General features: G+C 62.3%; 55 protein-coding genes (2 of these 55 cut by a window edge). 24 read left to right on the plus strand and 31 right to left on the minus strand.

The annotated features are described in order from the left end of the window. Positions 1-435, plus strand: partial view of a hypothetical protein gene (locus PFEN_RS01370; RefSeq protein ID WP_191485248.1) — the 3' portion only. It extends 144 nt beyond the left edge of the window; only the last 435 of its 579 coding nucleotides appear in the window; its start codon lies off the left edge, out of view; its stop codon occupies positions 433-435. A gap of 8 nt (positions 436-443) precedes the next feature. Here PFEN_RS01370 and PFEN_RS01375 read toward each other — a convergent pair whose 3' ends face one another. The 6 genes from PFEN_RS01375 to PFEN_RS01400 all read right to left on the minus strand — a co-directional run bounded on the left by PFEN_RS01375 (position 444) and on the right by PFEN_RS01400 (position 5,754). After that, entirely contained in the window at positions 444-1,106 is a 663-nt protein-coding gene (locus PFEN_RS01375; RefSeq protein ID WP_191485249.1) for a class I SAM-dependent methyltransferase, read from the minus strand. A 24-nt stretch (positions 1,107-1,130) separates the two neighbouring features. Next, positions 1,131-1,667, minus strand: a complete 537-nt coding sequence (locus tag PFEN_RS01380) for a C40 family peptidase (protein WP_191485250.1) — start codon at positions 1,665-1,667, stop codon at positions 1,131-1,133. 232 nt (positions 1,668-1,899) lie between these two features. Further along, on the minus strand, positions 1,900-2,535 hold the full coding sequence (locus PFEN_RS01385; protein ID WP_191485251.1) for a C40 family peptidase: 636 nt from the start codon (positions 2,533-2,535) through the stop codon (positions 1,900-1,902). Positions 2,536-2,746: 211 nt separating this feature from the next. After that, positions 2,747-3,451 (minus strand): DnaA regulatory inactivator Hda, encoded by a 705-nt coding sequence (gene hda, locus PFEN_RS01390; protein WP_100940947.1) that lies wholly within the window; start codon positions 3,449-3,451, stop codon positions 2,747-2,749. Between the two features lie 124 nt (positions 3,452-3,575). After that, positions 3,576-4,649 carry an AI-2E family transporter gene (locus PFEN_RS01395; protein WP_191485252.1) on the minus strand — a complete coding sequence of 358 codons (1,074 nt, stop codon included), beginning with the start codon at positions 4,647-4,649 and terminating at the stop codon, positions 3,576-3,578. Positions 4,650-4,698: 49 nt separating this feature from the next. Next, positions 4,699-5,754, minus strand: coding sequence for a DUF2066 domain-containing protein (locus PFEN_RS01400; protein WP_191485253.1), 1,056 nt, complete (start codon positions 5,752-5,754; stop codon positions 4,699-4,701). Between the two features lie 379 nt (positions 5,755-6,133). Here PFEN_RS01400 and purM point away from each other — a divergent pair, with 379 nt between their 5' ends. The 4 genes from purM (at position 6,134) to PFEN_RS01420 (ending at position 9,115) form a co-directional block, all read left to right on the plus strand. Next, positions 6,134-7,192, plus strand: coding sequence for a phosphoribosylformylglycinamidine cyclo-ligase (gene purM / locus PFEN_RS01405; RefSeq protein ID WP_191485254.1), 1,059 nt, complete (start codon positions 6,134-6,136; stop codon positions 7,190-7,192). Between the two features lie 11 nt (positions 7,193-7,203). After that, positions 7,204-7,854 (plus strand): phosphoribosylglycinamide formyltransferase, encoded by a 651-nt coding sequence (purN, locus tag PFEN_RS01410; protein WP_191485901.1) that lies wholly within the window; start codon positions 7,204-7,206, stop codon positions 7,852-7,854. Positions 7,855-7,862: 8 nt separating this feature from the next. Beyond that, the gene (locus PFEN_RS01415; RefSeq protein ID WP_191485255.1) at positions 7,863-8,576 is read left to right on the plus strand and encodes a DUF3108 domain-containing protein; all 714 of its coding nucleotides are present in this window, start codon (positions 7,863-7,865) and stop codon (positions 8,574-8,576) included. 350 nt (positions 8,577-8,926) lie between these two features. Next, a complete protein-coding gene (locus tag PFEN_RS01420; RefSeq protein ID WP_191485256.1) occupies positions 8,927-9,115 on the plus strand; it encodes a hypothetical protein in 189 nt (62 codons plus the stop codon). 67 nt (positions 9,116-9,182) lie between these two features. Here PFEN_RS01420 and PFEN_RS01425 read toward each other — a convergent pair whose 3' ends face one another. The 5 genes from PFEN_RS01425 to cysM all read right to left on the minus strand — a co-directional run bounded on the left by PFEN_RS01425 (position 9,183) and on the right by cysM (position 15,310). Next, the gene (locus PFEN_RS01425; RefSeq protein WP_191485257.1) at positions 9,183-9,728 is read right to left on the minus strand and encodes a DUF2058 domain-containing protein; all 546 of its coding nucleotides are present in this window, start codon (positions 9,726-9,728) and stop codon (positions 9,183-9,185) included. 25 nt (positions 9,729-9,753) lie between these two features. Further along, positions 9,754-10,587 carry a nucleoside triphosphate pyrophosphohydrolase gene (gene mazG / locus PFEN_RS01430; RefSeq protein WP_191485258.1) on the minus strand — a complete coding sequence of 278 codons (834 nt, stop codon included), beginning with the start codon at positions 10,585-10,587 and terminating at the stop codon, positions 9,754-9,756. Positions 10,588-10,692: 105 nt separating this feature from the next. After that, entirely contained in the window at positions 10,693-12,936 is a 2,244-nt protein-coding gene (relA, locus tag PFEN_RS01435; protein ID WP_191485259.1) for a GTP diphosphokinase, read from the minus strand. Positions 12,937-13,055: 119 nt separating this feature from the next. Next, on the minus strand, positions 13,056-14,408 hold the full coding sequence (rlmD, locus tag PFEN_RS01440; protein WP_191485260.1) for a 23S rRNA (uracil(1939)-C(5))-methyltransferase RlmD: 1,353 nt from the start codon (positions 14,406-14,408) through the stop codon (positions 13,056-13,058). Then, positions 14,408-15,310 carry a cysteine synthase CysM gene (gene cysM, locus PFEN_RS01445; protein WP_191485261.1) on the minus strand — a complete coding sequence of 301 codons (903 nt, stop codon included), beginning with the start codon at positions 15,308-15,310 and terminating at the stop codon, positions 14,408-14,410. Before cysM ends, rlmD begins: the two co-directional genes overlap by 1 nt. A gap of 319 nt (positions 15,311-15,629) precedes the next feature. Between cysM and PFEN_RS01450 the strand changes: the two genes are divergently transcribed. The 3 genes from PFEN_RS01450 (at position 15,630) to PFEN_RS01460 (ending at position 19,369) form a co-directional block, all read left to right on the plus strand. Continuing rightward, the gene (locus tag PFEN_RS01450; RefSeq protein ID WP_191485262.1) at positions 15,630-18,383 is read left to right on the plus strand and encodes a response regulator; all 2,754 of its coding nucleotides are present in this window, start codon (positions 15,630-15,632) and stop codon (positions 18,381-18,383) included. A gap of 147 nt (positions 18,384-18,530) precedes the next feature. Continuing rightward, the gene (locus PFEN_RS01455) at positions 18,531-18,965 is read left to right on the plus strand and encodes a hypothetical protein (protein ID WP_191485263.1); all 435 of its coding nucleotides are present in this window, start codon (positions 18,531-18,533) and stop codon (positions 18,963-18,965) included. Beyond that, on the plus strand, positions 18,965-19,369 hold the full coding sequence (locus tag PFEN_RS01460) for an META domain-containing protein (protein WP_191485264.1): 405 nt from the start codon (positions 18,965-18,967) through the stop codon (positions 19,367-19,369). The genes PFEN_RS01455 and PFEN_RS01460 overlap by 1 nt, the downstream gene beginning before the upstream one ends. A 9-nt stretch (positions 19,370-19,378) precedes the next feature. On the opposite strand, the gene PFEN_RS01465 is transcribed toward PFEN_RS01460, so the two are convergent. Continuing rightward, complete coding sequence (locus PFEN_RS01465) at positions 19,379-19,840, minus strand: TlpA disulfide reductase family protein (RefSeq protein WP_191485265.1); 462 nt, start codon at positions 19,838-19,840, stop codon at positions 19,379-19,381. 117 nt (positions 19,841-19,957) lie between these two features. Between PFEN_RS01465 and arsC the strand changes: the two genes are divergently transcribed. From arsC to PFEN_RS01480, 3 genes are read left to right on the plus strand one after another with little or no spacing between them, the layout of a single operon-like run. Beyond that, complete coding sequence (arsC, locus tag PFEN_RS01470) at positions 19,958-20,311, plus strand: arsenate reductase (glutaredoxin) (protein WP_191485266.1); 354 nt, start codon at positions 19,958-19,960, stop codon at positions 20,309-20,311. After that, positions 20,308-20,913: an NAD(P)H:quinone oxidoreductase gene (gene wrbA, locus PFEN_RS01475; RefSeq protein ID WP_191485267.1), complete on the plus strand. Its 606-nt coding sequence runs from the start codon at positions 20,308-20,310 to the stop codon at positions 20,911-20,913. The genes arsC and wrbA overlap by 4 nt, the downstream gene beginning before the upstream one ends. After that, positions 20,906-21,322, plus strand: coding sequence for a DUF2069 domain-containing protein (locus tag PFEN_RS01480; RefSeq protein WP_191485268.1), 417 nt, complete (start codon positions 20,906-20,908; stop codon positions 21,320-21,322). The genes wrbA and PFEN_RS01480 overlap by 8 nt, the downstream gene beginning before the upstream one ends. Positions 21,323-21,524: 202 nt before the next feature. Here PFEN_RS01480 and PFEN_RS01485 read toward each other — a convergent pair whose 3' ends face one another. Together PFEN_RS01485 and ttcA are read right to left on the minus strand one after the other, a co-directional pair. Further along, on the minus strand, positions 21,525-22,196 hold the full coding sequence (locus tag PFEN_RS01485; protein ID WP_191485269.1) for a DNA-3-methyladenine glycosylase I: 672 nt from the start codon (positions 22,194-22,196) through the stop codon (positions 21,525-21,527). Beyond that, a complete protein-coding gene (gene ttcA, locus PFEN_RS01490; protein ID WP_191485270.1) occupies positions 22,197-23,021 on the minus strand; it encodes a tRNA 2-thiocytidine(32) synthetase TtcA in 825 nt (274 codons plus the stop codon). A gap of 406 nt (positions 23,022-23,427) precedes the next feature. Here ttcA and PFEN_RS01495 point away from each other — a divergent pair, with 406 nt between their 5' ends. Both PFEN_RS01495 and PFEN_RS01500 read left to right on the plus strand, forming a co-directional pair. After that, complete coding sequence (locus PFEN_RS01495) at positions 23,428-24,030, plus strand: Yip1 family protein (protein ID WP_191485271.1); 603 nt, start codon at positions 23,428-23,430, stop codon at positions 24,028-24,030. 135 nt (positions 24,031-24,165) lie between these two features. Then, positions 24,166-24,660 carry a SprT family zinc-dependent metalloprotease gene (locus PFEN_RS01500; protein WP_191485272.1) on the plus strand — a complete coding sequence of 165 codons (495 nt, stop codon included), beginning with the start codon at positions 24,166-24,168 and terminating at the stop codon, positions 24,658-24,660. 148 nt (positions 24,661-24,808) lie between these two features. Here PFEN_RS01500 and PFEN_RS01505 read toward each other — a convergent pair whose 3' ends face one another. Continuing rightward, positions 24,809-25,990 carry a CaiB/BaiF CoA transferase family protein gene (locus PFEN_RS01505; protein ID WP_191485273.1) on the minus strand — a complete coding sequence of 394 codons (1,182 nt, stop codon included), beginning with the start codon at positions 25,988-25,990 and terminating at the stop codon, positions 24,809-24,811. Between the two features lie 263 nt (positions 25,991-26,253). Beyond that, entirely contained in the window at positions 26,254-27,585 is a 1,332-nt protein-coding gene (locus PFEN_RS01510; RefSeq protein ID WP_191485274.1) for a dicarboxylate/amino acid:cation symporter, read from the minus strand. Between the two features lie 335 nt (positions 27,586-27,920). Between PFEN_RS01510 and PFEN_RS01515 the strand changes: the two genes are divergently transcribed. Then, the gene (locus tag PFEN_RS01515) at positions 27,921-28,919 is read left to right on the plus strand and encodes an AraC family transcriptional regulator (RefSeq protein WP_191485275.1); all 999 of its coding nucleotides are present in this window, start codon (positions 27,921-27,923) and stop codon (positions 28,917-28,919) included. A gap of 15 nt (positions 28,920-28,934) precedes the next feature. Here PFEN_RS01515 and PFEN_RS01520 read toward each other — a convergent pair whose 3' ends face one another. Continuing rightward, positions 28,935-30,281 (minus strand): ATP-binding protein, encoded by a 1,347-nt coding sequence (locus PFEN_RS01520; RefSeq protein WP_191485276.1) that lies wholly within the window; start codon positions 30,279-30,281, stop codon positions 28,935-28,937. Next, complete coding sequence (locus PFEN_RS01525) at positions 30,278-30,955, minus strand: response regulator (protein ID WP_191485277.1); 678 nt, start codon at positions 30,953-30,955, stop codon at positions 30,278-30,280. The genes PFEN_RS01520 and PFEN_RS01525 overlap by 4 nt, the downstream gene beginning before the upstream one ends. A 328-nt stretch (positions 30,956-31,283) precedes the next feature. Here PFEN_RS01525 and PFEN_RS01530 point away from each other — a divergent pair, with 328 nt between their 5' ends. Beyond that, positions 31,284-32,075, plus strand: coding sequence for a dienelactone hydrolase family protein (locus tag PFEN_RS01530; protein WP_191485278.1), 792 nt, complete (start codon positions 31,284-31,286; stop codon positions 32,073-32,075). A gap of 201 nt (positions 32,076-32,276) precedes the next feature. Here the strand turns inward: PFEN_RS01530 and yiaY are convergent, their stop codons facing one another. Then, positions 32,277-33,425: an L-threonine dehydrogenase gene (gene yiaY, locus PFEN_RS01535; RefSeq protein ID WP_191485279.1), complete on the minus strand. Its 1,149-nt coding sequence runs from the start codon at positions 33,423-33,425 to the stop codon at positions 32,277-32,279. Between the two features lie 273 nt (positions 33,426-33,698). Then, positions 33,699-35,324 carry a methyl-accepting chemotaxis protein gene (locus tag PFEN_RS01540; RefSeq protein ID WP_191485280.1) on the minus strand — a complete coding sequence of 542 codons (1,626 nt, stop codon included), beginning with the start codon at positions 35,322-35,324 and terminating at the stop codon, positions 33,699-33,701. A 189-nt stretch (positions 35,325-35,513) separates the two neighbouring features. On the opposite strand from PFEN_RS01540, the gene PFEN_RS01545 reads away from it, so the two are divergent. Beyond that, positions 35,514-36,518, plus strand: coding sequence for a DUF4917 family protein (locus PFEN_RS01545; protein WP_191485902.1), 1,005 nt, complete (start codon positions 35,514-35,516; stop codon positions 36,516-36,518). A 37-nt stretch (positions 36,519-36,555) separates the two neighbouring features. Then, the gene (locus tag PFEN_RS01550) at positions 36,556-37,512 is read left to right on the plus strand and encodes a FecR family protein (RefSeq protein WP_191485281.1); all 957 of its coding nucleotides are present in this window, start codon (positions 36,556-36,558) and stop codon (positions 37,510-37,512) included. 25 nt (positions 37,513-37,537) lie between these two features. Here the strand turns inward: PFEN_RS01550 and PFEN_RS01555 are convergent, their stop codons facing one another. From PFEN_RS01555 to PFEN_RS01580, 6 genes are all read right to left on the minus strand, one after another. Then, a complete protein-coding gene (locus PFEN_RS01555) occupies positions 37,538-37,843 on the minus strand; it encodes a ribbon-helix-helix domain-containing protein (RefSeq protein WP_191485282.1) in 306 nt (101 codons plus the stop codon). 14 nt (positions 37,844-37,857) lie between these two features. Then, entirely contained in the window at positions 37,858-38,439 is a 582-nt protein-coding gene (locus PFEN_RS01560; protein ID WP_191485283.1) for a DJ-1/PfpI family protein, read from the minus strand. Between the two features lie 163 nt (positions 38,440-38,602). Next, positions 38,603-39,820, minus strand: coding sequence for a class I SAM-dependent methyltransferase (locus PFEN_RS01565; protein WP_191485284.1), 1,218 nt, complete (start codon positions 39,818-39,820; stop codon positions 38,603-38,605). A gap of 167 nt (positions 39,821-39,987) precedes the next feature. After that, complete coding sequence (locus PFEN_RS01570; RefSeq protein WP_191485285.1) at positions 39,988-40,605, minus strand: TPM domain-containing protein; 618 nt, start codon at positions 40,603-40,605, stop codon at positions 39,988-39,990. Between the two features lie 32 nt (positions 40,606-40,637). After that, positions 40,638-41,342 (minus strand): TPM domain-containing protein, encoded by a 705-nt coding sequence (locus tag PFEN_RS01575; protein ID WP_191485286.1) that lies wholly within the window; start codon positions 41,340-41,342, stop codon positions 40,638-40,640. Positions 41,343-41,409: 67 nt separating this feature from the next. Further along, positions 41,410-42,021 (minus strand): LemA family protein, encoded by a 612-nt coding sequence (locus PFEN_RS01580; RefSeq protein ID WP_191485287.1) that lies wholly within the window; start codon positions 42,019-42,021, stop codon positions 41,410-41,412. Between the two features lie 244 nt (positions 42,022-42,265). Here PFEN_RS01580 and bglX point away from each other — a divergent pair, with 244 nt between their 5' ends. The 6 genes from bglX (at position 42,266) to PFEN_RS01610 (ending at position 51,429) form a co-directional block, all read left to right on the plus strand. After that, positions 42,266-44,557, plus strand: a complete 2,292-nt coding sequence (bglX, locus tag PFEN_RS01585) for a beta-glucosidase BglX (protein ID WP_191485288.1) — start codon at positions 42,266-42,268, stop codon at positions 44,555-44,557. 158 nt (positions 44,558-44,715) lie between these two features. Then, positions 44,716-46,479, plus strand: a complete 1,764-nt coding sequence (locus PFEN_RS01590) for a sensor histidine kinase (RefSeq protein WP_191485289.1) — start codon at positions 44,716-44,718, stop codon at positions 46,477-46,479. Further along, complete coding sequence (locus PFEN_RS01595; protein ID WP_191485290.1) at positions 46,476-47,807, plus strand: sigma-54-dependent transcriptional regulator; 1,332 nt, start codon at positions 46,476-46,478, stop codon at positions 47,805-47,807. The genes PFEN_RS01590 and PFEN_RS01595 overlap by 4 nt, the downstream gene beginning before the upstream one ends. Positions 47,808-48,193: 386 nt before the next feature. Then, on the plus strand, positions 48,194-49,516 hold the full coding sequence (locus PFEN_RS01600) for an MFS transporter (RefSeq protein WP_191485291.1): 1,323 nt from the start codon (positions 48,194-48,196) through the stop codon (positions 49,514-49,516). A 428-nt stretch (positions 49,517-49,944) separates the two neighbouring features. Continuing rightward, positions 49,945-50,490: a hypothetical protein gene (locus tag PFEN_RS01605; RefSeq protein ID WP_191485292.1), complete on the plus strand. Its 546-nt coding sequence runs from the start codon at positions 49,945-49,947 to the stop codon at positions 50,488-50,490. A 315-nt stretch (positions 50,491-50,805) separates the two neighbouring features. Further along, positions 50,806-51,429: a flavin reductase family protein gene (locus PFEN_RS01610; RefSeq protein WP_191485293.1), complete on the plus strand. Its 624-nt coding sequence runs from the start codon at positions 50,806-50,808 to the stop codon at positions 51,427-51,429. A 134-nt stretch (positions 51,430-51,563) separates the two neighbouring features. Here PFEN_RS01610 and PFEN_RS01615 read toward each other — a convergent pair whose 3' ends face one another. Continuing rightward, entirely contained in the window at positions 51,564-51,836 is a 273-nt protein-coding gene (locus tag PFEN_RS01615; protein WP_191485294.1) for a hypothetical protein, read from the minus strand. A gap of 9 nt (positions 51,837-51,845) precedes the next feature. Next, entirely contained in the window at positions 51,846-52,211 is a 366-nt protein-coding gene (locus tag PFEN_RS01620; protein WP_191485295.1) for a putative quinol monooxygenase, read from the minus strand. Positions 52,212-52,553: 342 nt separating this feature from the next. Between PFEN_RS01620 and PFEN_RS01625 the strand changes: the two genes are divergently transcribed. Further along, positions 52,554-53,483, plus strand: a complete 930-nt coding sequence (locus tag PFEN_RS01625) for an AraC family transcriptional regulator (RefSeq protein WP_191485296.1) — start codon at positions 52,554-52,556, stop codon at positions 53,481-53,483. A 3-nt stretch (positions 53,484-53,486) separates the two neighbouring features. Here PFEN_RS01625 and PFEN_RS01630 read toward each other — a convergent pair whose 3' ends face one another. The 3 genes in view from PFEN_RS01630 to PFEN_RS01640 are tightly spaced (at most 18 nt apart) and all read right to left on the minus strand, a layout consistent with a single transcriptional unit that may run on beyond the window. Next, on the minus strand, positions 53,487-54,542 hold the full coding sequence (locus PFEN_RS01630) for an ABC transporter ATP-binding protein (RefSeq protein ID WP_191485297.1): 1,056 nt from the start codon (positions 54,540-54,542) through the stop codon (positions 53,487-53,489). Between the two features lie 18 nt (positions 54,543-54,560). Then, positions 54,561-55,409, minus strand: coding sequence for an ABC transporter permease (locus PFEN_RS01635; protein WP_191485298.1), 849 nt, complete (start codon positions 55,407-55,409; stop codon positions 54,561-54,563). Then, positions 55,406-56,009: the 3' portion of an ABC transporter permease gene (locus PFEN_RS01640; protein ID WP_191485299.1), read on the minus strand. 305 nt of this gene lie beyond the right edge of the window; the window shows 604 of its 909 coding nt (coding positions 306-909); its start codon lies off the right edge, out of view — the gene reads right to left on this strand; the stop codon is at positions 55,406-55,408. Before PFEN_RS01640 ends, PFEN_RS01635 begins: the two co-directional genes overlap by 4 nt.

Here is a 56,009-nt window from a genome sequence, read left to right on the forward strand (position 1 = left end):
CTGTTGTCGGTAGCCGCCTGGGCCGCGGAAATGGTCACCCTGGAGCATTTCCCGACCAAGAAGCAGCTCGAAGAGGGGAACCGCGGCGGACGCTGCGACCTGCAGATCTCCACCGCACAGGAGTCGGTCTATATCCAGGCCACGCAACGCTGGCCCAGGGTCAACAACCTCAACCCGATGCCGGCCCTGCTGGATGTAGCGAGCGACGCCAAGAAGATCAGCCACCCCCACCACCTGAAACTCGGCTGCCTGTTCGTCTCACCCTTCAAGCCGCAACAGAGCCCCAGCCCGGAGGACCTGCAGGACATGGTCGATGACCTGCAAAAAGCCAACAGCTGCGCCGCGGCCTGGTACTTCCCCTACGCTTATCGCAAGTTGCACAACGAAGCCGGCCAGTACCACCCCGGCATCGCCCTGCTGTTCAAGGAAGCTTGAGCGAGCGCCTAGACCTTTCGGCACAGCGTCAGACCATCGCCCAGCGGCAACAGCGACAGATCCACCCGCGCGTCATCCTTCAAGGCCCGATTCAGTGCCTGGATGGCGCGGGTGTCGGCGCTTTGCGCATTCACCTCCAGCACCCGCCCGCTCCACAGCGTGTTATCGAACATCGCCAGGCCACCCGGACGCAGCAAGCGCAGGGCACTTTCCAGATATGTCGGGTAATTGGCCTTGTCGGCATCGATGAAGATCAGGTCGAACTGCCCATCCTGCCCTTGCCGCTCCAGCTGCGCCAGGGTTTCCAGCGCTGGCGCCAGGCGCAGCTCGATACGCCCGGCCAGCCCCGCCTCCCGCCAGTAGCGCAATGCCGTGGCGTTGTAGTCTCCGGGAATATCGCAGCACAGCAAGCTGCCACCCTCCGGCAAGGCCGAAGCCATGCACAAGGCGCTGTAGCCGGTGAAGGTACCGATTTCGAGCAAGCGCCGAGCGCCGGTCAGCTTGACCAGCAGCGCGAGGAACTGGCCCTGCTCAGGGGCTACCTGCCAACGCGCATTGGGTAGTTTCCGGGTTTCGTCGCGCAGACGCTTGAGCAGCGGCGTTTCACGCAGGGAAACGTCCAGCAGATAGCCGTAGAGCGCATCGTCCAGCTTGAGGGTGCGAGCGGTCATGACAACCTCGCGGCCATGCAGGAATTAAGGGTTGCTCGCCAGATGCCCGGCCGGCAACACGCGCTTGGCGTTCAAGTAGGCATGTTGCCAATAGGCCTTGGCCAAGGTGTCCAGCTTCACCATACCACCAGTGGCCGGCGCATGCACGAAGCGACCTTCGCCGACATAAATGCCAGCATGGCTGACCTGGGAACCACCGTTGGTGGCGAAGAAGATCAGGTCGCCGGTCTGCAGCGCGTTCTGCGGCACGTTCGGCGCCCGCATCACGATCAGCTCGCGGGTCGAGCGCGGCAGGTTGATGCCCGCCATGTCGCGATACACATAACCGATCAGGCCACTGCAATCAAAACCCGAGTCCGGAGTATTGCCGCCCCAACGATAGGGCGTGCCAACCAGACCCAAGGCACGGAACAGTACGTCTTCAGCCTCTGGCGACGAGGGTTGCTGAGGAGCGAATACCATGGGGCGAGCCACGGGCGCAGGCGAATGCGGCGCATGGCCAGCACATGCGCCGAGCAGCGCTGTGAAGGCAATCAAGGCAATACGGGCCGAGGTCGACATGTGCAGAAATCCTGACTGAATGCGGCTTTCTCTGCCGTGGCGTAAAGAAATCAAAACCGCGCAAGTAGGGCTTGCGCGGTCAGACACTCAACAATATGTCAGGATTCTAGCGGCTATACGCCAAACTTCAAGTATCACTTTAACTTCGGACGTTTTTTGTACAAATTGCCTGACGCTGAAGCCTGGCATTTAGCCATCAGCCGGGCCGATGGCGCTGAAAACGTCCGCTTGATTACTTGTTGCTGGCCGTGACCACGGTCGGAGCCATCGCCAGGGCGCGCTTGGCTTCAATGAAGGTCTTGCTCCAGTAGCTGTCGCCCAGACTGTCGATCCGGACACCACCGCTGCGGCGGCTGCTGGAGTGAATGAACTGGTCATCGCCCAGGTAGATCCCGGCGTGGCTGACACGACCGCGACGACCATTGGTGGCGAAGAACAGCAGATCACCTGGTTTGAGCTTGTTACGCGCAACCAGGGGCGCCTTCACGTTGATCATCTCACGAGTGGAACGCGGCAGGTCAAGGCCCGCTTCCTCACGGAACAGATAACCGATGAAGCCGCTGCAGTCAAAACCGGAACTCTCGGTGGTGCCGCCAAAACGGTAACGGGTACCGATCAGGGACATGCCACGCTCGAGAATGCTGTCGGCAAGGACCGGCAAGCGGTAAGGCTTGCCGTCGGCGAACTCGGCGAGTTCTTTTTCCGTGGCCAGCTCGTCATCCAGTACGGATGAAGATTTGACGCCAGAAACCGAAGCGGTTTTGAGCGAATTATCGACCTGTTGCTGCGAAACCGGCGTATGTGCCGCGCAACCAAATAACAGGGTAACAAGTGCGAGAGGCACGAGGGGTGCGAAGCGATTTAGCATGGGCACGACCGTGGCTGAATTATTAGTAAGGCGTGACTATGCCTTCTATCACCCTCATTTGCAAATTTTATGGGACAAGATGTGACTCGGTCGTTTCTTGAAAACATCTAACGACTTAATACCCAAACGGTTCCCGCGCGCCCGAAAAAAGCTTCTGGCGTGGGTTTTGTGACGTCTGGAATTTGGCGAAAAAGCGCTGAAAGCCCCGGTTTTACCAGCCCAGGGTCTCTTTGAGAAAGGGGATGGTCAGCTTGCGCTGGGCCTGCAAGGAGGCCTGATCGAGCCGCTCGAGCAATTCGAACAAGGCGCTCATGCTACGAGTCCCACGCGTCAGGATGAAATGCCCTACTTCGTCGGTCAAATGCAGACCACGCCTTGAAGCACGCAGTTGCAAAGCCCGCAGCTTGTCTTCGTCCGAAAGGGGGCGCATCTGGAAGATCAACGCCAGGGTCAGGCGCGATTTCAGGTCGGCCAGCTTGACCGGCAGTTCACGTGGCGAGGTCGATGCGGCAATCAGCAGGCGCCGACCGCTGTCACGCAGACGGTTGAACAGGTGAAACAGTGCCTCTTCCCAATCCGCGCGCCCGGCGACCACTTGCAGGTCATCCAGGCACACCAGTTCGTACTGCTCGAGGTTATCCAGCAACTCGACACCGCGATCCATCAACTCCGCCAGCGGCAGGTACACCGCTGGCTCCCCCATCTGCTCGAAGCGCAGGCAGGCCGCCTGCAACAGGTGGGTACGCCCCACGCCGTCCTTGCCCCAGAGGTAGATCAGGCTTTCGGTCCACCCGGCGTCGGCTTCGCATAGCCGCTCGACATAGCCGAGTGCAGCGGCATTGGCGCCTGGGTAGTAGTTGATGAAGGTGGCGTCATCGCGCAGACGCACACCTAGGGGCAGCTGAATCGGTTTCATGCTGACTGAACGGTTACCGGGAACCGTTAGTGGCCTCTGTGTAAAGTTTGCAAAGTTTATACCCGTGAGGCTGGGTGCACAATGCAACAGACCACAAGCAAAATCAAAGGTTTGCGAGCATTCATCAGAGATCGGGATCCTCCTGGCCGCCATACATGTCCGAACGTTTGTACAGATCGTGCACATGCCGCACCAGGACCATGATCACCGCCGCCACCGGCAAGGCCAGCAATACACCGGTGAAACCGAACAATTCACCACCGGCGAGGATCGCGAAAATCACCGCCACCGGATGCAGGCCGATGCGGTCACCGACCAGTAGCGGCGTCAGCACCATGCCTTCCAGGGCCTGGCCAATCATGAACACCGCGACGATCGCGATCATCGGGTACAGCTCACCGCCGAACTGGAACAGACCGGCAACCAGCGCCGCGCCGATGCCGATCACAAAGCCCATATAGGGAACGATGGCCGCCAAGCCGGCCAGCAGACCGATCAACAGGCCCAGCTCCAGGCCAACCAGCATCAGGCCACCGGCATAGATCCCCGCCAACGCCAGCATGACCAGCAACTGGCCGCGCACGAAGGCACCGAGCACGTCGTGGCACTCGCCCGCCAGGCCCACGATGCGCGCCTCCCGATCACGAGGCAGCAGGCTGCGGATCTTCGCCATCATCAGGTCCCAATCGCGCAGCAGGTAGAAACTCACCACGGGCACCAGCAACAGGTTCGCCGCGAAGCCGATCAGGGCCAGGCCCGAGGCCGTCGCCCGGGACAGCACCACGCCGACGATGTCGGTGGTCTGGCCCATGTGCTCAGTGATAGCCGCCTTGACCTTGTCGAACTTCCAGAAGCCGTCGGCCAGGCCGAACTTGTGCTGGGCCCAGGGCATGGCGGTGTGTTGCAGCCAGTCGAGCATCTGCGGCGCCAGCTCGTACAAGCGGAAGAATTGCTTGGCCAGCATCGGCACCAGCACCAGCAGCAAGGCCATCAACACCAGGATAAACAGGGCGAACACCGACACCACGCCCCAGGTCCGGGACATCCCGAGTTTTTCCAGGCGATCGACCACCGGATCGAACATATAGGCCAGCAGCAGACTCACCAGGAACGGCGAGAGGATCGGATGCAGCAAGTACACGAACAAGCACAGCACAAACGCCGCGCCCAACCAGAACCATTGACGTGTGTCGGTCACGGACGACCCCTGCCTTATATATAGAAAGAAATTCGATAGAACCGAAAACCTACCAGCGGAACCGCAACTGCGCCGTCGGTGCCGCTGGCGCAACAGGTGCCGCGGCCCCGGGGACTGGCGCTGGCGCGCTGGCCACCACCGGCACCCCTTCGCCCGCCGGAATCTCCTGCAACTTCGCCAGCCCCAACTGTGCCCGCAACTGCTCCGCGCTGCCGTTGACCTGATAGACGATCCGATCGCCATCCACGCTCAGCGGTCGACCGCCAAAGGGTTCGAGCAAATGCGTCAGGGCCGCGTAACGTTCCAGGTTCATGCCCTGCACCTCCAGCAGTTGTTCGCTCGACACTCCAGGCTTGGCCGCGAAGCGCGGCGCCAAGCGCTCGCTCACCGCCAACAGCACGGCATCCGCCAGCTCGGCGGGATTGGCGCCCTGGGCCGTGCCCTGGTCCTTCTGCTCGCCCAGCCACAAGCGCCACTTCGCCTGCCACTGCCCACCCTCTTCATGGGCATGCACCGCCAGCAGCGCATCGGCACCGTAGCGCTCGGACACCGCGCGCAACGGCGAAGCATCACTGCCCTCGAGGTTCTTCGCCGTGGCCACGATCTGTTCATCCAGGTCGGCCAACGGCAGGCGCAAGGGCAGGCCACGGTGTTGCGCCGCCCGGCGCAGCGGCTCGGCGGCCGCTTGCCCGTCGCCGACCAGGTTGGAACCGTCGGTCGCATCGTTCAGCCACCAACCGAGAATCGCCGGTCGGTTGCTGCCCCATAGCGCCAGCCCGGCACCGCGCAGCGCGCGGTCGGTGCTCACCGGGTCGAAATCCACCTGCAGGCTCTCCGGTGGTCCGGCGTCGTAGCCGTACTGGCTGATGATCTGCTGCGGATCCTTGCGCACCTCGGCCAGGCCAGGGCTCTGCAGCGCCTTGGGGTCGCCGGTCAGGCGCAACACCAGGGTTTCCAGGGCGCGCTGGCTGGCCTGGTTGCGTTCTTCCGGGGCCTGGCTGCCGACCGGTTCGCGCACCTGGTACAAGCCATTCAGGGTTTGCGCCTGGATGGCCAGGCTCAGCAGGGAAAGACAGCCGACACTCAATAATTTGAACAGACGCATGAAAAATCCCCGACGGGCAGAAAGCGGCAGGTAACGACCGCATGAAGACAGAGCGACAGTCCTAGGACCGCGGCGCAGTGCCATCATTCACACAATCGTTGAAAGTTTTTCCCCTGTCATAAAGACAGCGGATCAAAGGCTATACCTTATACAGCCGCGTCAATTGCAGCCAGCACGAGCGCACAGGGATTTTTTTAACGCGATATGACCCTGCCGTCGGCCCGAGGATGGCCGCTGCTGCCCAAGCCTGATAAAATCGCGCGCCTTCGCAGACCGGCGAGCATCAGCCCCTCAAGGAAACTCGAACCCGTTCGTTTTCCCCATGGCGCCCAAGCGCTCCCGGTCGATACCCCCTGAATCCCCCCTAAAGGCCTGGATCATGAGCAAGCAACCCTCCCTGAGCTACAAGGACGCCGGTGTAGACATCGACGCCGGTGAAGCATTGGTCGAACGCATCAAGAGCGTGGCCAAGCGCACCGCGCGCCCGGAAGTCATGGGTGGCCTGGGCGGTTTTGGCGCCCTCTGCGAGATCCCGGCCGGTTACAAGCAACCGGTCCTGGTCTCCGGCACCGACGGCGTCGGCACCAAGCTGCGCCTGGCGCTGAACCTGAACAAGCATGACAGCATCGGCATCGACCTGGTGGCCATGTGCGTGAACGACCTGGTGGTCTGCGGTGCCGAGCCGCTGTTCTTCCTCGATTACTACGCCACCGGCAAGCTCAATGTCGACACCGCCGCCCAGGTGGTGACCGGCATCGGCGCCGGCTGCGAACTGGCCGGCTGCTCCCTGGTGGGCGGCGAAACCGCTGAAATGCCGGGCATGTACGAAGGCGAAGACTACGACCTGGCCGGTTTCTGCGTCGGCGTGGTGGAAAAAGCCGAGATCATCGACGGCTCGAAAGTCGCCGCCGGCGACGCCCTGCTCGCCCTGCCGTCTTCCGGCCCGCATTCCAACGGCTACTCGCTGATCCGCAAGATCATCGAGGTGTCGGGTGCCGACATCGAAAACATCCAGCTCGACGGCAAGCCGCTGACCGACCTGCTGATGGCCCCGACCCGCATCTACGTCAAACCGTTGCTCAAGCTGATCAAGGATACCGGCGCGGTCAAGGCCATGGCCCATATCACCGGCGGCGGCCTGCTGGACAACATCCCGCGCGTGCTGCCCAAAGGTGCCCAGGCCGTGGTCGACGTGGCCAGCTGGCAGCGTCCGGCGGTCTTCGACTGGCTGCAGGAAAAGGGCAACGTCAATGAAACCGAAATGCACCGCGTGCTGAACTGCGGCGTCGGCATGGTCATCTGCGTCGCCCAGGAACACGTCGCGGCGGCGCTGAACGTGCTGCGCGAAGCTGGCGAACAGCCATGGGTCATCGGCCAGATCGCCACCGCCGCCGAAGGCGCTGCCCAGGTCGAGCTGAAGAACCTCAAGGCGCACTGATGGCCGAGCCGATGACCTCGACCTGTAACGTCGTGGTGTTGCTGTCCGGCTCCGGCAGCAACTTGCAGGCCCTGATCGACAGCGTGCGGTCCGGCGAAAGCCCGGCCCGCATCGCCGCGGTGATCTCCAACCGCGCCGATGCCTACGGCCTGCAACGCGCCCGGGACGCCGGTATCGAAACCCGCACCCTGGACCACAAGGCCTTCGAAGGCCGCGAAGCCTTCGATGCCGCGCTGATCGAGCTGATCGACACCTTCAATCCGCAACTGGTAGTCCTGGCCGGTTTCATGCGCATTCTCAGCGCTGGCTTCGTCCGCCACTATCAGGGTCGCCTGCTCAATATCCACCCCTCTCTCCTGCCCAAGTACAAAGGCCTGCACACCCATCAGCGCGCGCTGGAGGCCGGTGATCGGGAACATGGCTGCAGCGTGCACTTCGTCACCGAGGAACTCGATGGCGGGCCTCTGGTCGTACAGGCTGTGGTTACGGTAGAGTCTGATGATTCCACGCACAGCCTGGCGCAACGGGTCCATGCCCAGGAACACAGGATTTATCCGCTGGCGGTACGCTGGTTCGCCGAGGGACGCTTGGTCCTGAGTGAACAGGGTGCATTGTTGGACGGTCAATTACTCGCGGCCAGCGGCCATTTGATTCGAACCTAGGAGATTTTATGCGTCGTGCCCTGCTCTTCGCCCTTACCCTGCTCGCCTTGCCGGCCGTGCAAGCGGCGGATCTTCAACCTTTCTCCGCCAGCTACACCGCTGACTGGAAGCAACTGCCCATGAGCGGTTCGGCCGAGCGCAGCCTGTCGAAAAACGACAATGGCACCTGGACCTTGAGCTTCAAGGCTTCCATGGTCATCGCCAGCCTGACCGAGGCCAGCACCATTCGCCTCGACAAGGACACCCTGTTGCCACAGAGCTATATGTTCGAACGCGGTGGACTGGGCAAGGCGAAGAAAATCGACCTGGATTTCGACTGGTCTTCGAAGATGGTCACCGGCACCGATCGCGGTGACCCGGTCAAGGTACCGCTCAACAGCGGCATGCTGGACAAGTCCACCTATCAGTTGGCCTTGCAGCGCGACGTCGCGGCCGGCAAGAAAAGCATGAGCTACCAGGTGGTCGAAGGTACCGACACCGACACCTACGACTTCCGGGTGCTGGGTGCGGAAAAAGTCAGCACCAAGGCCGGCTCGGTCGATGCGATCAAGGTCGAGCGCGTGCGCGACCCGACACAGAACAAGCGCACCACCGTGATGTGGTTCGCCAAGGACTGGGACTACTTGCTGGTCCGCCTGCAACAGGTGGAAACCGATGGCAAGGAGTACAACATCATGCTCCAGGAAGGCACCGTGGCCGGCAAAGAGGTCAAGGGCAGCTGATTCTGGTTGCAAGAAAACGCCCCGCGAATGCGGGGCTTTTTTATGCCCGCTCACTGCTGCATCCAAGTGGATGTCGCCAGGCTCAAGGGCCTCTTCGCGGCGGAGCGGCGTCCCGCATAACCACGCTTGCAGGCATCTGGAATGCTGTTTTGCAGCGCCCCAAGATGAAACTTTTGTCAGAAAACTTCAGCTCGAAACACGCAAACCCAACCAGTCCGGGCCTTCGGCCATTATTGCATTTCCGGCAAGAGTAAATTCTGTCTGTTACCGACTTACATAGGAAGCTAATGAATTATATAACAGAGGCCTGCGACGCGTTGCCGCAGTTCAACAGAGACTGGAGCTTGCAGATGACCGTAAAAGTAACCGAACGCGATGATGCACATATGTCCCATGAAGTCGTAGCCCATGGCATTCGAATCTGGGACGTCCATCAGCAGGACTTGCTGGTAGGCATGTTTCACAACGAGGCCGACGCGCATAATTATAAAAACGAGCTGGAAACCCTCGAGAAGCAACGCGAGATGCAGGTGTCCTGAACGCCTGGTAATGACAGACTTGTAAAACAACAAACCCCGCTTGGCGGGGTTTGTTGTTTTCAACCGATTACCACATCAGATCGTCCGGGATCTGGTAGGCCGCATACGGATCATCCTCGTCCGGCACCTGGGTCTCGCTCAGGATATTGAGCTGGACGATACGCTCAGGGGCCCGCTCCTGGATCTTCAGCGCCGCCTCCCGGGGAATCACCTCGTAACCACCGCCGTGATGGACAATCGCCAGGGAGCCGTTGCTCAGCTTGTTGCGCATCAGCGTATTGACCGACAGGCGCTTGACCTTCTTGTCGTCGACGAAGTTGTAGTAGTCCTCGGTGGTCAGCTTGGGCAGGCGCGAGGTTTCGATCAGTTGCTTGACCTGGGCCGCACGGGCCTTGGCCTCGACCTTTTCCTGCTGCTGGCGGTTCAGTTCCTGGTCGCGCTTGACCTTCTCGGCCTGCGCTTCCCGGGCCAGGCGCGCCTGGGTATCGTCAGCCTCGACCTGGCCCTTGTGGACCAGGCGCTGCTGTTTCTGTTTCTCTTTGCCGACCTGCTTGGCCTGCTTCTGGTTGACCAGTCCTGCTTTGAGCAACTGGTCGCGAAGGGAAAGACTCATGGTGCTTACTCACTTGGGCAACGGCTCAGCCGCAGCTGGGCCTATTCTTTTCCTGACGTTTGGCTTCGCCCCACAAGGCGTCCAACTCTTCGAGGGTGCAATCTTCCATGGGACGGTGGGTGTCGCGCAATGCCTGTTCGATAAAACGGAAACGTCTGTCGAATTTACCATTGGCGCCACGCAAGGCATTTTCCGGGTCGACCTTGAGGTGCCGGGCCAGATTGACCACGGCAAACAGCAGGTCGCCCACTTCATCGGTGATCGCCGCCGGGTCATTGTCGACCATGGCTTCGAGTACTTCATCCAGTTCTTCGCGGATCTTGTCCACCACCGGCAGCGCGTCCGGCCAGTCGAAACCGACCCCGGCCGCGCGCTTCTGCAACTTCGCCGCCCGGGACAGCGCCGGCAGGGTGGCCGGCACATCGTCGAGCAGGGAAAGCTGTTCCGGCGCGCGATGGTTCTCGGCGCGCTCCTGCGCCTTTATCTCCTCCCAGCGCAGCTTGACCTGTTCCTCGCTCAAGCGCGGCAGGTCCACTGGTGCGTATAGATCGCCGGTGGGAAAGACGTGCGGGTGACGACGGATCAACTTGCGGGTGATGCTGTCGACCACGCCGTCGAATTCGAAACGCCCTTCTTCCCGGGCCAGTTGGCTGTAATAGACCACCTGGAACAGCAAGTCGCCCAGCTCACCCTGCAAGTGCTCGAAGTCGCCGCGCTCGATGGCGTCGGCGACTTCGTAGGCTTCCTCCAGCGTGTACGGGACAATCGTCGCGTAGGTCTGCTTGATGTCCCAGGGGCAGCCGTACTGCGGGTCGCGCAGACGGGCCATGAGGTGGAGCAGGTCTTGAAGGTTGTACATCGATGATGATCTCGTTGTGGGAGCGGAGCTTGCCCGCGAAGCTTTTTAGTAGCCTCAGGGACCTCTTCGCGGACAAGCTCCGCGCCCACAGGTTTGATAGCAATCTTACGGGATGCGATTGCGCCGGGTCTCGATGATGTTCGGCAACTGGGAAATCCGCCCCAGCAACCGCCCCAGCGCATCCAACCCGGGAATCTCGATGGTCAGGGACATCAACGCGGTGTTGTCCTCCTTGTTCGAGCGGGTGTTGACCGCCAGCACGTTGATCCGCTCGTTGAGCAGCACCTGGGACACGTCACGCAACAAGCCGGAACGGTCGTAGGCGCGGATGATGATATCCACCGGATAAGTCAGCACCGGCACCGGGCCCCAGCTGACCTGGATGATCCGCTCCGGCTCGCGTCCGGCCAACTGCAACACCGCGGCGCAGTCCTGGCGGTGAATGCTTACGCCACGGCCCTGGGTGATGTAGCCGACGATGGCATCCCCTGGCAGTGGCTGGCAGCAGCCAGCCATCTGGGTCATCAGGTTGCCGACGCCCTGGATCTGGATATCGCCGCGCTTGCCCGGCTTGTAGCCGGTGGCCTTGCGCGGAATCAGTTCCAGCTGTTCATTGCCACGCTCCGGCTCCACCAGTTGCTGCGCGGCATTGACCAGCTGCGCCAAGCGCAGATCGCCCGCGCCAAGCGCGGCGTACATGTCCTCGGCGGTTTTCATGTTGGCCTTGTCGGCCAGCTTGTCGAAATCCACCTGTGGCAGGCCCAGGCGCGCCAACTCGCGTTCGAGCAGGGTCTTGCCAGCCGCGACGTTCTGGTCGCGAGCCTGCAACTTGAACCAGTGGACGATCTTGGCCCGCGCCCGCGACGTGGTGATGTAACCCAGGTTCGGGTTCAGCCAGTCGCGGCTCGGCGTGCCGTGCTTGCTGGTGATGATTTCCACCTGCTCGCCGGTCTGCAGGCTGTAGTTGAGCGGCACGATCCGCCCGTTGATCTTCGCGCCCCGGCAGTTGTGACCGATCTCGGTGTGCACCCGATACGCGAAGTCCAGCGGTGTCGCGCCCTTGGGCAGGTCGATGGCATGGCCGTCGGGGGTGAAGATATAGACCCGATCCGGCTCGATATCGACCCGCAACTGCTCGGCCAACCCGCCGATATCCCCCAGCTCTTCGTGCCATTCCAGCACCTGACGCAGCCAGGAAATTTTCTCTTCGTAGTGGTTGGAACCGGACTTGACGTCGGTGCCCTTGTACTTCCAGTGGGCACACACCCCCAGCTCGGCTTCTTCGTGCATGGCATGGGTGCGGATCTGCACTTCCAGGACCTTGCCTTCGGGACCGATCACCGCCGTGTGCAATGAGCGGTAGCCGTTCTCTTTCGGGTTGGCGATGTAGTCGTCGAATTCTTTCGGAATATGCCGCCACAGGGTGTGGACAATGCCGAGCGCGGTGTAGCAGTCGCGCATTTCCGGGACCAGCACACGGACCGCGCGCACGTCATAGATCTGGCTGAACTCCAGACCCTTGCGCTGCATTTTGCGCCAGATCGAATAGATGTGCTTGGCCCGGCCGCTGATATCGGCCTTGACCCCGGTGGCGAGCAATTCGTTTTCCAGCTGGTTCATCACCTCGCTGATAAAACGCTCGCGGTCCAGCCGCCGCTCATGCAGCAACTTGGCGATCTGCTTGTACTGATCGGGTTCCAGGTAACGGAACGACAGGTCTTCCAGTTCCCACTTGATATGCCCGATGCCCAGGCGATGGGCCAGCGGCGCATAGATATCGAAGACCTCGCGGGCCACGCGATTGCGTTTCTCGTCGTCGGCGGTCTTCACCGCGCGGATCGCGCAGGTGCGCTCGGCCAGCTTGATCAGCGCCACGCGCACATCGTCGACCATGGCCACGAGCATCTTGCGCAGGTTCTCCACCTGCGTCTGACTGCCGAGGACCTGGGACTGGCGCGGGCTGAGGCTGGCGCTGATGGCGGCCATGCGCAGCACGCCATCGATCAGCTTGGCGACCACCGGACCGAACTTCTGGCTGACCGCGGTCAGGGGGATCTGCCCTTCGCGCACGCAGCGATACAGCACCGCCGCCACCAGTGAATCCTGATCCAATTTGAGATCGGCGAGGATCTCGGCAATCTCAAGGCCAGTGCTGAAACTGGAACCACCTTCGGGCCAGAGGTTCTGTGCCGCGTTGGTCTGTTGTTCGGCAAGCCTCGCGTATTCGCAGGCTTGCTTCAAGGCCTCACGGTCCAGCGCCAGATCGACGCTCACCGTATGATCGAGCCATGCCTCGAGATTGATACTGCCGTCGGTGTTGATCGGCTGGTGTGCTCTCACCTGTACCATCTTGCTTACCTTCCCTACGACGCAGATTCAATGCGTCAAAATCGCTGACCTGTTGTGGCCCCTGCATTCTGGCTGGGCTGACAGAGTACGGAGGCGGTCAGTCGGACCAGACGAGCATCCTAGCTCGCTACAAATAACGCCATGGCCTCGACATGCGCGGTCTGCGGAAACATATCGAGGATCCCGGCACGTTTTAACCGGTAGCCCTGCTTGATCAATTCAACCGTGTCGCGCGCCAGCGTCGCTGGATTGCAGGACACGTATACCAACCGTTCGGCACCCAGGGCGGCGAGCTTGCCCACCACCTCGAAAGCACCGTCACGGGGTGGGTCCAAGAGTACCGCAGAAAAGCCGTCTTTGGCCCAACCGGCATCACTCAAAGGCAGGGATAAATCGGCCTGAAAAAAATGTACATTATGCAGATTGTTGCTCAGGGCATTGGCGGCGGCACGTTCGACCATGCTCGCCACGCCCTCCACCGCCACCACTTCGCGCACCTGACGGGCCAGGGGCAAGGCAAAGTTGCCCAACCCGCAGAACAGGTCCAGCACACGCTCATCGGCACCGCCGTTCAGCCAGTCCAGCGCCTGGGCAACCATGGCTTCGTTGACGCCGGCGTTGACCTGCACGAAGTCGCCCGGTCGATACGCCAACTCCAGGTCCCAGGTGTCCAGGTGATAGCCCAGCGGCAATGTCGGGTCTACCGGCTGCGGGCCATCTTCGCCATGCAGCCAGAGTTGCGCGCCATGCGCGCTGCAAAAATCTCGCAGCACTTGCAGGTCCTGCGCCGACAGTGGCGCCATATGCCGCAACAACAATGCCAGCGCCGAACCGCTGAACAATTCCACATGGCCCAGGGCCTGGGGTTTGCTCAAGCGCCGCAGCATCGCTGGCAATTCGCGCATCAGCGGTTGCAAGGCCTGTACCAGCACCGGGCAGTCGTCGATGGCGACGATATCCTGGCTGGAGGCGGCGCGAAAACCGACCTCCAGGGTCTTGCCCTTGGCGTCCCAACGCACGGCCACGCGGGCGCGACGCCGATAACCGAATTCCGGACCGGTCAGGGGCGCCGCCCACTCCAGCGGTTCGACGCCGGCGACACGCGACAGTTGCTCGGCGAGCATGCGCTGTTTCAGGGCAAGCTGGTCGTCGTGGGGCATATGCTGCACGCTGCAGCCACCGCAGCGTCCGGCATGGGCGCAAGGTGCGGGACGGCGCTGTTCGCTGGCGAGGAACACCCGTTCGGCACGCGCCTCGACCACCTTGCCGTGGGCCGCCAGCACCCGCGCCTCAACCTCTTCGCCAGCGAGGGCGCCGGCGACGAACCAGGTGCGCCCGTCAATAAAGGCAATGCCACGTCCGTCGTTGGACAGCCGCTCGATGCTCAGGCGCTGCTTCTTGCCAGTCGGTACTTGTGGCGCCCGGCTACCGCCAGTGGGCTGGAAGCGCAGGCCTCGTTCGTGCTTGGCCATCAGTTGGGCGCGTCGTAGATGCCGGTCGACAGGTAGCGGTCGCCGCGGTCACAGATGATCGCGACCATCACCGCGTTCTCGACTTCCCGCGACAGGCGCAACATCGCCGCCACCGCGCCGCCGGAGGAGACGCCGCAGAAAATGCCTTCCTCGCGAGCCAACCGGCGCATGACGTCCTCGGCTTCTTCCTGGGCCATGTCGACGATACGATCGACCCGTTCGGCCTGGAAAATCTTCGGCAGGTATTCGTGGGGCCAACGGCGGATGCCCGGAATCGAGGCGCCTTCCATCGGCTGCAGACCGACGATCTGCACGTCGGGGTTCTGCTCCTTGAGGTAGCGCGACACGCCCATGATGGTGCCGGTGGTGCCCATGGAACTGACGAAATGGCTGACGCTGCCCTGGGTCTGGCGCCAGATCTCCGGACCGGTGCTGGTGTAGTGCGCCTCGGGGTTGTCGCCATTGGCGAACTGGTCGAGCACCTTGCCACGGCCTTCGGCCTGCATGCGCTCGGCCAGGTCGCGGGCCCCTTCCATGCCCTCCTCGCGGGTCACCAGGATCAACTCGGCGCCATAGGCGGTCATCGCCGCCTTGCGTTCGGCGGTGGAGTTGTCCGGCATGATCAGGATCATCTTGTAGCCTTTGATCGCCGCGGCCATGGCCAGGGCGATCCCGGTGTTGCCCGAGGTGGCTTCGATCAGGGTGTCGCCGGCCTGGATCTGCCCGCGCAGTTCGGCGCGGGTGATCATCGACAGTGCCGGACGATCCTTGACCGACCCCGCGGGGTTGTTCCCTTCGAGCTTGAGCAACAGGGTATTGCTGGTGACGCCGGGCAGGCGCTGCAAGCGGACCAGGGGCGTGTTGCCGACGCAATCGGCGATGGTGGGGTACTGCAAGGTCATGGCGTATTCGCAATCCAGACTGCGGGGGCTGACATCATACCGACAAACGTCGGCGCTCCATATCACGCAAAGTATGGTGCTTATGGTTTATAGGTATAAGCCATAAGCAGCGTGTCACCTTCAATTGCCAGAATACCCGGCGAGCCCTCGGCCGCGGGTGGTTCGCCGAGGGGGCGATCCATGCAATCCTTGCGAACTTTGCGAGATTTACCGCCCTGCAAATGGCTACACTGCGCAAGTGGAGCGGGCGCAGGACGCGCACGCCGATAATCGAAGATGGCCGTGTCTGCTGGACGCTGTATCTGATGGAGACTGTGGCGTGCTGAAAAACCTCGGTATCAAAGGCCGCGTATTACTGCTCACCCTGCTGCCGACCACCCTGATGGCGTTGGTGCTGGGAGGTTATTTTACCTGGCTGCAACAGTCGGACCTGCAGAGCCAGTTGCTGCAACGCGGCGAGATGATCGCCGAACAGCTCGCGCCGCTGGTTGCGCCAGCCCTGGGTCGCAACGATGTCGACCTGCTGGAGCGCATCGCCACCCAGTCCCTGGAGCAGACCGACGTGCGCGCCGTGTCCTTTCTCGGCGCCAACCGCGAGCAACTGGCCCATGCCGGCCCGAGCATGCTCAACCAGCCGCCCATCGGCAACAGCAGCCACCTGTTGCAGCGCACCGGCAACGATGCCACCCGCTACCTGCTGCCGGTCTTCGGCCGGCACCGTAATATTTCCGGCGATCTGGTCCCGGAAGAGGCCGACCGCCTGCTGGGCTGGGTCGAGCTGGAACTGTCCCATAACAACATGTTGCTGCGCGGCTATCGCAGCCTGTTCGCCAGCCTGTTGCTGATCACCACCGGCCTGCTCGGTACCGCGTTGCTGGCCCTGCGCATGAGCCGCACCATCAACGCGCCACTCAGCAAGATCAAGCAAGCCGTCGCCCAGCTCAAGGAGGGCAACCTGGAGACCCGCCTGCCAGCGCTGGGCAGCCAGGAACTGGACGAATTGGCCTCGGGCATCAACCGCATGGCCGAGACCTTGCAGAACGCCCAGGAAGAATTGCAGCACAGCATCGACCAGGCCACCGAAGATGTGCGGCAGAACCTGGAGACCATCGAGATCCAGAACATCGAACTGGACCTGGCGCGCAAGGAGGCCCTGGAGGCCAGCCGGATCAAGTCCGAGTTCCTCGCCAACATGAGCCACGAGATCCGCACCCCGCTCAACGGTATCCTCGGTTTCACCCACCTGCTGCAGAAAAGCGAGCTGACCCCACGCCAGCTCGACTACCTGGGCACCATCGAGAAGTCCGCCGACAGCCTGCTGGGGATCATCAACGAAATTCTCGACTTCTCGAAGATCGAAGCCGGCAAACTGGTGCTCGACAGCATTCCGTTCAACCTGCGCGACCTGCTCCAGGACACCCTGACCATCCTCGCCCCGGCAGCCCACGCCAAGCAGCTCGAACTGGTCAGTCTGGTCTATCGCGACACTCCATTGTCGCTGATCGGCGACCCGCTGCGGCTCAAGCAGATCCTCACCAACCTGGTGAGCAACGCGATCAAGTTCACCCGCGAAGGCACCATCGTCGCCCGGGCCATGCTCGAGGAAGAACACGAAGACAGCGTGCAGTTGCGCATCAGCGTGCAGGACACCGGTATCGGCTTGTCCAACCAGGACGTCCGGGCACTGTTCCAGGCCTTCAGCCAGGCCGACAACTCGCTGTCGCGGCAACCCGGCGGCACCGGCCTGGGGCTGGTGATCTCCAAGCGCCTGATCGAGCAGATGGGCGGCGAGATCGGCGTCGACAGCACCCCGGGCGAAGGCTCCGAGTTCTGGATCAGCCTGAGCCTGCCAAAGACCCGCGACGACATCGAAGATCTACCCGCGCCCCCCTTGCTCGGGCGCCGCGTGGCCGTGCTGGAAAACCACGAACTGTCCCGCCAGGCCCTCCAGCACCAGTTGGAGGATTGCGGACTGGAAGTCACCCCGTTCAACAGCCTGCAGAATCTGGTCAATGGCGTGACCGGGGCGCACCAGACCGTCCAGGCCATCGACCTCGCGGTCCTCGGGGTCACCGCCCAGGAAATGCCACCGGAACGACTGAGCCAGCACATCTGGGACCTCGAACACCTCGGCTGCAAAGTGCTGGTGCTATGCCCCACCACCGAGCAGACGCTGTTCCAGCTCTGCGTGCCCAACCCCCACGGCCAGCTCCAGGCCAAGCCGGCCTGCACGCGCAAATTGCGCCGGGCCCTGGCGGAGCTGATCACCCCACGGCCGGCGCGCCAGGAACCCATCGAGCCCCTGGGCAGCCGGGCGCCACGGGTACTGTGTGTCGACGACAATCCGGCCAACCTGCTGCTGGTCAAGACTCTGCTCGAAGACATGGGCGCCTGGGTGCTGGCGGTGGACAGCGGCTACGCGGCGATCGACGCCGTGCAGCGCGAGGCCTTCGACCTGGTGCTGATGGATGTGCAGATGCCGGGCATGGATGGTCGGCAAAGCACCGAGGCGATTCGCCAATGGGAGCATGAGCGGCAAAGCACGCCGCGCCCCATCGTCGCCCTCACCGCCCACGCCATGGCCAACGAAAAACGCGCCTTGCTGCAAAGCGGCATGGACGACTACCTGACCAAGCCCATCAGCGAGCGACAGCTGGCCCAGGTGGTGCTGAAATGGACCGGCCTGGCCTTGCGCAACCAGGGGCCGGAACGCATCGGCGAACGCGGCCACGGCGGCAGCGAACTGCTGGTGCTCGACCCGGACGAAGGCCTGCGCCTGGCCGCCGGCAAGCCCGACCTGGCCGCCGATATGCTGGCGATGTTGCTGGCTTCGCTGGAAGCCGACCGTGAAGCGATTCGCCAGGCCCGCAACGCCAACGACCACAACGCCCTGATCGAACGCGTGCACCGTCTGCACGGCGCCACCCGCTACTGTGGGGTGCCGCAATTGCGCGCGGCCTGCCAACGCAGCGAAACCCTGCTCAAGCAGGACGCCCCGAACGCGCGCCAAGCGCTGGAGGAGCTGGACATGGCCATCGCCCGCCTCGCCGCCGAGGCCCGTGTCAGCGCCTGATCCACGACAACCGCTTAGCAGACGGCCGGCGCTGGCCGGTTGGCCGGCCCAGCCCGCCGCGTCGTCCCTAACCGGATCGAAGGTCGCACGCCGCTGCCATTCGCCCGGCGCCTGCGTGCTAGCATACTGGCCATATTTGGAGGACCCATGGTCGAACACGATTTCCGCTATAGCCTGATGAACCCGCAACACACCCTGACTGAATGCCGCGCCCTGGTGCCGGGGCGCTATCAGGTCACCGGCAACGGTGGCTCGATCCGCGCCGATGACGTCCTGCTGGTGACCCTCAAGGGTAGCAAGGACCTGTCCATGCGCCTGACCGTGGACACCGTTCGCCACCTGATCAACCCGCCAGGCCAATGGGTCGCGGTCGCCAAGGGGCCGATCTTCGGCGAACTGGCGATCCACCAGTGGCAAGTCAACTGCGACGGTTGCGCCAAGGAACTGAACTTCGAATTCGCGGTGGACGCCAAACTCGGCAACGCCGCGCAAAAACCGGCCGCCACGGCGCGTATCGCCGAGCTGGGTTGGACCACACAGGGCGAGAAACACCTGTGCCCGAGATGCCAGGAGGCAGAGTAATGAAACGCGCGGTGATTCTGGGAGTGCTCGGTGCCAGCCTGTTCGGCTGCGCCGGCGAACAGGTGCAATTACAACAGGATCACAGCTACGTGCTGGAATGGATCGGCGAACGTCCGTTGATCGACAACAGCCACTTGAGCATTACCCTTGGCGACGATGGCCGGGCCTATGGCACCGGCGGCTGCAATCACTGGTTCGCGCCCTACACCCTGGACGGCGCGAACCTGAGCTTCGGCAAGGTCGGCAGTACCCGCAAGCTCTGCGCACCGGCGCTGATGGAGCAGGAAAGACGCTTCCTCCAGGCGCTGGAAAATGTCCAGCGCTGGGACATCTCGCCCATCGAGCAGGTGCGGTTCTGGCCACGGGAAGGCAAGCCGCTGCGGCTGTGGTCGGAAGAAGGCTGAGGCTGAGGCTCAGCCTCGCAAGGCCTTGAGCCTGGCCAAGAGCCCTGCCGCGGTCTGTTCGCCGAGCAACTGTTCGCGCACCTTGCCCTTGTCATCGATGATGTAGGTCACTGGCAAGGCTTCGCTGCGCGGCAGATCGAAAAAGTCCGCCGGGTCCTGGGCCAGCACCGTGAAACGGATGCCCAGGGCTTCGCCGGCCTTGCGCAGGTCATCGCCCTGCAAACCATCGAAGTTCACCCCGAACACCTCCGCCGACTGCCCCTTGAGCTGCTCGGACAAAGCGTTCAACTCCGGGATCTCGGTACGGCACGGACTACACCACTCGGCCCAGTAGTTGAGCACTTTCCACTGCTTGTCCAGGCGCTCGGACGCGACCTTCTGGCCGTGCTGGTCAACCCCGTAATCGTTGCCACAACCGCTCAGCAGCAACACCCCCATCATCGCCAATGCGGCGACCAATCGCCTCGCCATGTGCTGCATCCCCCTCATCGAATGAGTCATCGACCGCGACCCTTTACCTCACAAGGTTCAGGAGCGCTCGCCAGACAGGTAGAATACCCGCCACCTTACGCAAGATGCGACCCGCACATGACCGATCTGACGCTTTATCACAACCCGCGCTGCTCGAAATCCCGCGGTGCGCTGGAACTGCTCCAGGACCGTGGCCTCACCCCCACGGTCGTGCACTACCTGGAAACCCCGCTGAATGCCACTCAACTCAAGGAACTGCTGGGCAAGCTCGGCATCGGCGCGCGCCAATTGCTGCGCACCGGCGAGGATGAGTACAAGCAACTGAACCTGGCCGATCCGCAGCTCAGCGAAGCGCAGCTGATTGCCGCGATCGCCGAACATCCCAGGCTTATGGAGCGGCCGATCCTGGTGGCCGGCGACAAGGCGATCATCGGTCGCCCAGCGGAGAACGTACTGGAGATCCTGCCGTGAGCACACCTTACGTTCTGGTGTTGTTCTATAGCCGTAATGGTTCCACCCGCGAAATGGCCCGGCAGATTGCCCGCGGCGTCGAGCAGGCGGGCCTTACGGCACGCCTGCGTACCGTACCGGCGATCTCCAGCCAGTGCGAAGCCGTTGCGCCGGAGATCCCCGAGGAAGGCGCGCTGTATGCCAGCCTCGACGATCTGAAGAACTGCGCGGCCCTCGCCCTGGGCAGTCCGACCCGCTTCGGCAATATGGCGGCACCGCTGAAATACTTTATCGACGGCACCAGCAACCTGTGGCTGACCGGTGCGCTGGTGGGCAAGCCGGCCGGGGTCTTCACCTCGACCTCGAGCCTGCACGGCGGCCAGGAGAGCACTTTGCTGTCGATGCTATTGCCGCTGTTGCACCACGGCATGCTGGTCACCGGCCTGCCCTACAGCGAATCGGCCTTGCTCGACACTCGCGGTGGCGGCACGCCCTATGGCGCCAGCCACCATACCGGGGTCGACGGCAAGCGCGCGCTGGACGAGCATGAAATCGCTCTGTGCCGGGCACTGGGCATGCGCCTGGCAAAAACCGCCCTGAGCCTGGAGAACGGTCGTGGCTAGAAAGCCCAAAGTGTTGCCGGCCCAGGCCTGGCTGGAACCACGCGTGCGCTGGAGCCGTGGGTTGGCGCTGGCCTGTTTTCTCGGACTGATGGTTTTTCTGAGCATCTATTACCTGATATTCGCCGACCTGCACGGTGCGCGACCTTGGGTGATCCTGTCGATCGAACTGGTGCCGCTGCTGCTCTTGCTGCCGGGGATGTTACTGGGCAGCGCGCGTGGACACTCGTTCACCTGCTATGTGGTGAACCTGTACTTCATCAAGGGGGCGTTGGCGGCGTTCGATCCCAATCGGCAGCTGTTCGGTGTGCTGGAGATGGCCGCGAGCGTGGCGGTGTTCTGTAGCGCGATGATCTATGTGCGCTGGCGTCATCAGTTGAATCGGCGATTGGCCGGGGAAGGCCAGGCGTAGAAGTGTCTGCGCCGAGTGAGGCCCCGTGGCGAGCGGGCTTGCCCGCGTTGGGGCGTGAAGCGCCCCTGAAACCGCTGGTTGCGGTGTATCAGATAGAGCGTGGTGTCTGATTTTACGGCTGCTTCGCAGCCGAACGCGGCGGCGCGGCGTTCCGACAAACCCGCTCGCCACAAGTACTCGCTCGCCACGGAAGTCCGGCGCCTCAATGATTGGTGGTGTACGCCAACATCATCGACAACTGACACATCGGCCGGCCGCTTTCGGCATGCCACTGGTTGAAGGCCTCCTGTACGATCGCCAGATCGCGCAGGCTGGTGGGCGCCTTGTCGATGACGTTCTGCGAATTGAGCGCCGCGACCACATCACGGGTCGGGATGAAAGTGTCCTTGCCCACCATCCGCAAAAAATGCAGCGCCGACAGCCCGCCCAACTGATGGCCATGGTTGGCCAGGTACTTCCACAGTCCGGTAATTTCAGTCACCGGCCAATCGGCGATCAACGCACCGAAACTGCCCTTCTCCCTGGCCACGTCCAAAACCATCTGCGCATTGCGCGGCACGCTCTTGAGCTTGCCCAGGTGGCGAATGATCCGTGCATCCTGCATCAGCCGCTCCAGGTGCTCGGCGCCCATCAACACCACTTTTTCCGGGTCGAAGCCAAAAAACACCTGCTCGAACACCGGCCACTTGGCGTCCACCAGACTGTGCTTGAGACCGGCGCGGAAGACCCGCAAGGCAATCATCGACAGATAACGATCATCCGCCAGCGCACGCAGTTGCTCTGGACTGGCCGGTACAGGCAATTCAGCCTCCAGCGCGGCTGCCGAACCAAAGCGGTTCAGGCAGTACTCATGCAACCATTTGTAGTCGCGCATTCAGAGGTTCACTACATTGACGAAGCGCGAGGCGGCGGTCTCATCGATTCGAAGGTGGGTAAAGTCGAACAGGTTGCGGTCGGCCAACTGCGACGGCACGACGTTCTGCAAGCCGCGGAAGATGCTTTCGGTACGACCCGGGGTCTTGCGCTCCCACTCCTGGAGCATTTCCTTGACCACCTGGCGTTGCAGGTTCTCCTGGGAGCCACAGAGGTTGCAAGGAATGATCGGGAACTGCTTGAAGTCCGAATAGGCCTGGATATCCTTCTCGCTGCAATAGGCCAGCGGCCGGATCACCACGTTACGCCCGTCGTCGGCCCGCAGCTTGGGCGGCATGGCCTTGAGCGAGCCGTTGTAGAACATGTTGAGAAAGAAGGTTTCGACGATATCGTCTCGGTGATGCCCGAGGGCCATCTTGGTCGCGCCGATCTCGTCGGCGAAGGTGTACAGCGTGCCACGACGCAGGCGCGAACACAGCGAGCAGGTGGTCTTGCCCTCGGGCACCAGCTCCTTGACCACCGAATAGGTGTCCTTCTCGACGATGTGGTACTCCACGCCCAGCGCTTTCAGGTAGGCGGGCAACACATGCTCGGGGAAGCCGGGCTGCTTCTGGTCCATGTTCACGGCGACGATATCGAACTTGATCGGTGCCACTTTCTGCAAATGCATCAGCACGTCGAGCATGGTGTAGCTGTCCTTGCCGCCGGACAGGCAGACCATGACCTTGTCGCCCTCTTCGATCATGTTGAAGTCGGCGACCGCCTCACCGGCTTGCCGACGCAGGCGTTTCTGCAGTTTGTTCTGATTGACCGAAAGAGTGCCCATAGCCCTTGAAATCCGTGAGGTGTGTCGAAAAGCCGATTATTTTACCCATAAACCCACGGCAGGCGAAGACTCCGTGGCGGGAGCAGTGTTTGTGTGGGAGCGGTGCTTGCCCGCGAAGCTTTTGGCGTTCTCCAGGTCCCCTTCGCGGCGGTGCGGCGATCCGACAAGCTCCGCTCCCACAGGTATCTGGTGCACAGGTTCATGGGTTCATGGGTTCATGGCTCAGCATACAAATGCGACAATGCGATTACAGCCTTGCCCGACAGTTCAATTTGCTCTAAAGCCCTCCTCCCAGCCTCCCTATACTGCGACATAAGGTCGCATACAAATCCAGACCTGACTTCGGCCACTTGGCCCGCAGGCGCTCCATCGGGGGGCGATGGCAATAACAAAAGGAGTGACAGGCATGATCCATCACGTAGTCGGACTGTTCACCCATCCTGATCAGGAGTGGCGGCAGATCCGTGGCGATGCCGAGGAAAGCATCGGCCACATGTACCTCACCCACACCTTGATCCTGGCGGCCATCCCGGCCATTTCAGCCTTTATCGGCACCACCCGGATCGGCTGGGTCATCGGCAACCGCGCACCGGTGATGCTGACCCAGGACAGCGCCATCTGGATGACGCTCATGTCCTACATCGCCATGCTTGGCGGCGTGGCGGTGATGGGCGCGTTCATCCACTGGATGGCCCGCACCTACGACGCCAACCCCAGCCTGGCGCGTTGCGTGGCCTTCGCCACCTACACCGCCACACCGCTGTTCATCGGCGGGCTTGCGGCGCTCTACCCGCATATGTGGCTGGGGATGATCGTCGGCACGGCGGCCATCTGCTACACGGTCTACCTGCTGTACGTCGGCCTGCCGACCTTCATGAACATCCCTTCGGACGAAGGGTTCCTGTTCTCCAGCTCCGTGCTCGCCGTCGGCCTGGTGGTGCTGGTGGCGATCATGGCCTTTACCGTGATTGTCTGGGGCCTGGGCGTCGGCCCGATCTATACCAACTGAATAAAACAAAGCCATAACTGCCAACACGGGCCGCCGCAAGGCGGCCTTTTGGCGCGCCACGACCATTCGGCGCCTGACCGATTCGGAAATCCCCGGGTTTACGGCATACTCGGTGTCTCTGGAGATCCGTAAAGCATGCCCGAGCAACTCAAGACCCGCGTCGAAGACTGTTTCCAACAAGCCGAAGCCTTTTTCAAACGACCCTTCAAGCGTCCAGTGGTCAGCCTCAAGCTGCGTGGCCAGAAAGCCGGCGTGGCGCATCTGCATGAAAACCTGCTGCGCTTCAATCCGCAGCTGTACCGGGAAAACAGCGAAGACTTCCTCAAGCAGACCGTGGCCCATGAGGTGGCGCACCTGATCGCCCATCAACTGTTCGGCGAACGTATCCAGCCCCATGGCGAGGAATGGCAGTTGATCATGCGTGGGGTCTACGAACTGCCGCCCAATCGCTGCCACACCTATGAAATCCAGCGCCGCCGCGTGACGCGCTATATCTACCGCTGCCCGTGCGCCAACAGCGACTTTGCGTTTTCCGGCCAGCGGCATCGGCTGGTGAGCGAAGGCCGGCGTTATCTGTGCCGACGTTGCCGGCAGACCCTGGTGTTCAGTGGTGAAATGCGGGTGGAGTGAGTTTTTCAAGCAAGGGTGGCCTTGCGGCCTCTTTCGCGGGCAAGCTCCGCGCCCAGAGGTTTTCGCTCGTACACAAAATCCGGACTCGCCCAGGAACCTTGTGGGAGCGGAGCTTGCCCGCGAAAGCAATAGAACAGGCGCAATAACATCAAGCTATAACACCGGCCTCTCGCAACACCGCTATACGCTCTTCGCTATAGCCCAGCTCCCGCAACACCTCATCGCCATGCTCGCCCGGCCGCGCACCGATATGCCGAGGCGCCGGCAAACCCTGGGAAAACTTCAGCGGACAGGCCATCTGCGCCTGCGTGCCGCCATCCCCACGGGGCACCTGAACCACCACCTCCCGGGCCCGCAACTGTGGATGCTCGACCGCCTCGGCCAGGCTGAGCACCGGCTCGACGCAAGCATCCAACCCAGCAAACAGCGCGCACAGCGCCTCGAAATCACGCTTTTCGAATTCGACCTGTAGCGCCTGCTTCAACGCCTGTTGTGCCTCGGGCTCCGATAACAGCCCTTGAGCCGCCAATTCCGCTAGCCCCAGGGCTCCACACAACTGCTGCATAAACCCCGGTTCCAGGCTACCCACGGAAAACCAGCGCCCTTCCCGGCTACGGTAATAATCATAGAAACTGCCGCCATTGAGCATTTGCTCTTCCGGCCCCGGTTCAACCCCGCAAGCGAGAAACCCGGCTCCGGCCATGGCATTCAGGCTGAAGGCGCAATCCGTCATGCTGACATCGACGTACTGCCCCAGCCCCGTTTGCTGCCGGGCGATGACCGCCGCCAGCAAACCGATCACCCCATGCAACGAACCACCCGCCACATCCGCCACCTGCATCCCCAGGGGCAGCGGGCCGCCCTCCCGGCGCCCGGTATAGCTGGCCAACCCGGACAGCGCCAGATAGTTGATGTCATGTCCGGCGCGATCGCGGTAAGGACCGGTCTGGCCGTAACCGGTGATCGACACGTAGATCAACCGTGGATTGAGCGCCTTCAGGGTTTCATAGCCCAGGCCCAGACGGTCCATCACCCCGGGCCGGAACTGCTCCAGGAGGATGTCATGCTCGCGCACCAGGCGATGGATCACCGCCAGCGCCTCGGCCTGTTTCAAATCCAGGACCAGGCTGCGCTTGTTGCGGTTGATCCAGGCGTGACTGGCGGAGACCTCGCCGTCGTGGGGCGGCCAGGCCCGCAACAGGTCGAGGCGGCCGGGGGCCTCGATGCGCAACACCTCGGCGCCCATGTCCGCCAGCAACAACGAGGCGAACGGCCCCGGCAGCAATGTGGAGAAATCCAGTACCTTGAGTGACGCCAGCGGACCTTGCATGGGCTTTCCATTTTCCGGATCGACAGGCTCCAGCGTAGGCAGCCCGCCGCCCGGCGGCAAGCACCACAACGCCCAGCAGCACTGATCGTCCGTGGAGCCGGCTTGCCGACGATCCAGGCGCCCTGGATTGTCAGGCACACCGCGCCGATGCCATCGCCGGCAAGCCGGCTCCCATAAGGGCCGTGGCAAGCGTCCTGTCGGGACGTATCGCCCTGGCATAAAAAAACCCATCCGAAGATGGGTTTTCTTATAACCGCTGACGCTTACTTGACGCTGGGTGCCGGGCCTTCGGCGACTTCCAGATCGTCCAGTACGCGTTCGTCTTCAATACCGCGACCGCCGGAAGCCAGTTCCGTATGCAGCTTGTCTTCGTCCAACTCCTTGACCCACTTGGCCACCACCAGGGTCGCCACGGCGTTACCCACCAGGTTGGTCAGGGCACGGGCTTCGGACATGAAGCGGTCGATACCGAGGATCAGTGCCAGGCCGGCCACCGGCAGGTGACCTACGGCCGACAAGGTCGCCGCCAGGACGATGAAACCACTACCGGTGACGCCCGCGGCGCCCTTGGAAGACAGCAGCAACACCAGCAACAGGGTGATCTGGTGGGTGATGTCCATGTGCGTGTCAGTCGCCTGGGCGATGAACACGGCGGCCATGGTCAGGTAGATCGAGGTACCGTCGAGGTTGAAGGAGTAGCCGGTCGGGATCACCAGGCCGACAACCGATTTCTTCGCGCCCAGGCGCTCCATCTTGATCAGCATGCGGGGCAGGGCCGATTCCGAAGAGGAAGTACCCAGTACGATCAGCAGCTCTTCACGGATGTAACGAATCAGTTTCAGCACGCTGAAACCGTGGGCACGGCAGATGGCGCCCAGCACCACCACCACGAACAGCACGCAGGTGATGTAGAAGCAGATCATCAACTGGCCGAGTTGTACCAGCGAGCTCACACCGTAGGCACCGATGGTGAAAGCCATCGCACCCAGCGCACCGAGTGGCGCCAGTTTCATGATCATGTTGATGATGTTGAACATCACGTGGGCGAAACGATCGATGAAGTCCAGCACCGGCTTGCCGTAGGCACCCAGGCGATGCAGGGCGAAACCGAAGATCACCGAGAACATCAGCACTTGCAGGATATCGCCGTTGGCGAAGGCGCCGACGATGGTGTTCGGGATCACGTTCAGGATGAAGCCAACGACGCTCTGGTCCGCGCCAGCAGTGACGTAGGCCGCGACTTTCGAAGCATCCAGGGTCGCCACGTCGATGTGCATGCCGGCGCCCGGCTGGATGACGTTGACCACGACCAGGCCGATCAGCAGGGCGATGGTCGATACCACTTCGAAGTACATCAGCGCGTAGCCGCCGGTCTTGCCGACCGCCTTCATGTTCTGCATGCCAGCGATGCCGCTGACGACGGTGCAGAAGATGATCGGGGCGATGACCATTTTGATCAGCTTGATGAAGCCGTCACCCAGAGGCTTGAGAGCCACGGCGGCGTGTGGGTAGAAATGGCCGATCAGGATGCCGATAGCGATGGCTACGACCACCTGGAAATACAGGGATTTGTACAGGGGCTGACGAGTCGTCATTGCAAAGTTCCTCAAGAGATCACACGTCTGCTATCCATCAGCAACCGCGAGACCTGAAGCACGAACCCTCCTGCACCGGAGGGATTTTTGTTGTTTGTCGAACTGCGTGGGGCAGACCTCTCAACGCTTCGCAAAGCCCGTGCCACTTTTGCAAAATACCGGCAAAGCCTTTAGCCATCATGACTTCACGGCTTCATCGGTCCATCACGCTTACAGCATAGATGGCGGATTTCCGCCTATCCACCCCAAAGCACCCGAGGATTTGGCGGATATCCGCCTTGTCCCTGCAACGTATCCGTGACTAACATCGATCACTCAATGGACGGAACCGCCCCATGCGTGAACGCAGCATCGCCAGCCACTTCGCCCGCGCCGCCCTGGAAGGGGCGCGTCGCCAGGGTCATGATTGTTCGACCCTGCTGCAACGCCTGGGCATCGCCCCGCAGTGGCTCGACGAGCCGCGGGCACGCCTGGCGCCGGAGCAGTTCACACAGTTGCTGCAAGGGCTCTGGCTGGAGTTGGACGACGAATACCTGGGATTCGGCCAGAGCCGCTGCAGGCTCGGCACCTTCGCCATGATGATGCATGCGCTGATTCATTGCCCGACGCTGGAAAAAGCCCTGCACCGTGGCCTGCGGTTCTACGACCTGTTCCCCGACGCCCCGCGCCTGTGCCTGCGCCGTGAAGGCGACTGCGCGCGCCTGAGCCTGGACGCCTCGAACCTGTGGGACCCGGATCACTTTCTCAGCGAGTGCCTGCTGGTGATCTGGCACCGCCTGGGCAGTTGGCTGATCGGCCAGCGCATTCGCCTGCACGAGGCCCGCTTCGGTTACCCGCGCCCCACGCATGCCAGTGAATACGACCTGTTGTTTCCTTGCCCGCTGAGTTTCGACGCCACCGCCAGCAGCCTGTTGTTCAGTAGCCATTACCTGGACCTGCCGTTGCTGCAGGACGAACGCACGCTCAAGCAGTTCCTTGGTCGCGCGCCCGCCGATCTGCTGGCCCGTCCCGACGACGGCGACAGCCTGAGCAGCCAGTTGCGGCGTCTGCTCAGCCGTGATGCCGCGCGCTGGCCGGACCTGGAAGCCGTCGCCCAACACCTGCACATCAGCCCGCAGACCCTGCGGCGACACTTGCGCGAGGAAGGCACGAGTTTTCAGGCACTCAAGGACGAACTGCGACGGGACATCGCCATCTACCATCTGGGCCGCGGCGAACGGTCGTTGCAACAGATCGCCGAACAGCTTGGCTTCTCGGAACCCTCGGCCTTTCACCGGGCCTTCAAGAAGTGGACCGGCCTGACGCCCGGTGCCTATCGCGCCCAGGAACTGTAGACGCCGCCCCCGCGCTCATTGTGGTGGAAAATGAATCCGGAACGAGGCCCCACCCAGTGCCGAATCCCCCAGGGTCATCTCGGCGTCGTAGCTCTGGATAATGTCCTGGACCACCGCCAGGCCGATGCCCTGGCCCGGGTGCTGGCGGTCCAGACGTTCGCCGCGTTGCAGAATCCGCGCCCGCTGGTCGGACGGTACACCTGGCCCATCGTCCTCGACAGACACCTCAATCCCCTGCCCGCCTCGGCGCAGGCTGATCCGCACCTGGCTCAGGCACAACCGATAGGCGTTTTCCAACAGGTTGCCGAGGAGTTCCAGCAGCGCTCCCTGCTCGATCGGCACATGGCTGAACTGCGGCACGTCGATGACGACCTGCACCTGTTTGTCGCGATAGACCTTGTCCAGCGTGCTGCACAGGCTGTCGAGCACCGGCCGTAGCTCGACCTGATGTCGGACCAGGCCGCTCTTGCGCAGGCTGGCGCGCTGCAACTGGTAACTGATCTGTTGGTTCATGCGCTCGATCTGGCTCTGCAGGACCCTGGCCTGTTCGCGATCCTGGGGCCGCTGCGCCATGCCCTCGCTGACCCCTTGCAAGACCGCCAGGGGCGTTTTCAGGCTGTGGGCCAGATCGTCCAGGGAATCGCGATAACGACTGCGCTGTTCACGCTCGCTGCGCAACAGGCGGTTGAGCGAGCCGGTCAGGCGCAGCAGTTCGCGCGGGTGCTCCTCGCTGAGGCTTTCCAGCTCGCCGCTCTCGATCTGGTCCAGTTCCTGGCTCAGCCGCCGCAACGCGCGCAGGCCCCAGGTCAGGCCGAGCCAGAGCAACGCCAGAAGTACCGATAACGCCGCGCCAAAGCCCAGGTAGAGCTTCTCGCGCAGGCCGGCCAGGGTCATGTTGTACTCGCGCATCGGTTGCAGGGCGACAAAGCTGTAGGCGGCGCTCTTGCCACCGAGCAACTTGACCTCGACGTCGTAGACGAAGAATTCGTTGCCGTTGTCCTCGCGGATTTTCGCGAATTCATTGCCGCGCCCGTCATAGCGCGGGCGGTAATTGATGTGTTCTTCCTGGGTCGCCCGCGAACGCCAGACCAACTGCCCCTCGCGATCGAAGATATAGCCCAGCAGACGGCTGTCGGGCAGGTTGAATTTTTCGTCGGGCAGCAGATCGGGCATCTGCAGCTTCTGTTTTTCGATGCGCGCCGCGGAAATCAGGGTGGTCACATCCGAGGCCAGGCGTTGCTCGATGGAGTCCTGCAACGCCAGGCTGAAGGCTCCCTGCATCGCCGGCAGCAAGGCCAGCATGAACAGTATCGCCAGGGTGGTGGCGGCCAGCATCAGCCGCACCCGCAGCGAACGAATCACCGGCAGCGCTCGTTGAACAGGTAGCCCAGGCCCCGCACGGTATCGATCGGCTTGAACCCGACAGCCCCTTCCAGCTTGCGCCGCAAGCGCCCGACCAGGACTTCGATCACATTCGGATCACGCTCGTCGTCGTCCGGGTACAACTGCTCCATCAAGCGGTCCTTGGCCACCACCTGCTGGTGATGACGCATCAGGTATTCAAGGATCCGGTATTCATAGGCCGTCAGCGCCAAGGGCTGCTCGTCGAGGGAGGCCTGCTTGCGATTGAGGTCCAGCAACAGCGGGCCGGCGGTAATGGTCGACTGGGTGAAACCGCTGGAACGCCGCAGCAAGGCATTCATCCGCGCTTCCAGTTCCTCGAACTGGAAGGGCTTGACCAGATAGTCGTCGGCACCGGCGGCCAGGCCTTCGACCTTGTCCTGCCAGTTGCCGCGCGCGGTGAGGATCAGGATCGGGAAGACCTTGCCGTGCGAGCGCAGTTGACGGATCAGGTCCAGCCCACCCATGCCCGGCAGGCCGAGATCGATAACCGCGAGGTCATGATGGAACTGCTCGGTCTGGTACAGCGCCTCCTCGGCATTGCCCACCGCCTCGACCACATGGCCACCGTCACCCAGACGGGTCTGCAAGTGATGTCGCAACAACGCCTCGTCTTCTACCACCAGCAATTTCATAGTGCTCTCCCAACGCTACCGGCATCGCTTCGCCCATAACGGTAACTCAGTTCCGCCAAAGTGTTTCATGAAAGACACGGTCGGCCGGCAAGCAGCGGATTTCGCGCATCATCATTGATACAGAGTAAACAAACAGCCCTGAACTCCCCCTGAACACATTGGATCGACTAGGCTTGCTCGAGGCGCCCTATGCTGCGGGGGCAAGCTCGTTCGCGATGGGGGCACAGGCACGCCGTAGTATCCGCTATCCCGCGTTGTCGTTGACCACCATCGCGAGCAAGCTCGCGCCTACAATAATCAATCGCCCTGTTTTGTTGGAGAACCCGTGATGCGGCTTTTACTTGCTGTTTTTCTGCTCGGCCTCGGCACGCTGTCCCAGGCCGCGATCCAGACCCGGACAATCCCTTACCAAAGTCCCGACGGTACGAAGCTGATCGGCTATCTGGCCTATGACGACGCGATCAAGGGGCCCCGGCCGGGCGTGGTGGTCGTGCATGAGTGGTGGGGACTCAACGACTACGCCAAGCGTCGCGCCCGTGACCTCGCCGCCCTCGGTTACAGCGCCCTGGCCATCGACATGTATGGCGAAGGCAAGAACACCGAACACCCGAAAGACGCCATGGCCTTCATGCAAGCCGCGACCCAGGACAGCGCGGCCTCCAGCGCACGCTTCCAGGCCGGGCTCGACCTGCTGAAAAAGCAACCACAGACCGACCCGGGCAAACTGGCCGCGATTGGCTATTGCTTCGGCGGTGGCGTGGTACTCAACGCCGCGCGCCAGGGCGTGCCGCTGGCCGGCGTGGTCAGCTTCCATGGTGCCCTGGCGACCAACACACCGGCCACGCCGGGCGGCGTCAAGGCAAAAATCCTGGTGGAGCATGGCGCCAGGGACAGCATGGTCACTGCGCAAAACGTCAGCGCGTTCAAGGCGGAAATGGACAAGGCCGGCGCCGACTACCGCTTCGTCAGCCTGGAAGGGGCCAAGCACGGCTTCACCAACCCGGACGCCGATCGCCTGAGCCACGGCGACCATGGTGGCCCGGATATCGGCTATAACAAGGCCGCCGATAAAAGCTCCTGGGCGGATATGCAGGCGTTCCTGAAGAAGGTCTTTGGCTGATCGCCATTGCCTGAGCCGGGCTGCCCAAGGGCATCCGCTCAGGGAAATGGAACCTGGATAGCGCCCGCGAACCCTGTGGCCGGCTTGCCGGGACGCCGCACCGCGGCGATAGCGTCCAAACAGGCAGCGCAAGGCTCCAGGCACGGCAAAATATGTCCTTGGCACGCCAATCAGCCGTGCCAAGGGCAATATGACGCCGGATCAGAACGCGCTGCGGAAAATCTCTTCGATCTGCCGCTGATCCGCCGCCCGTGGGTTGGTCAGGCCGCAAGCGTCCTTCAAGGCATTGGTGGCGAGGATCGGAATGTCCTGCAACTTGGCGCCCAGCTCGCGCAGGCCGGCGGGAATCTCGACATCCTTGGCCAGACTGCGAATCGCCACGATGGCCGCCTGGGCACCCTCCTCGGCACTCATGCCGCGGGTGTCCGCATCCAGCGCCTTGGCCACATCACTCAGGCGTTGCGGGCAGACCAGCGCATTGAAACTCTGCACATGGGGCAGCAACACCGCATTGCACACGCCATGGGGCAAGTCGTAGAAACCACCCAACTGGTGCGCCATGGCATGCACGAAGCCCAGCGACGCGTTGTTGAACGCCATGCCCGCCAGGAACTGCGCATACGCCATGTTTTCCCGGGCCTGCAGATCGCTGCCGTCACGCACGGCCAGACGCAGGTTGGCGCTGATCAATTCGATGGCCTTGATCGCACAGGCGTCGGTGATCGGGGTCGCCGCCGTGGACACATACGCCTCGATGGCATGGGTCAGGGCATCCATGCCGGTGGCGGCCGTCAAGCCCTTGGGCATGGCCACCATCAGGGCCGGGTCGTTGACCGACAGCAGCGGCGTGACATTACGGTCGACAATCGCCATTTTCACGTGGCGCGATTCGTCGGTGATGATGCAAAAGCGGGTCATCTCGCTGGCGGTACCGGCGGTGGTGTTGATCGCCACCAGCGGCAGCTGTGGCTGGGCCGAACGATCGACCCCCTCATAATCGCGGATATGCCCGCCGTTGGTGGCGCACAGGGCGATGCCCTTGGCACAGTCGTGGGGCGAGCCGCCGCCCAGGGATACGACGAAATCGCACTGGCCGGCCTTGAGAGCCGCCAGCCCCTTCTCGACGTTGTCGATATTCGGGTTTGGCTTGGCGCCATCGAACAGCACCGAGTCGATGTCCTGCATCGCCAACAGCTCGGCAATCCGTGCAGCAACGCCGGCCTTCGCCAGACCTGCGTCGGTGACGATCAACGCCTTGCGAAAACCATAATTGCGAATCGCAGCCATGGCTTCGTCCAGGCAATCGATGCCCATAATGTTCACTGCGGGGATGAAAAAAGTGCTGCTCACGGTAAGCCTTCCTTTAACTGACTGACTCCTCCTAGCTTCAGTTGAAGCGCCTCGACACGCCTTGACCTGGCGCAAGAAAATCTCGGATCCAAACCAGCACGGGTAACTCCCCCCATTTATCTGGATCAACCCGCGCCAGCGATACGATTCGCCATCGACGCCAAAGGCCCGCAGGCCGCCTCGATCTTGAGACAGCCTTTGCGGATATCCGGGTCCATTTCACGTCTGCGAGCGGATGCGTCAAACACAGAGCCGAGGGCAGCCGCCAGCGCCTCAGATCGAGAACTGCGTCACGACCCTGTTCAGTTCCACCGCCAACTTGGACAACTCATGACTGGCGGCCAGGGTCTGGTTCGCCGCCGACGAACTCTGGATCGACAGGTCGCGGATACTGACCAGGTTCTGGTCCACCGAGCGGGCGACCTGGGCCTGTTCCTCGGAGGCGGTGGCAATCATCAGGTTACGGTCGTTGATCTCACTGATGGCCTGGGCGATCTCGGACAAGGCCGAACCGGCCTCATGGGCAATCAGCAGGGTCTTGCCGGCTTCTTCATTGCTGCGCTGCATCGACACCACGGCCTGCCCGGTACCGGCCTGGATGGTGCTGATCATCTGTTCGATTTCCTGGGTCGAGACCTGTGTGCGATGCGCCAGGGCTCGCACCTCATCGGCCACCACGGCGAAACCGCGGCCCTGTTCACCGGCCCGGGCGGCCTCGATGGCGGCATTGAGCGCCAGCAGGTTGGTCTGTTCGGCGATGGCGCGGATCACATCCAGCACCTTGCTGATGCTCTGCGCCTGTTGCGCCAGGGATTCGACCTCCTGCCCGGTGGATTTGACCGTCGAACTCAGGCTTTCGATGGAGGCGATCGTCTGGTGCACGCGGTCCGCCCCGGTACGCGTCGAGCGTTCGGAGCGCTGGGTGGACTGCGATGCCGCAACGGCATTGCGCGCCACCTCCTCGACGGCGGCGGTCATTTCGTTGACGGCCGTGGCGGCTTGGTCGGTCTCCAGGCTCTGACGCTGGATACCACGATTGGACTCATCGGTGACCGCACTCATTTCTTCCGCGGCCGAGGCCAGTTGCGCGGAGGAGTTGCTGATATGCCGAAGGGTATTTTTCAGGCTGGCCTGCATCGCGGCGGTCGAGGCCTGCAATTCGGCCAACTCGTCCTGGCCATCCACCACGACCTCGGTGCGCAGATCGCCTTCGGCGATTTTCCGCGTCGAGACGAGCAGCAAGCGTAGTGGGCCGGTCAGGCTGCGGGTAAAGATAATCGCCAGCGCGACAGTCAGGAAACAAGAAATGACGATGATGGCGATGGTCAGATAAAAACCGCCGTCGAACTGCTGCTGAGCCGTAATACCGGACTGTACGGCACCATCGTCATTGATTTTTTCCAGCGCCTCGAGGGTGGATTGCAGATCGTTGGCCAGGGGCGGCATCACGGTATTGAGCAGGTTGATCGCGGCTGCGGTGTCCTTCTCGCTGGCATCGCGCAGCACCTCGGCAAGTTTCTGCTCATAAAGGCCGACCTTGCTCTGCACTGCCTCGTAAATCGCTCGTTCCTCGGGGCTTGAGACCAAGGGCGCATAGGCCTTGATCTGCTGCTCGAGCGTCCCCTTGAGTTCCTGGATACGGGCAATTTCGCTCTGTTTCATCTGCGCATCGGTGGCCGTGACCAACCGAAAGCTCTCCAAGCGTATCCGATAGACGCTTACTTCAAGCCGTCCGGCCTGTCGCAGGCTGGCCATCCAGTTCTCCTGCAAATCGACCGCGGCCTCGCGAATCAGGTGCATTTTCCATAATGCCAACAAGCCCAAGGCAATCAACAGCAGTGTGACAACGGCAAAACTCAGAAAAGCACGCGTGGCTATTTTCAGGTTTCTGACTGGCATATCGATCACCCTTTATGTGGCATTCCATTGCACTGGAAAAAGCACCCAAAAGAGATATCACTACGATATCAGCGTAAAAGACGCCTCGTGAAAGAATCGTGGTGTGCCGAATGAGGGAATGACTCAAGAGGCACGTGTTAAAGTTAGCCGTTGATCCTCCATAGATACAGCAACCGACGAATGGCGACGATGGAATTCCAGGTATTTGATACAGCGCTAGAAGACTGGAACGCCCTGCGTGCCGAAATCCCGTTCAGTGGTCTGCTGATCGGCAACGGCGCGAGCCGGGCAATGTGGCAGGGGTTTGCCTACGACTCGCTGTTCGAAAAGGCCCAGACCACTCGCAACCGCCCGTTGGGGCTCAGCGAACTGGCGGTGTTCAAGGCCCTGGAAACCAGCAACTTCGAACAGGTGCTCAGTGCCCTGAAGAGCACCATCAGGGTCAATGCGGCCCTGACCATCAGCTCGTCATCGCCGCGTAATCGCTACTTCGCGATCAAGGAAGCGCTGATCCACGCGATACGCTCGGTGCACCTCCCCTGGAAGCTCGTGCAGCCCGAGAGCCTGGCGCGGATCAATGCCGAGTTGAGCCGCTACCGAACGCTGTACTCGAGCAACTACGACCTGCTCGCCTACTGGGCGATCATGCAGGCACCCGAGGCGTTCGACGACCTGTTCCGCACGGGCGACTCGACCTTCGACCTGGGCGACACCCACGCCCGCGGCACCCGTATCCTGTACCTGCACGGTGGCCTGCACCTGGTGAAGAACCTCGACGGCAGCACGCGCAAGCTGACGTCTTCGGAAAGTACCCTGCTGGGCAGTTTCGCGATCAACACCCTGGGCGATGTGCCATTGTTCGTCAGTGAAGGGAATGCCCAGGACAAGCTCAAGGCGATCCGTCATTCGGATTACCTGTCGTACTGCTACGGGCAGTTGGCCGCGCACCAGGGGGCCCTGTGCATCTTCGGCCACAACCTGGGCGAGCAGGACCGGCACATCGTCCAGGCCCTGCTGGATGCGCGGATCAACACCCTGGCCATCTCGATCCACCCGCGCAGCCAGGCATTCATCCAGCATCAGAAGCGTCACTTCAGCCAGCTGTTCGAGGGCCGGGAGGTGACGCTGCGGTTTTTCGATGCCAAGAGCCATCCGCTGGGCAACCCACAATTGCGGATCAGCCCCGAGACATGAGACACACGCCCTTGGTCGACGAATGAGAGCCGCCAACATGAGCCCCGCCATCGACAGTGCAGCCGATGAAATCAGCGTCGCCGCCCAAGCCGCGAGCTGGTTCGCCCGTCATCGCGACGCCCCCGAGCCGCGCTTGGACGAGGCGTTCGAACAATGGCGCGCGACGCCGGCTCATGCCCAGGCCTATGCTGAATTCGAAGCGCTCTGGGCGGACCTGGCGCAACTGCGCCAACTGAACCAGCCGGTGTTGCCGCCAGCACGGCGCAAGAACCTCTGGCGACCGGCCCTGGCCACGGCGACCGCACTATTATGTGCGTTGCTGACCCCCCAACTCGGCGCCAACACACCGTATCGGCACCAGGTCGCCGCCCATGCCCAGGGCACCCGCCTGCTGAAACTGCCGGACGGCAGCAGCCTGTACATCAACATCAATACCCAGCTGCGCATCAACTTCCGCGCCCAGCAACGAGATATCTACCTGGATCAAGGCCAGTTCTACCTGGAGGTGGCCGCTGACAGGGAGCGCCCGCTCTGGGTCCATGCCGGCAATGCCCGGGTACGGGTGCTAGGCAGCGCTTTCGATGTGCGACGCGGCCAACGCCAACTGGTGGTCAGCGTCGCCCATGGCCAGTTGGCCTTCGAACCCGAAGGCGATCCGAGCAGCGCCATCCTGCTTGAAGCGCGGCAACGGGCCATCTTCGACTACGCCAAGGGCACACTGCAACAGCGCCCCCTGAGCAACGAAGAGGTCGCCGAATGGCGCGGCGGCCACCTGACCTTTCACAATCGCGAACTGGTCAACCTGATCGACGAGTTGAACCTTTACCGCGGCAAACCGGTGCAACTGGCGGATGGCCCGCTGGCGCATTTCAAGGTCTCCGGGAGCCTCGACGCGCGGGACCCTGACGCCCTGCTCAATACCCTGCCCGCCTTGATCCCGGTGAAAACCGTGCCCCTGGAGGACGGCCAGGTCAGGATCGAAAGCCGAAAATAGCCGCCTGCCGGGAGTGCGCTGTGTTTCAACCAGCGTTCGAGCGGACCACGCTGAGCTCCGGGACCTGAGCCCGACGCTGGCTCAGGTAGCGGGTGCAACTGACCCGCAGGAAGGAGGCGAAATTCAGCACCTCCCCGCGAAAGTCCATCACTTCCTCGTAGAGCCGGGTGATCAACTGGTTGGTGGTCATGCCATCCGCTTCGGCGATCTCGCCGAGGATGTCCCAGAACTGGTTTTCCAGGCGCAAGGTGGTCACCACGCCACGGATACGCAGCGAACGGGAACGCGATTCGTAGAGAATCGGATCGGCCTTGACGTAGAGCTCGCACATGACCCAAACCTCGCTTACAAAGTGATCCTGGTACCCAGCAGCCCAAGGAACGCCGCCAGCCAGCTCGGGTGCGCCGGCCAGGCCGGGGCGGTGGCCAGGTTGCCCTGGACGTGGGCCTGGGTCACTTCGATATCGATATAACGACCGCCGGCCAGCCGGACTTCCGGGGCGCAGGCCGGGTAGGCGCTGCACTCGCGACCGTCGAGTATCCCCGCCGCCGCCAGCAACTGCGCGCCATGGCAAACGGCGGCAATCGGTTTGCCAGCCACGTCGAAGGCCTGGACCAGTTGCAGGACCTTGTCGTTCAGGCGCAGGTATTCCGGGGCACGACCGCCGGGAATCAGCAGGGCGTCGTAGTCGGCGGCATCAACCTTGGCGAAGTCGAAGTTCAGGGCAAACAGGTGCCCCGGTTTTTCACTGTAGGTCTGGTCGCCCTCGAAATCATGGATCGCGGTGCGTACGGTCTGGCCGGCGCTCTTGTCCGGGCACACGGCATGCACCTGGTGCCCGACCATCAGCAGTGCCTGGAACGGCACCATCACCTCGTAGTCTTCGACGTAATCGCCAACCAGCATCAGAATCTTTTTCGCGGCCATGGAACTGAACTCCTGTGGGATGAAAGACTGACAAGCGTATTCAAGGTAGACCCTGTGGCCGGCGATGGGTAATCGCCGGCTACTACGAAGTACCTTGCCGGCGATGGAGATGCCCGCCGCGCCGCTGCTATCGCCAGCAGGCTGGCGCCTACCGTTGAGCGTGTCAGCCCAGGTAGCCGTCCGCCCGCAACAGGGTTTCCAGGCAGTGTTCCCGGATGTGATAGAACGCCTTCAATTCCTCGATCTTCACCAGCAATTGCGCAGGGTCCAACGGTTCGGCCCGCTTGACCGCGAGGATCATCTTGTTCTTGTTGGTGTGTTCCAGGGAAATGAACTCGAAGACCTTGGTCTCGTAGCCGCAGGCTTCAAGGAACAGCGCGCGCAAGCTGTCGGTGACCATCTCCGCCTGCTGTCCCAGGTGCAGGCCATATTGCAGCATTGGCTTGAGCAACAGCGGGCTCTGGATCTGCAAACGGATCTGCTTGTGGCAGCACGGCGAACACATGATGATCGCCGCGCCCGAACGGATCCCCGTGTGAATCGCATAGTCGGTGGCAATGTCGCAGGCATGCAAGGCGATCATCACCTCCAGTTCGCTCGGCGCGACGCTGCGCACATCGCCGCACTTGAACAGCAGCCCCGGATGCTCCAGGCGGGCCGCCGCCGCGTTGCACAGGCTGACCATGTCCTCGCGCAACTCGACCCCGGTCACCTGCCCTTCGACCTGCAAGGTATTGCGCAGGTAATCGTGGATGGCAAAGGTCAGGTAGCCCTTGCCCGAACCGAAGTCCGCCACCCGCACCGGCTGGTCGAGCTTGATCGGGGAACTGCTCAGGGCATGGGAAAACACTTCGATGAATTTGTTGATCTGCTTCCACTTGCGCGACATCGCGGGAATCAGTTCGTGCTGCTGGTTGGTCACCCCCAGATCGGTGAGAAAGGGGCGACCGAGCTCCAGGTAGCGGTTCTTTTCACGATTGTGTTCGCCGGAGGGCACTTCCCGCGCCTGCTGGGCCTTGCCCTTGAACAGGGTGCTCTTGCCCTTCTTGCTGTACTCCAACTGCACCTCGTCGGTGAGCGACAGCAGATGTGCATTCTTGAAGGAAGTCGGCAGCAGCCCGGCAATGATCGCCAGGCCTTCGGCAACCGCGAAGTTCTTGGTGATATCACGGGTCTTGTAGCGATAGACAAAGGACAGGCACGCCTGCTCCTTGACCGTCACCTGCTTGACGATGAGCCGCTGCAGGTCCGCCTCGGCGCCCACGTACTTGGCCAGCACCAGCTTGATAAAAGCGTTCTGGCTCAGGCTGGTGTCGAGCAGGTCGAGAAATTGTGCGTGATGGTCCGGCACGGGCTGGGCGGGGTTTGCAGTAGCTGACATGGAAAAAGCGCCTCGGGCGCGCGGAATCTGGATAGGGAGAATGGCCGGCATTTTAGGCGGGATGGAACGCCGGGGCACGGGGTTATTTCGTCATTCATCCGATCACCCCGCCAGGACGCGCGCCTCGTCCGGCGCGCGGTTATCCATGCCGGCCGAGACGGCGGACGTCAGCCCAGCAGCACCAGACGGTTAGGCAACTCGTTACGCGCCTGGGTCACCGGTACATGGGCATTGAGCAGTTCGCCGCAGGACTCGACGCAAGCGATAAACCCCTGCAAGGTCTGTCCTTGCTTGACCCGCTCGGTGAAGGCCTTGACGATGGGCTCCCAGACGCTGTTGTCCAGCCGTCGGGAAATCCCCTCATCCACCAGGATTTCGACATGGCGCTCGGCTTCGCTGACAAAGATCAGCACCCCGGTATGGCCAACGGTATGGTGCAGATTCTGTTCGAGAAACTGCCGCCGCGCCAGGCTCGACGCCCGCCAATGCCGGACTGAACGCGGTATCAGCTGGCTGGTGATCGATGGGATGCGAAACACCAGGCACAACACGATAAAACTGCTCCATTGCACCGCCAACAGACTGTGGCTGTTCAACCAGCCGAAGGCAAAGTTGATGATCCCCGGCACCAGCAGCGCCAACAGGCTCGCCCACAGCAATGGGATATACGCGTAGTCGTCGGCACGCCGTGCCAGCACGGTCACCAGTTCCGCATCGGTCTGCTGCTCGACCCGCGCAATCGCTTCGGCGACCTGGCGTTGTTCGTACTCAGTCAATAAGGCCATGGTTATGCACGCTCTCTGATCATTATTGTGGATTACCAACTGCCCGATGAGCCGCCGCCACCGAAACTGCCGCCGCCACCGCTGAAACCACCGCCGGAACGTCCGCCACCGCCAAAGCCTCCCGAGCCGCCACTCCTGGGCCCGAAGCCCATCAGTTGCATGATCGCGCAGATCAGCACGAAGAGAACCATGAGGAAGCCGATCAATACCGGGTGCCGCGAACCGAAATCGCCTTCGGGCTCGGTTTTTTCCGGCAACGGACTGCCCAGTACCTTGAGCATGGCGTCGACCCCGGAACTGATACCGCTGGAAATAGCGCCGCGCTTGAACTGCGGCACGATCAACTGGTTGATGATCAGGGATGACTGGGCGTCGGTCAGGCGGTCTTCCAGGCCATAACCCACTTCAATCCGCACCTTGCGCTCGTCCCGGGCCACGATCAGTAGCGCGCCGCTGTTCTTGTCCTTCTGGCCGATGCCCCAATGACGCCCCAACTGGTAGCCATAGTCCTCGATGGTCTCGCCTTGCAGGTTCGCCACGGTCACCACCACGACCTGCTCGCCAGTGGCCTTTTCATGCGCCAGCAACTGCTGGCTCAAGGCCTCGCGTACCGGCGCATCGATCATCTGGGCGCTGTCCACCACCCGCCCGCTCAGTTCGGGAAACTGCAAATCGGCCCTGGCCGTCAGCGCCAGCGTGCACAGCAACAGCCACAGGGCGCCTTTGAAAATACGCATGCCGACCTCGTTCATGATGAAGCAGGGGCAAGCGTTATCACGCACCGGCGCGGTAACGCTCGTCGGGTTACTGGAACTTCACCTGCGGCGCTTTATCGGCGTCCTGGGTCGTCGCCTCGAACGTCGGGCGCAGCGGCATGTTGCTGTACATCAGGCTGTGCCAGAGGCGGCCGGGAAAGGTACGGATCTCGGTGTTGTACTTTTCCACGCTGAGGATGAAATCACGCCGCGCCACGCTGATGCGGTTTTCCGTGCCTTCGAGCTGGGACTGCAACGCCAGGAAGTTCTGGTTCGACTTCAGGTCCGGGTAGCGCTCCGAGACCACCATCAGGCGACTGAGCGCGCCGGTCAGCTGACCCTGGGCATCCTGGTACTGCTTGAGCTTCTCGGGATTGTCCAGGGTGCTGGCATCGACCTGGATCGAGGTGGCCTTGGCGCGCGCCTCGACTACCGCGGTCAGGGTTTCCTGCTCCTGTTTCGCATAGCCCTTGACCGTTTCCACCAGGTTCGGGATCAGGTCCGCGCGCCGCTGGTACTGGTTCTGCACCTGGGCCCAGTTGGCTTTCACTTGCTCATCGTAAGTGGGGATGTTGTTGATACCGCAACCGGCCAGCAATGTCGCCAGCAATGCCAGTACGACAAACCTGCCACTTGAACGGAACCCCTGTTGTGCGTGCATGCTCGAAACACTCCTTAAAAGGCAAAAAAGGGAAAAGCCCTAGGATTTTTCGTACCAGGGACTCAGGCATAATCCGTCACCGCCACTGGAATGTGTGAAGGCAATCAGCTAAAAGATGCCCAGCGCGAAAAACAGTTCATAACTGTGCTGAATTATTAGCACAACAATAGTCGCTCCCTATAACTAAACAGCCCGGCCAGTGCGCAATGATTGGTCGCCGGACCGGGCCCCGAGATAATCATTCATGAAGAAGCTGTGTTTGCTGGGCCTTGCTATTGGCCTGGCCAGTCTCCCGGTAGTGGCCGACACAAAGCCCGCCCCCATTGAAAACAAGGACGCCTTCATCGCCCAACTGATGAAGCAGATGACCCTCGAGGAAAAGATCGGCCAGTTGCGCCTGATCAGTATCGGCCCGGAAATGCCCCGGGAACTGATCCGCAAGGAAATCGCCGCCGGCAACATCGGTGGCACCTTCAACTCCATTACCCGTCCGGAAAACCGTCCGATGCAGGACGCGGCCATGCGCAGCCGGCTGAAGATCCCGATGTTCTTCGCCTATGACGTGATCCACGGCCACCGGACCATTTTCCCCATCAGCCTGGCCCTGGCCTCCAGTTGGGACATGGACGCCATCGGGCGTTCCGGGCGCATTGCCGCCCAGGAAGCCAGCGCCGACAGCCTCGACATCACCTTCGCGCCGATGGTCGATATTTCCCGTGACCCGCGCTGGGGCCGGACCTCCGAAGGCTTCGGCGAGGACACCTACCTGGTCTCGCGCATCGCCAAGGTGATGGTCCACGCCTACCAGGGCAAGAGCCCGAGCGAAGCGGACAGCATCATGTCCAGCGTCAAGCACTTCGCCCTCTATGGCGCGGTGGAAGGCGGTCGCGACTACAACGTGGTCGACATGAGCCCGGTGAAAATGTACCAGACCTACCTGCCACCCTATCGCGCCGCGCTCGACGCCGGCGCGGGCGGGGTGATGGTCGCGCTGAACTCGATCAACGGCATCCCCGCCACCTCCAATACCTGGCTGATGCAGGACCTGCTGCGCAAGGAATGGGGCTTCAAGGGCCTGGCGGTGAGCGACCACGGGGCGATTTTCGAACTGCTCAAGCATGGCGTCGCCAAGGACGGTCGCGAAGCAGCCAAGCTGGCGATCAAGGCCGGCATCGACATGAGCATGAACGACTCGCTCTATGGCAAGGAACTGCCGGGACTGATCAAGTCCGGCGAAGTGCCGCAAAGCGACCTGGACAACGCCGTGCGTGAAGTGCTCGGCGCCAAGTACGACATGGGGCTGTTCAAGGACCCGTACCTGCGCATCGGCAAGGCCGAGGACGACCCGGCCGATACCAACGCCGAAAGCCGCCTGCACCGTGCCGATGCCCGGGATGTGGCGCGCCGCAGCCTGGTCCTGCTGAAGAACCAGGGCCAGACCCTGCCGCTGAAGAAATCGGCGAAGATCGCCCTGGTCGGCCCCCTGGCCAAGGCCCCGATCGACATGATGGGCAGTTGGGCCGCCGCCGGTTTGCCGGCGCAATCGGTCACGCTGTTCGACGGCATGAACAAGGCAGTCGGCGACCCGAGCAACCTGATCTACGCCCGTGGCGCCAATATCACCGAGGACAAGAAACTCCTCGACTACCTGAACTTCCTCAATTTCGACGCGCCGGAAGTGGTCAACGACCCACGTCCGACCGCTGAATTGATCGCCGAAGCGGTCAAGGCCGCCCAACAGGCCGACGTGGTCGTGGCGGCGGTCGGCGAGTCGCGGGGCATGTCCCACGAGTCGTCGAGCCGCACCGACCTGAACATCCCGGTCAACCAGCGTGAACTGATCAAGGCCCTCAAGGCCACCGGCAAACCGCTGGTGCTGGTGCTGATGAACGGCCGTCCGCTGACCATCGGCCACGAGCAGGACCAGGCCGATGCCGTGCTGGAGACCTGGTTCAGCGGCACCGAAGGCGGCAATGCCATCGCCGACGTGCTGTTCGGCGACTACAACCCGTCGGGCAAGCTGCCGATCACCTTCCCGCGCTCGGTCGGCCAGGTGCCGATGTACTACAACCACCTGACCATCGGCCGACCGTTCACACCGGGCAAGCCGGGCAACTACACCTCGCAGTACTTCGACGAGGAAAACACCCCGCTGTATCCCTTCGGCTATGGCCTGAGCTACACCGATTTCAGCCTGAGCAACATGGCGCTGTCTTCGACCACGCTGAACAAGAGCGGCAAGCTCGATGCCAGCATCACGGTCAAGAACACCGGCAAGCGTGATGGCGAGACCGTGGTGCAGTTGTATATCCAGGATGTCGCCGGTTCCATGACCCGTCCGGTCAAGGAGCTGAAGAACTTCCAGAAGGTGATGCTCAAGGCGGGCGAGCAGAAGGTCATTCACTTCAGCATCGACGAGAACGACCTGAAGTTCTACAACACCCAATTGAAGTACGCCTCGGAACCCGGCAAGTTCAATGTGCAGATCGGCCTGGACTCGCAGGACGTGACGCAGCAGAGCTTCGAGTTGTTGTAAACCCTGCCACGGGCCGCTCTTGTGGGAGCGGTGCTTGCCCGCGAAGCTTCTGGCGACCTCAAGGTCCCTTTCGCGGGCAAGCAGCGCGCCCACAAGTCAGTGCCCGGCTGATTCGACATGTTATCTTTCCCGCCCCTGTCCAGCCTGTCGTTGCCCGTATGTCGCCGCTTCCCCGTTACCTGCGTCTGGCGCTCTACACCCTGCTGATTCTTGCCGGCACCGTCCTCGCCGCCGGTTGGGCCATGCATCGCGCCGAACAACAAGCCCTGGTCGACGACGCCGCGCGCGGCAAGACGCAACTGACGCTCTACGCCAATGCCCTGCACACCCTGATCGAACGCTACCGCGCCCTGCCCGCGGTGCTCGCCCTCGACCCGCAACTGCGCGCGGCCCTCAGCGGCCCGATCGACGCGACACAACAGGACGCCCTGAACCGCAAACTGGAACGAATCAACGGCGCGGCGCGCTCTTCGACCCTGCAACTGCTGGACCGCAACGGCCTGTCGGTGGCCGCCAGCAACTGGCGCCTGCCCAGCAGCTACGTCGGTCACAACTACGGCTTTCGCCCCTACTTCAGCCAGGCCCGCGTCGATGGCAGCGGGCACTTCTATGCCGTGGGCGTGACCAGCGGTATTCCCGGCTACTTTCTCGCCAGCGCGGTGACCGGCGACAACGGCGAGTTCCTGGGCGCGATGGTGGTGAAACTGGAGTTCCCGGAGCTGGAGCACGAGTGGAGCAAGGGCAACGATACGCTGCTGGTCAGCGATGCCCGCGACATCGTGTTCATTGCCAACCAGCCCGGCTGGCGCTATCGCCTGCTGCGACCGTTGCACGACACCGACCGCAGCGAAATCGGCAGCACCCGGCAATACGACAAGCAGTCCCTCAGCCCCCTCGACTATCGGGCCTTGCAGGTGTTCGACGAGAATAGCTACCTGACCCGGGTCGACGGCCCGGACGGCAGCGCCGACTACCTCTGGGAATCCCTCGCCCTGCCTCCGGAAAACTGGACCCTGCACCTGCTGCGCAAACCGCAGATGGCCGCCGAGGAGCGGCGCAATGCCGGTCTCGCCGGTGCCGGGCTGTGGCTGGCGCTGGTGTTCCTGCTGCTGTTCCTGAGCCAACGCTGGCGCCTGGCGCGCCTGCGTCAACGCAGTCGCGAAGAGTTGGAGCGCCTGGTGGAAGAACGCACCCGCGACCTGCGCACCGCCCAGGACGGCCTGGTGCAATCGGCCAAGCTGGCGGCGCTGGGGCAGATGTCCGCCGCCCTCGCCCATGAAATCAACCAGCCGCTGACCGCCCAGCGCATGCAGTTGGCCACCCTGCGTCTGCTGCTCGACCACGGTCGGATCGACGCGGCCTACCAAGCCCTCGAACCCCTGGACCAGATGCTCAGTCGCATGGCGGCCCTCACGGGCCACTTGAAGACCTACGCCCGACAGAGCCCCAGCGGCCTGCGCGAGCCCCTCGATCTGGCGGGCGTGGTCGACCAGGCATTGCAGTTGCTGGACCCACGCCTGCGCGCGGACGCGGTCAGCAGCGTGCTGCACCTCGCCCGCCCGGCCTGGGTCCGCGGCGATGCCATTCGCCTGGAGCAAGTGCTGATCAACCTGTTGCGCAACGCCCTGGACGCCATGCACGACAAGCCGCTCAAACGCCTGGAAATCCGGATCGAGGCCCGCCCACCGTCGTGGTTGTTGACCGTGGGCGACAGCGGCGGTGGCATCGCCGAGGAACATCTGGCGAAGGTCTTCGACCCGTTCTTCACTACCAAACCAGTGGGCGAGGGGCTCGGGTTGGGGCTGGCGGTGTCCTACGCCATCGTCCATGAACTGGATGGCCGCCTGAGCGTTGAAAATCGTCATGGCGGTGCATACTTCAGCCTGACCCTGCCGATTGCCCCGGAGATGCCCACCCGATGAATTCCGTGATCGTGGTCGACGACGAGGCCAGTATCCGCACAGCCGTCGAGCAGTGGTTGAGCCTGTCGGGATTCCAGGTGCGGGTCTTCAGCCGCGCCGAAGAATGCCTGGCGCAACTGCCGCGGGACTTTCCCGGGGTGATTCTCAGCGATGTGCGCATGCCCGGCATGGGCGGCCTGGAACTGCTGGCACGCTTGCGGGAACACGACAGCGACCTGCCGGTGATCCTGCTGACCGGCCACGGCGATGTGCCCATGGCGGTGGAAGCCATGCGCGATGGCGCCTACGACTTCCTGGAAAAACCCTTCAGTCCGCAGACCCTGCTCGCCAGCCTCGCCCGGGCCCTGGAGAAACGTCGCCTGGTGCTGGAGAACCGTCAGTTGCATGAACAGGCCGACCAGCGCTCCCGACTTGAGCGCAGCCTGCTGGGAGTTTCCCGTAGCCTGCAGACCCTGCGTCGGCAGGTGCTGGAGCTGGCGGCGCTGCCGGTCAATGTGCTGATCCGCGGCGAAACCGGCAGTGGCAAGGAGTTGGTCGCCCGTTGCCTGCATGACTTCGGACCGCGGGCCGACAAGCCATTTGTCGCCCTCAACTGCGCGGCGATTCCCGAGGCGTTGTTTGAAGCGGAACTGTTCGGCCATGAAAGCGGGGCCTTCACCGGCGCCCAGGGCAAGCGTATCGGCAAGCTGGAATACGCCGATGGCGGTACCCTGTTTCTCGACGAAATCGAAAGCATGCCGCTGGCCCAGCAGGTGAAGCTGCTGCGGGTGTTGCAGGAACAGAAGCTGGAACGGCTGGGTTCGAACCAGAGCATCGCGGTGGACCTGCGCGTCGTCGCGGCGACCAAGCCCGACTTGCTGGACGAGGCCCGGGCCGGGCGTTTCCGCGAGGACCTGGCCTACCGCTTGACGGTGGCACAGTTGCGCCTGCCGCCGTTGCGTGAGCGGCGCGAAGATATTCCGTTGCTGTTCGAGCACTTCGCCTACAGCGCGGCCGAGCGCATGGGGCGGACCTCGACGCCGTTGGGCGGGCCGCAGCTGAGCCGCCTGCTGAGCCATGACTGGCCGGGCAATGTCCGGGAACTGGCCAATGCCGCCGAACGCTCGGTACTCGGCCTCGGCGAGCCGGAACCCGAAGCCATCGATCCGGGCCAATCCCTGGCGGCGCAGCAGGAGGCCTTTGAAGCGCAATGCCTGCGTTCGGCCCTGACCCGGCACAAGGGCGATGTCAAAGCGGTACTCGAAGAACTGCAACTGCCGCGCCGCACCTTCAACGAAAAGATGCAGCGTCATGGTCTGGCGCGCGAGATGTTCCTCAAGGACGACTGACTCCCCCTTGTGATGAGCGGGCTTGCTCTAATGCCGTCAGTTGAGAGCGATCTTAAGTCTGGCCGAATTTTGTGGCGAGCGGGCTTGTCCGCGCTCGGCTGCGAAGCAGCCGTAAAAACAGACATCTCGTTCTACCTGACACACCGCAACCACCGGTTTCAGGGCCGCTTCGCGCCCCAGCGCGGGCAAGCCCGCTCGCCACAATAGAGCGGCTCGCATCGGCAATTTTCCGCTTACCGATTTATCGTAAATGAGCGGTTTTCCGCCTATCCAATCGCGCAATCCCCTCTAAACCGGGCCTTCCGCCGTTGGCACAGCTCCTGCTACAGCCCTGGCAGGCCGCGCTTGTGCGCGCTCCACAAAAACAATGACTTGAAGGTTCCCTGATGGATAACTCCTCTACCCTGCCTCTGGGGTCGGCTGCCGCGCCGGCCAACGAAAGAACCACCTCCAGCCGTCTGAAATCGATCTTCAGCGGCTCGGTCGGCAACATGGTCGAATGGTACGACTGGTACGTCTACGCCGCGTTCTCGCTGTACTTTGCCAAGGTCTTCTTCCCCAAGGGCGACACCACCGCCCAACTGCTCAACACCGCCGCGATCTTCGCCGTGGGCTTCCTGATGCGCCCGATCGGTGGCTGGCTCATGGGCCTCTACGCCGACCGCAAGGGACGCAAGGCGGCCCTGATGGGTTCGGTCCTGCTGATGTGCGCCGGCTCCTTGATCATCGCCCTCACCCCCGGCTACGAAACCATCGGCGTCGGCGCGCCGATCCTGCTGGTGGTCGCCCGCCTGATGCAGGGCCTGTCGGTCGGCGGCGAATACGGCACCTCGGCCACTTACCTCAGCGAGATGGCGACCAAGGAACGTCGTGGTTTCTTCTCCAGCTTCCAGTACGTGACCCTGATTTCCGGCCAGCTCATCGCCCTGGCGGTGCTGATCGTGCTGCAACAGACCCTGACCACCGAACAGCTGCAAGCTTGGGGCTGGCGGATTCCGTTCGCCATCGGTGCCCTGTGTGCCGTGGTCGCGCTCTACCTGCGGCGCGGCATGGAAGAGACCGAATCCTTCACCAAGAAGAAGGAAAAGCCGAAAGAGAGCCTGATGCGCACCCTGATGCGCCATCCCAAGGAACTGATGACCGTGGTCGGCCTGACCATGGGCGGCACCCTGGCGTTCTACACCTACACCACCTACATGCAGAAGTACCTGGTGAACACGGTGGGCATGAGCATCTCCGACTCCACCACCATTTCGGCGGCGACGCTGTTCCTGTTCATGTGCCTGCAACCGCTGGTCGGGGCGCTGTCGGACAAGATCGGCCGGCGGCCGATCCTGATTGCCTTCGGTATTCTCGGAACACTGTTCACCGTACCGATCCTCAGCACCCTGCACACCATCCAGACCTGGTGGGGGGCGTTCTTCCTGATCATGGCGGCGCTGATCATCGTCAGCGGTTACACCTCGATCAACGCGGTGGTGAAGGCCGAACTGTTCCCGACCGAAATCCGCGCGCTGGGCGTGGGCCTGCCGTATGCCCTGACCGTTTCGATCTTCGGCGGCACGGCGGAATACATTGCGTTGTGGTTCAAGAGCGTCGGCATGGAAACCGGCTACTACTGGTACGTGACGGCCTGCATTGCCTGTTCGCTGCTGGTGTACGTGACCATGAAGGACACTCGCAAGCATTCGCGGATCGAGACCGACTGAGTACCGATAGCACTGCGCCCCTGTAGGAGCCCGCTTGCCAGCGATGAGGCCCTTGAGCCTTGTAACGTCGATGTCGACGCCATCGCCGGCAAGCCTGCTCCCACAAGGTTCGGCGGTGTTTTCAGAAGCTGCATTCCCCTCCCTTGCCCCACGCCTTTAGCGGGCGCTCCCGGCGCATTAGCGCGCAGTCGCAAAAGAATTACCTGAATTAATAGTCAGTTAATTTCCAAGCGACATTCTGATCCTACGTTAGATCGACCTGGCCCCGGCCCCTTGGCATCAAATTGAATGCCGACCTTTTCCGGCGCCATATATATCTATATTTACGATTAATTTAAGCATCTATTTGCACTTTTTAATCAAATTAACAAGCGTAAGATCGCTTCCACACCCACTGAACACAACGCACACCTTCAGGAGCAACCACCATGAAAACCAAACTGATCCTCGCCCTGACCATCTCGGTACTGGCTGCCAACACCTTCGCTGCCGATGGTTATGACCGTACCGGCTCTGCCACTTTCAATGCCAGCGCAAGCGCCGCGCTTGCCTCCGATGGTTTCGATCACACCGGCACCGCTGGCGCAGTTGCTTCCGACGGCTTCGATCACACCGGCACCGCTGGCGCAGTTGCTTCCGACGGCTTCGATCGCACCGGTACCGCTGGCGCAGTTGCTTCCGACGGCTTCGATCACACCGGCACCGCTGGCGCAGTTGCTTCCGACGGCTTCGATCACACTGGCACCGCTGGCGCGGTTGCTTCCGACGGCTTCGATCACACCGGCACCGCTGGCGCAGTTGCTTCCGACGGCTTCGATCACACCGGCACCGCTGGTGCAGTTGCTTCCGACGGCTTCGATCACACCGGTACCGCTGGCGCGGTTGCTTCCGACGGCTTCGATCACACCGGTACCGCTGGCGCGGTTGCTTCCGACGGCTTTGATCGCACCGGTACCGCCGCAGCTATCAGTTGACCTCTGCAGAAACGGCATCACAGCCCGGCCTCGGTCGGGCTTAGTCATTTCTGGGGGGCAGAAATACAAAGCTTCCAGGCGATGAAGACTTCAAGTGGCGAGCGGGCTTGCCCGCGCTGGGGTGCGAAGCAGCCCTGAAATCAGCGTCCCCATTGTGTCAGGTAGAATGCGATCACAGGTTTTACGGCTGCTTCGCAACTGATCGCGGGCAAGCCCGCTCGCCACAAGTGCGCGGATATCCAACTATCGCATTTCAAAACCCGGCAACGCACACTGTGCACCTGCACTTCCATCCTGCCCGCGGAACCTCGAACCATGTCCGACGCCATCCACTACTACGAACCCGCCAACGGCCACGGCCTGCCCCACGACCCGTTCAACGCCATCGTCGGCCCACGGCCCATCGGCTGGATTTCCTCGCAGGATGCCCAGGGCCACCTGAACCTGGCGCCCTACAGCTTTTTCAACGCGTTCAACTACATCCCGCCGATCGTCGGGTTCGCCAGCATCGGCCGCAAGGACAGCCTGAACAATATCGAACAGACCGGCGAGTTCGCCTGGAACCTCGCCACCCGGCCCCTGGCCGAAGCCATGAACCAGAGCTGCGCGGCCGTGCCCGCCGAAGTCAATGAATTCGAACTGGCCGGCCTGACGCCCGTCGCCTCGCGGATCATCCAGGTGCCGCGGGTAGCGGAAAGTCCAGTGTCCTTCGAATGCAAGGTCACCCAGATCATTCAGTTGCAACGCGCGGATCGGGAATTGGTGCCCACCTGGCTGGTGCTCGGCGAAGTGGTAGCCGTGCATATCGCCAAGTGGCTGCTCAAGGATGGGATCTACGACACCGCCGCCGCCGAGCCGATTCTGCGCGGCGGTGGTCCGGCGGACTACTTCCAGTTGGGCCCGGAAGCCTTGTTCAAAATGTACCGCCCACGCGCCTAGCGGCCAACGCACGTCCCTGTAGGCGCCAGCTGGCTGGCGATAGCGTCCGAACGGGCGCCTCAAGGCTCAAGGGCCTCATCGCCAGCCAACTGGCTCCCACAAGGACCGTGCCCGGCAGAGGATCAGTTGCGAACCTAGGCGACAGCCCAGGACAACTCGCCCTCTTCATCGACATCGACCAATCGCGCCAGCTCCAGCGCGGCAGCCTCGTCAGCTTCGAAGGCGGTCTTGAACTTCTGTTCGTCGAGTATTTTGTGGAACCGAGGCGCACCGGAACCGCCCAGGGCTTTCACGGCAATCGCCGCGCTATAGCCACCCTCACCGGGAACCACTGCCGAAACAGCTTCGAAATGTGTGAATGCTTTACGTGCCATGCCTGTTATCCCGGCCAATTGATCGGCCGGCATTCTAAACCTTCAACTGGCCAACTGCTGCAAGACTCCGGCACTGGCCAGATGAAAATCACACTGCGCGCGGGCCGCGCTGACATCGCTGAAGGTATGGAAGTCCAGGCTGCTGACCACCAGTTCCTGGACCAGTTCGGCAAAGATCTGCATGGCCGGAGTATTGAAATAGGCCGTCATCGCCGCCTGGTTGACCCAGAATCCGGACACCAACCACAGGTCGGCATCGGCCAGGGAGTGTTGCAGGGAAAACTGCAGGCAACCGGCGGCCTGGCGAGAGGGTTCGATCAGGCTGCTCAGCCGCGCGCCCAATTCGGCGGAACGCCCTGGGCGTGCACGAACAAAGGCCATGTGACTGACGGGGATAGGCTTGGACATGCTCGGCGCTCCCGAAGAGAAGGTTGTACTCGCTCAATCAGCCCGGGGACTGACTGCGACAGGAACAGAGATTAGAGCTTTTGCCGAGGGCCGGTTAGTCGATTCCTGTCGGCTTATTGCACAATCCTGCCGCACCGCCGATTCCCACGCATGCCCCTGCTCTCGGCTTGCCAGACGCCTGTCGACGGTGTTTTGAGCAACTTCATGGCGTCCGGCCGCCTGTCATCTGACGGTCATATGAAAAGACGGCAGAATCAGGCAAGAATTGCGCAGTATTGTCCTGGCGCCGCCGCTTGCCCAAACTTAAGCTTGCCCCACTCGTCATCACCTCCAGGGCCTACCATGTCCTTGCTCGATCAACCCCAAGTTCCCCTGCCGGTCGAAATGGAAAAGTTGCGCGCGGAATTGGCCGAGATCATCTGCCGCAACACCGGCGAAGATGGCTCCTATGCCACCGCCGTGGGTTCACTGAACCTGTCCCGTCATAGCCAACCGCATGAGTTCTCTCCGGTCCTCGCGCAACCGGCGCTGTGCGTCATGGCCCAGGGCCGCAAGGAAGTGCGTCTGGGGGATGAGAGTTTTGTCTACGACCCGCTGAACTACATGGTGGTCTCGGTTTCCATGCCGATCTGCGGGCGCATCGCCAGCGTCTCGCCGGAACATCCCATCCTGGCCTTGCGCGTGGATATCGATCCGGCCGAAATCACCGCCTTGATTGCCGAGGCCGGCCCCATGGGCATACCCAGCCGGCCAACCGGACGTGGCTTGTATGTGGAGCGCCTGGACACGCAGATGTTCGATGCGCTGCTGCGCCTGACCCGCCTGCTCGACAGCCCGAAAGACATCAACATGCTCGCGCCACTGATCCGTCGGGAGATTCTCTATCGACTGCTGCGCAGCCCCCAGGGCTACCGGCTGTATGAGATCGCCATCGCCAACAGCCAAAGCCATCGGGTCAGCCAGGCCGTCAAGTGGCTGAACGGTAATTTCGAACAACCGTTGCGCATCGACAACCTGGCCCGCGAGGCCAACCTCAGCGTCTCCACCCTGCACCACCGGTTCAAGGCGATGACCTCCATGAGCCCGCTGCAGTACCAGAAACAGTTGCGCCTGCAGGAAGCGCGGCGGCTGATGCTGATCGAAGGCCTGGATGCTTCGGCGGCGGGCTACCGCGTGGGCTATGAAAGCCCGTCGCAGTTCAGCCGCGAATACAGCCGGCTGTTCGGCGCGCCGCCGTTGCGCGACCTGGCGCGGTTGCGCCTGAGCGTCTAGGACCTAGGCCCCGAGCAGCCGACAGGCCTCGGCCGGAATGGTCACCGACACCGCCTGGCCCACCCCCAGGCCGATGCCTTGGCACGGCGTGCTCAACGCCGTGAACGCCACCCCGGAACACTCGACGATGGTTTCAATGGTCGAGCCGATATCTCGTACAAAGGTCACCGTGCCAAGCAGGCGATTACCCGCCGTTGCTGCGGGCGCGGACAATTGCAGGTCTTCCGGGCGTACCAGCATCCGCACCTGCTTGCCGGCCTCGACATTGACACAGCTCGGCACCTCGATGCTCTCGCCACCCGCCAGCCCGACCCGCCCACCGCCCAGCACCGTGGCCGCAAAGATATTGCCCGAACCGATGAAGTCGGCGACAAACTCATTGGCCGGGTGTCGATAGATCTCGATGGGCGTGCCCACCTGCTGGACCCGATGCTCGCCCAGCACCACCACGATATCGGCCATGGTCATGGCTTCACGCTGGTCGTGGGTGACCATGATGGTGGTGATGTTCAGGCGCTGTTGCAGTTGGCGGATCTCCACCTGCATCGACTCGCGCAACTTGGCGTCCAGCGCCGACAGCGGTTCGTCCAGCAGCAGGAGCTTGGGCCGCGCGGCAATCGCCCGGGCAATCGCCACGCGCTGGCGCTGGCCACCGGAGAGCTTGGACACCGGCCGGTCGATCATCTCGCGCAGTTGAATCAGTTGCAGCAGCTCGACCATCCGCGCCTGCTGCTCGGCCTTGCCGACCCCGCGCAACTTCAGCGGATAGGCGATGTTCTCGCCCACGCTCATATGGGGAAACAGCGCCAGGGACTGGAACACCATGCCAAAGTTGCGCAGGTGCGCCGGGGTCTGGCCGATGTCCTCGCCGTCCAGGCGGATCTCGCCAGCGCTGAGGGTTTCCAGACCGGCGATCATCCGCAGCAAGGTGGTCTTGCCACAGCCCGAAGGGCCAAGGAAACACACCAGTTTGCCCTCGGGCAGGTGCAGATTGACGTCCTTCACCGCACAGGCCGTACCGTAGTGCTTTTCGACGTTTTCCAGAATCAGTCCAGTCATGTTGCTTACCTCAAGAAATCAGAAGGAAACGCCGCCCTCGCCCACCAGCTTCTCCAACGCCCAGATCAGGACGAAGTCGATCAGCACGATCAGCACGGCAAAGGAGAAAACAGTGGGATCGAGGGACGAGACAGTGCGGCTGTACATCCAGATCGGCACGGTCATCACATCGATGGTGTAGAGGAAATAGGTCACGGTGAATTCGTTGAACGAGACGATGAACGCCAGCAGCATCCCGGCCAGAATCCCCGACTTCATCAATGGCACCACCACATCGAGGATCGCCCGTTGCGGCGAAGCGCCAAGCATCCGCGCGGCCTCCTCGACCTCGCTGCCGATGGACAGCATGGCCGCCGTGCAGTTCTTCACCACGAAGGGCAAGGCCAGGATCACATGGGCGATCACCAACCGCGAAAAGCTCATCTGGAACGGCAGACTGTCGAACACCAGCAGCAACGCCAGCCCCAGGACCACCATCGGAAACACCAGGGGCAAGGACATCAGTTGCAAGGCCAGGGCCTTGCCACGGAATTCACAACGCACCAGGGCGTAGGCCGCCGGCACCGCCACCAGGGTCGCCAGGACCATGGTCAGGCAAGCCACCAGCAGGCTGATGGTCATTGCCTTGCCCAGGCTCAGCACATCGCTGGCATCCGGCGAAACGAGGGTCTGCCAGGCCGCGCGATACCATTGCAGGCTGTAGCTGCTGGGCGGGAAGTCGAGGTTCGAGGCGCCGCTGAAGGACATGACGATCATGGTCAGGATCGGCAGCACCGCCAGCAGCAGGATGAACCCCGAGAGCATACCGGCGAAGCGTCCGGTTTCCCCCGGCAGGATCGACAGGCGTTTGTTCGACGACAGGCTCATTGGCAGGACTCCAGCATCCGGCGCCGACGGCCGGTGACGTATTCGGACAGGGTCATGATCGCCAGGGTGGTGATGATCAATACGACGCCGGCCGCCGAGGCCGCTGGCCAGTTCATCAGCGGGGCGATCTGGTCGTGGACCATCACCGCGAGCATCGGCACGCGCCGGCCGCCCAGCAACAGAGGCACGACAAAACTGCTGGCGTTGTAGGCGAACACCAACGTCGCGCCGGTAATGATGCCCGGCAGGCTCATCGGCAACACCACCTGGCGAAACACCTGGAAACGACTGGCACCGAGGGTGGCCGCAGCCTCTTCGTAAGTGCGGGCGACACCACGCATGGCGCTGGCAATCGGCAGCACCGCCAGGGGAAAGGCGGTCTGCACCAGGCCCATCAGCACACCGTTCTGGTTGTACAGCAGCATGATCGGACGCTGAATCAGGCCCAGGCCCATCAACGCCTGGTTGAGCATGCCGCCAGGACCGAGGATCACCAGCCAGCCGTAGCTTTGCAGCAACAGATTGACCAGCAACGGCAGGAGCACCGCGGCGAGGAAGATCCGTCGCAGGAACGGCGAGGTCAGCCGCGACATGGTGTAG

The sequence above is a fragment of the Pseudomonas sp. FEN genome (genome assembly GCF_904067045.1).
GTDB lineage: Bacteria > Pseudomonadota > Gammaproteobacteria > Pseudomonadales > Pseudomonadaceae > Aquipseudomonas.

Excerpts from the sequence above, each read along its gene's own strand:
- PFEN_RS01455 (WP_191485263.1), top strand. The coding sequence starts at position 18,531 with ATGGTCGAACACGATTTCCGCTATAGCCTGATGAACCCGCAACACACC.
- PFEN_RS01425 (WP_191485257.1), bottom strand. The coding sequence starts at position 9,728 with ATGAGTCTTTCCCTTCGCGACCAGTTGCTCAAAGCAGGACTGGTCAAC.
- PFEN_RS01600 (WP_191485291.1), top strand. The coding sequence starts at position 48,194 with ATGGATAACTCCTCTACCCTGCCTCTGGGGTCGGCTGCCGCGCCGGCC.
- PFEN_RS01545 (WP_191485902.1), top strand. The coding sequence starts at position 35,514 with ATGGAATTCCAGGTATTTGATACAGCGCTAGAAGACTGGAACGCCCTG.
- relA (WP_191485259.1), bottom strand. The coding sequence starts at position 12,936 with ATGGTACAGGTGAGAGCACACCAGCCGATCAACACCGACGGCAGTATC.
- PFEN_RS01610 (WP_191485293.1), top strand. The coding sequence starts at position 50,806 with ATGTCCGACGCCATCCACTACTACGAACCCGCCAACGGCCACGGCCTG.
- PFEN_RS01465 (WP_191485265.1), bottom strand. The coding sequence starts at position 19,840 with ATGGCGAGGCGATTGGTCGCCGCATTGGCGATGATGGGGGTGTTGCTG.
- PFEN_RS01515 (WP_191485275.1), top strand. The coding sequence starts at position 27,921 with ATGCGTGAACGCAGCATCGCCAGCCACTTCGCCCGCGCCGCCCTGGAA.
- PFEN_RS01620 (WP_191485295.1), bottom strand. The coding sequence starts at position 52,211 with ATGTCCAAGCCTATCCCCGTCAGTCACATGGCCTTTGTTCGTGCACGC.
- hda (WP_100940947.1), bottom strand. The coding sequence starts at position 3,451 with ATGAAACCGATTCAGCTGCCCCTAGGTGTGCGTCTGCGCGATGACGCC.
- PFEN_RS01605 (WP_191485292.1), top strand. The coding sequence starts at position 49,945 with ATGAAAACCAAACTGATCCTCGCCCTGACCATCTCGGTACTGGCTGCC.
- PFEN_RS01555 (WP_191485282.1), bottom strand. The coding sequence starts at position 37,843 with ATGTGCGAGCTCTACGTCAAGGCCGATCCGATTCTCTACGAATCGCGT.
- PFEN_RS01495 (WP_191485271.1), top strand. The coding sequence starts at position 23,428 with ATGATCCATCACGTAGTCGGACTGTTCACCCATCCTGATCAGGAGTGG.
- PFEN_RS01540 (WP_191485280.1), bottom strand. The coding sequence starts at position 35,324 with ATGCCAGTCAGAAACCTGAAAATAGCCACGCGTGCTTTTCTGAGTTTT.
- ttcA (WP_191485270.1), bottom strand. The coding sequence starts at position 23,021 with ATGGGCACTCTTTCGGTCAATCAGAACAAACTGCAGAAACGCCTGCGT.
- rlmD (WP_191485260.1), bottom strand. The coding sequence starts at position 14,408 with ATGGCCAAGCACGAACGAGGCCTGCGCTTCCAGCCCACTGGCGGTAGC.
- PFEN_RS01505 (WP_191485273.1), bottom strand. The coding sequence starts at position 25,990 with ATGCAAGGTCCGCTGGCGTCACTCAAGGTACTGGATTTCTCCACATTG.
- PFEN_RS01400 (WP_191485253.1), bottom strand. The coding sequence starts at position 5,754 with ATGCGTCTGTTCAAATTATTGAGTGTCGGCTGTCTTTCCCTGCTGAGC.
- PFEN_RS01510 (WP_191485274.1), bottom strand. The coding sequence starts at position 27,585 with ATGACGACTCGTCAGCCCCTGTACAAATCCCTGTATTTCCAGGTGGTC.
- PFEN_RS01595 (WP_191485290.1), top strand. The coding sequence starts at position 46,476 with ATGAATTCCGTGATCGTGGTCGACGACGAGGCCAGTATCCGCACAGCC.
- PFEN_RS01635 (WP_191485298.1), bottom strand. The coding sequence starts at position 55,409 with ATGAGCCTGTCGTCGAACAAACGCCTGTCGATCCTGCCGGGGGAAACC.
- PFEN_RS01565 (WP_191485284.1), bottom strand. The coding sequence starts at position 39,820 with ATGTCAGCTACTGCAAACCCCGCCCAGCCCGTGCCGGACCATCACGCA.
- arsC (WP_191485266.1), top strand. The coding sequence starts at position 19,958 with ATGACCGATCTGACGCTTTATCACAACCCGCGCTGCTCGAAATCCCGC.
- PFEN_RS01530 (WP_191485278.1), top strand. The coding sequence starts at position 31,284 with ATGCGGCTTTTACTTGCTGTTTTTCTGCTCGGCCTCGGCACGCTGTCC.
- cysM (WP_191485261.1), bottom strand. The coding sequence starts at position 15,310 with ATGACCTTGCAGTACCCCACCATCGCCGATTGCGTCGGCAACACGCCC.
- PFEN_RS01460 (WP_191485264.1), top strand. The coding sequence starts at position 18,965 with ATGAAACGCGCGGTGATTCTGGGAGTGCTCGGTGCCAGCCTGTTCGGC.
- PFEN_RS01385 (WP_191485251.1), bottom strand. The coding sequence starts at position 2,535 with ATGCTAAATCGCTTCGCACCCCTCGTGCCTCTCGCACTTGTTACCCTG.
- PFEN_RS01615 (WP_191485294.1), bottom strand. The coding sequence starts at position 51,836 with ATGCCGGCCGATCAATTGGCCGGGATAACAGGCATGGCACGTAAAGCA.
- PFEN_RS01625 (WP_191485296.1), top strand. The coding sequence starts at position 52,554 with ATGTCCTTGCTCGATCAACCCCAAGTTCCCCTGCCGGTCGAAATGGAA.
- PFEN_RS01570 (WP_191485285.1), bottom strand. The coding sequence starts at position 40,605 with ATGGCCTTATTGACTGAGTACGAACAACGCCAGGTCGCCGAAGCGATT.
- PFEN_RS01415 (WP_191485255.1), top strand. The coding sequence starts at position 7,863 with ATGCGTCGTGCCCTGCTCTTCGCCCTTACCCTGCTCGCCTTGCCGGCC.
- bglX (WP_191485288.1), top strand. The coding sequence starts at position 42,266 with ATGAAGAAGCTGTGTTTGCTGGGCCTTGCTATTGGCCTGGCCAGTCTC.
- PFEN_RS01500 (WP_191485272.1), top strand. The coding sequence starts at position 24,166 with ATGCCCGAGCAACTCAAGACCCGCGTCGAAGACTGTTTCCAACAAGCC.
- purN (WP_191485901.1), top strand. The coding sequence starts at position 7,204 with ATGACCTCGACCTGTAACGTCGTGGTGTTGCTGTCCGGCTCCGGCAGC.
- PFEN_RS01525 (WP_191485277.1), bottom strand. The coding sequence starts at position 30,955 with ATGAAATTGCTGGTGGTAGAAGACGAGGCGTTGTTGCGACATCACTTG.
- PFEN_RS01575 (WP_191485286.1), bottom strand. The coding sequence starts at position 41,342 with ATGCGTATTTTCAAAGGCGCCCTGTGGCTGTTGCTGTGCACGCTGGCG.
- PFEN_RS01485 (WP_191485269.1), bottom strand. The coding sequence starts at position 22,196 with ATGCGCGACTACAAATGGTTGCATGAGTACTGCCTGAACCGCTTTGGT.
- PFEN_RS01580 (WP_191485287.1), bottom strand. The coding sequence starts at position 42,021 with ATGCACGCACAACAGGGGTTCCGTTCAAGTGGCAGGTTTGTCGTACTG.
- PFEN_RS01380 (WP_191485250.1), bottom strand. The coding sequence starts at position 1,667 with ATGTCGACCTCGGCCCGTATTGCCTTGATTGCCTTCACAGCGCTGCTC.
- PFEN_RS01375 (WP_191485249.1), bottom strand. The coding sequence starts at position 1,106 with ATGACCGCTCGCACCCTCAAGCTGGACGATGCGCTCTACGGCTATCTG.
- purM (WP_191485254.1), top strand. The coding sequence starts at position 6,134 with ATGAGCAAGCAACCCTCCCTGAGCTACAAGGACGCCGGTGTAGACATC.
- PFEN_RS01590 (WP_191485289.1), top strand. The coding sequence starts at position 44,716 with ATGTCGCCGCTTCCCCGTTACCTGCGTCTGGCGCTCTACACCCTGCTG.
- mazG (WP_191485258.1), bottom strand. The coding sequence starts at position 10,587 with ATGTACAACCTTCAAGACCTGCTCCACCTCATGGCCCGTCTGCGCGAC.
- PFEN_RS01420 (WP_191485256.1), top strand. The coding sequence starts at position 8,927 with ATGACCGTAAAAGTAACCGAACGCGATGATGCACATATGTCCCATGAA.
- PFEN_RS01550 (WP_191485281.1), top strand. The coding sequence starts at position 36,556 with ATGAGCCCCGCCATCGACAGTGCAGCCGATGAAATCAGCGTCGCCGCC.
- PFEN_RS01560 (WP_191485283.1), bottom strand. The coding sequence starts at position 38,439 with ATGGCCGCGAAAAAGATTCTGATGCTGGTTGGCGATTACGTCGAAGAC.
- PFEN_RS01630 (WP_191485297.1), bottom strand. The coding sequence starts at position 54,542 with ATGACTGGACTGATTCTGGAAAACGTCGAAAAGCACTACGGTACGGCC.